We start from the raw sequence: 57,168 nt of genomic DNA, 5'->3' as shown, positions 1-57,168 counted from the left end.
CACTGCATCTGTTCATAGGGCAGTTCCCCAAGGGATAGCCGCCAAAAGAAAAGCCCCGCTTTCGCGGGGCTTTTCCATTCTATCAATCAAAACATCGGCAATCAGAACTCCAGCGCGCGATCGCCGTTTTCGTCCTTGATGCGGTTCGGAAGACCGATCTTGTTCAGAAGGTTCAGGAACGGCTTCGGCGGCAGTTCTTCAACATTCGCCATCTGCTTCACGTCCCATTCGCCAGTCGCGATGAGCATGGCGGCTGCGACCGGCGGAACGCCGGCGGTGTAGGAAATCCCCTGCGAGCCGACTTCTTCATAGGCTTCCTTATGGTCAGCCACGTTGTAGATGAAGACTTCGTGCTCCTTGCCGTCCTTGATACCCTTGACGATATCGCCAATGCAGGTCTTGCCGACATAATCAGGCGCCAGCGAAGACGGATCGGGCAGCACGGCCTTGACCACCTTGAGCGGCACGACTTCCAGGCCTTCGGCCGTCTTGACCGGCTTCTCGGACAGGAGGCCAAGGTTCTTCAGCACGGTGAAGACGTTGATATAGTGATCGCCGAAGCCCATCCAGAAGCGCACATCGGCGCCGTCCATGTTCTTGGACAGCGAATGCACTTCGTCATGGCCGGTCATATAGGCCTTCTGCTTGCCGACGACAGGCAGGTCGAATTCCTGTCCGACTTCGAACATCTGGTTCGTCTGCCACTGGCCATTCTGCCAGGAGTAAACGACGCCGGTGAATTCGCGGAAGTTGATTTCCGGATCGAAGTTGGTGGAAAACCAGCGGCCGTGGCTGCCGGCATTGATATCGACGATATCGACCGAGGTGACCTTGTCGAAATACTCATCCTTGGCGAGACGCGCATAGGCGTTGACCACGCCTGGGTCGAAACCGACGCCGAGAATGGCGGTAACGCCCTTTTCCTTGCACTCTTCCGCGCGCTTCCACTCGTAGTTTCCATACCACGGCGGCGTCTCGCAAATCTTGGTCGGATCCTCGTGGATCGCCGTGTCCATATAGGCAACACCCGTGTCCATGCAGGCACGAAGAACGGACATATTGACGAAAGCCGAACCGACATTGATGACGATTTCCACGCCGGTTTTCTTGATCAAGGCTTTCGTCGCCTCGATATCCATCGCGTCAAGCGCATGGGCCTCAAGTTTCACATCTGTCTTGAGGCTCTTCTTTTCGCGTACGGACTCGACAATCTTGCGGCACTTTTCCACGGTCCGTGACGCAATATGAATGTCTCCCAATACATCGCTGTTCTGGGCGCACTTATGCGCCACGACCTGTGCTACGCCACCGGCGCCGATGATCAGAACGTTCTTCTTCATTTCAGGTGATGCCTCCTTTTCCCCGCAGGGATGAGCTTCGTTTCATGTTAAAAACAGGGTTTAAGACAGGCTTTGCTCGAAATCGGCAAAGTCGAATTCACGAACGGCGCGAACGGTGCCGTCCAGTTCCTTGATGGCGATGGTCGGCATCCTCACGCCGTTGAACCAGTTCTTCTTGACCATGGTGTAGCCGGCCGCATCCTGGAAGGAGATGCGGTCGCCGACCTTCAACTCCTTGTCGAAGCGAAAATCGCCGAAAATATCGCCGGCGAGGCAGGACTTGCCGCAGACCATATAGGGATGCTCGCCTTCGTTCGGCAAAACCTTGGCGGTTTCACGATAGATCAGCAGATCGAGCATGTGCGCTTCGATGGAGCTGTCGACGATAGCAAGGTTCTTGCCGTTGAACAGCGTGTCGAGAACCGTCACTTCGAGCGTCGTGCTCTTCGTGATCGAGGCTTCGCCCGGCTCCAGATAGACCTGCACGCCATATTTTTCGGAGAAGGCCCGCAGACGGTCGCAGAACTGGTCGAGCGGATAATTATCGCCGGTAAAGTGGATACCGCCGCCAAGGCTCACCCATTCGGCACGCGACAGCAGCGATCCGAACTTTTCCTCAATCTGGGTCAACATGCGGTCAAACAGAGAGAAATCGCCGTTTTCGCAATTATTGTGGATCATGAAACCGGAAATGCGGTCCATGACCTTGTCGACCTTTGCCACATCCCATTCGCCGAGACGGCTGAAGGGACGCGCGGGATCGGCAAGGTCAAAGCTCGAAGAGCTGACCTGCGGGTTGAGGCGCAGACCACGGGTGATACCGGAGGCCTTGTCCGCAAAACGCTCGAGCTGGCTGATGGAATTGAAGATGATCTTGTCCGCATTCGAGATCACCTCGTCGATTTCGTAATCGGCATAGGCGACGGAATAGGCATGGGTTTCACCACCGAATTTCTCGCGGCCGAGACGGACTTCATAAAGCGAGGACGAGGTGGTGCCGTCCATATATTGCGACATGAAGTCGAAAACCGACCATGTGGCGAAGCACTTCAGCGCCAAGAGCGCCTTGGCGCCGGATTTTTCCCGCACATAGGCAATCTTCTCCATGTTGCGAAGAAGCTTTGTCTTGTCGATGAGGTAATAGGGCGTCTGCAGCATGTCGTTTCACATATTGATTGAAGTCAAGGTACGTCTCGATGATGGGCCTTATAGGATGCTTGTGACAGGAAAACAAATGTCCGGGGGCTGATTCCTGAAAAATGCCCGGCACACCACTATGATGGAACAAAACGCATAACGTTACGGAACCAAGGCAAGGCCGGCGCGTTTCACTCCCGGACAGGCGGGTTGTTTCTGCCGCCTTAACGGGAGTTAAGCGGCGTCAGTCATTGACATGTCGCCATTTCCATCAACGATGTTCAAGAAGGACCTGACCCATGGCAAGCGTGCGCAGCAGCGTTAACGACAAGATCCAGCAATCCCTCGAAAGCGGTGACGCAGCCGATGTGGCCGCACAGCTCGCCCAGCTTCGCGAAGATCTGGCGAATCTTGCCAAGAGTGTGAAAGCGCTTGGCGTCGGCGCATCTTACGAGCTGAAGGCACAGGCCGCGCAGGTCGCAGACGATGCAATTTCCGCGTCGAGTGACATGGCGGACACTGTCCGTAACGAGATTTCCACGCTGAACGACAACCTCACCGATCAGGTCCAGAAGAACCCGCTGCAGTCGCTCGGCATCGCCGTCGGCGTCGGCTTCGTTCTTGCCCTCCTGACGCGTCGATAAGCTCATGCTTGAGGCATTGCTGGTCTATCTGGGGGAGACCCAGCGTGAAGGGCGTGTCGTCACGAGACGATTGCGCTCCGTCATCATATTGTCGGTGCTGGCGGGAATATTTTTCCTGATTGCCTTTGTCGCAGCGGTCGTGGCGGGATCAATTTATCTGGCGCGTCACGTCGGGGCCGGACCGGCAGCGCTCGTCGTTGCGGGCTCTGCCTTTCTGCTCGGTGTTATCATGCTGGTGGCGCTCGCCATCCTCAAACGCCCGAGGGTCTACGCGACCAGACCGATGACACCACTTGCTGCCGCAGCACCTTTAACGGCTGCGCCGCTCGCGCTGCAATCGCTGCTTTCGCTTGCAATCCAGGCACGCCCTTACGCGACACTTGCCGTCGCTGTTGCGGCCGGATTTCTCGCGACGAGGGCGGGTACAAAAAAGACCAAGTAACTTCTTGGCACCCTGACAAGACCAACCGCGCATCCAGACGATGGATGCGCGGTTTTTTTTATGTTACCCGCGAAGGATAGACTGGTTGTTGGCGTTGCCCGCCACGCCGCCCTTATTTGAACAAAGTGACATACAGTCTCGGGCAGTCTCTGCGCGTCCGTAATTTTCTGAAAGGCAATTGATGAAGAAGAAAGTCCTTGTCGTCGGCGGTGCCGGCTATATCGGTTCGCACACCTGCCTTCTCCTGTCTGAGCGAGGGTATGAACCGGTCGTTTTCGACAATCTGTCCAACGGGCATGAGGAGTTTGTCCGCTGGGGGCCTTTCGAACAGGGTGATATTCGCGACCGGGCGCGGCTGGACGAGGTCTTCGCCAAGCACCAGCCAGAGGCCGTTCTTCACTTCGCTGCGCTGATCGAAGTCGGTGAATCGGTCAAGCAGCCCGTGGCTTTCTATGACAACAACGTCATCGGCTCGCTCAACCTGCTTTCCGCCGCCATCGATGCCGGCGTCACGGCTTTCGTTTTTTCGTCCACCTGCGCAACTTACGGATTGCCCGAACAGGTACCGATCGACGAGACGCACCGGCAGGCGCCGATCAACCCCTATGGCCGCACCAAATGGGTGGTGGAGCAGGCGCTGAAGGATTACAGCACCTACAAGGGGCTGCGTTCGGTCATGCTGCGCTACTTCAACGCCGCTGGCGCGGATTTCGAAGGCCGCATCGGTGAATGGCACAAGCCGGAGACCCACGCGATCCCGCTGGCCATCGAAGCCGCACTCGGCCGGCGTCAAGGCTTCAAGGTGTTCGGCACGGATTACGACACGCGCGACGGCACCTGCGTGCGCGACTATATCCACATTCTCGATCTCGCCGATGCGCATGTGCGGGCCGTGGATTATCTGCTTGCCGGCGGGGAGACCGTCGAACTCAACCTCGGCACCGGCACCGGAACGACTGTGAAGGAACTGCTGGCGGCGATTTCGGAGGTTTCCGGCCGCCCCTTCCCCGTCGAATATACCGGGCGGCGCGACGGCGATTCCACGACACTCGTCGCCAATAACGACAAGGCGAAGGAGGTTCTCGGCTGGGAGCCGCGTTACTCCCTCTCCGACATCATCAAATCCGCCTGGGCCTGGCACTCCTCCCGCAATGCGGGCGATTGAACAGCCGGCGATCAGATAGAAAAAAGACACCGGCCTGTTGGCCGGTGCCTCTCGCGGGACAGCTGATTGAAGCCGGTCCCGCTCCTGCCTCCCAGGGACGGGAATTAGGGCTTGGTGGCGGACGTCGTCGTGCCGTCAGGGGCCGCCGGCGTTGCCGCGTTCTTTTCGCTCGCCTGCTGTTCCAGCGTCTTGAATTCGGGAGCGGCCTTCAGCGTTTCCGCCGTTTCCGTCGTTGTCAGGCGGATTGTACCGTCTTGCGCGTTGCGCGTCATCGTTACCTTATCCATCGGAACCGCAACATCCTTTGCGCCGATGCCCAGGAAGCCGCCGACGCCGATCACCGCAGCAACCAGACCGCCATCTTCTTCCATAATCAGGTTGGTGACGTTACCGATGCTTTCATCGGCCGCCGTATAGACCGACTTGCCGATATAATCGTTCGCGCTGACCTGCGTTTCGCCCTGCTCGGTCAAATAGGCGCCACCCATCGTTGTGGCCGCGCTGTCATTGGCAGAAGGGGCGGCAGGCGTCATCGGGGTGGCAGGCGGGTTTGCCGGCTCTGTCTGCGCACTCGGATTTGCTGGTGCGGGCTGGGTCGTACCCTGAGCGATGGCCAGCGGCGCGAAAGCCGTGGTGCCCATCAAAGCAGCTGTGACGAGGATAGTAATTTTCTTTGCCATTTCGTACCTTCCTTTCATCGTTCTCAACTGGCCGGCGGTGATGAATTTCATACCCGCTGCTCGACCGGTTCGTCTGGCAAACGGGTTGGTCGTTGAAATAGTTCCGATTTTTTCAATCATACCGGTGCAATTGTGGCCTGCCACAACGACCGAAGGTAAAAAATCAGGCATTGCTAATGAGGGACGGCACGGTATTATCCGTGCCGTAACAATGCCATAACTGCCGGAGTTTTGTATGCCTCTACCCGGCAACAGACTGAAAGACATGATTTCGGCTTTGCGTCGGCGCAGCGCGAATTTTTTCCCAACGGCTTCCATCGGCACCTATCTGGTGGTGATGGCTACCGTCATCACCCTGCCGCTCATTCTCTTTGGCGGCTATCTGATGCTGCGCCTGGAAGCGGAAAAACGCGACGACCTGCAACGGGAAACCATCGAGGACGTGCGGGTGGCCTCGCGCAACATCGACCGCCGCCTGCAGGAAATTGCCACATCTCTCAATCTCCTGTCGCAATTCCCGGAACTTGAAAGCGGCAATCTCGCCGCGTTTCAGGGACGCGTCGCCGACAGCCTGAAGCGGGAGGGCCTCTACGCCATTCTCACGACCAAAGATGGCCAGCAGCGTCTCAATACACGCATGCCCTATGGCCAGCCGCTCGGCAAGGTGCCGGCGGAAGCCAACCTGGCCAAAGCGATCGACTCTGGCCGCATCACCGTCTCGAACATGTTTTTCGGCCAGACCAGCAAGGAATGGGTGTTCAACGTCACCTTGCCGCTCGGCCCGGATTTGGACGCCGCCGGAGACGCCCTGATCCTGACGCAGAATACCAGCGACCTGAGCCGGCTCATTCCCACGGAAACCCTGCCACGCAACTGGGCGGTCGCCATCATTGACGGCAACAACCGCGTTGTCGTCTCAAGCGCGCCCGATGAGGCGGAAATGGGCAAGCCGTTTGTCACCCCGGACGTCCTTTCGGAGATGCAGGCCTTCAGCGGCAATTTTTTTGATGGCAAGGGCAATCTCTATGCCTATGCCCAATTACCGGGCTGGCAATGGAAGACGGTGATGTGGGGTCCGCTCGCCGCAAGCCAGGCGGCGCTGATAGATACCTGGCGACAGATGATGATCGGCAGCCTGGTGCTGGTGCTTATCGCCATTGGCGGTGCCTATCTGGTCGGCCGGCAATTGCGCAGCTCCATTCGTGATCTGACCCTGATGGCCGAGCGCATTGGTGAGGGCGAGATCGTCGCACCCATCGATACCAAGATAAAGGAAGCCAACCAGGTCGCCATAGCACTCTCCAACGCGTCCTTCGACAGAAGCCAGTCAGAAGAGCGGCTGCAATTGCTGCTGCACGAACTTGTACACCGTTCCAAGAACATTTTGACGCTGGTTCAGGCGATGATACGGCAATTGGGACGCGAAAATAAGAGTATTCCGGAATTTCAAAAGGAGGTGGATCACCGCCTGCGCGGCCTTGGAATGTCGATCCGGGCCTTGGCGGAGGTTCAATGGCAAGGCCTGCCGATCCGCAAGCTGATCGAGACCCATCTCGAAGTTTTCGGCACCGTGGCGCATCGCGTCCTGCTGATCGGAGATGATTTCATGCTCTCCCCGGAAGCAGCACAGAATTTCGGCCTGGTGATCCATGAGCTGACGACGAATTCCATCAAATATGGCGCATTGTCGGTTCCAACAGGAAAAATCACCGTGCGCTGGCAGCCGTTTGAAAAAGACGGGCGCCAGATGATCCACCTCGTCTGGACCGAAACCGGTGGCCCTCCGGCGAGCGAACCGAGCCGCAAAGGTTTCGGCACCACGGTCATAAAAAGGCATGCGGAAGGCGCCTTCGGTGGGCAGGTGCTGACGGAATATCGTGAAGCCGGCTTCGAGTGGACGCTGGAGGCGCCGATGCGTTATTTCACACCCAAAAGATCGGAACAGACAGGCCAGCACTGATGCTGGCAAGCGGGTTCAAAAGCAGCTCATTTGTCGATTGTTAAAAAATGCATTTTGCGGGAACCTATTCCCGGCAGGTGCATTCTTACTGCAGGCCAAGCAATTCCCCCGTCCCCGCCTGAAGCTTGGCTGAAAATAAACAGGTTTCACCCCTGAAAACCTGTCATGAAATAGCACGGCTCTTTTCATGAGCCGTGCTATTTGTTTTTGATTTCCAGGACATGAGCGTTAAACCCGGCGTCGCGCCCGATATCGCGATTTCAGGCGGCGTCTACGCTGTCGCCGGAAGGAAATTTCAGCCGGTAGACGATTCGCTTATCTGCCACCTCGTATTCGGCGCTTCCACCCAGCGCCGAAGGAACCACCTTTTCCAGCACCACGCTGCCGAAGCTGCCGCGCCGGGTTTCGACCGGCTCTTTCGACGGCATCATCGGCTCATTCCATTCAACCATATAAAACTCACCCTCCTGACGACATTGCAGGGATATGGGGGGGTGATAGGCAAGATTGCCGCTATGGCTGACGGTGTTGACGACCAGTTCATGGAAGGCGAGCCCGATATAAAGCGCACCGTTCGGATTTAGCAGCAGGTTTTCGCCTTCCATATGGATGAGGTTCGGATATTCCGGCACATAAAGATCGAATTGCTGGCGCAGCAGCTCGAATATTCGCGCGCCCCGCCAGTCCGAATCCGTGATGAGATCCTGACTTTGCGCAAGAGCATGTAGCCGTCCTCGAAACTTTCTCAGAAAATCGTCCTTGGTCAGGCTGAAGCGGGCCGTCTGGCCTGCAAGGCTCTGGATGATCGCCAGGAGATTCTTGGAACGGTGGCTGACCTCGCGCAGCAACGAGCGCAGAAGCTGCTCGCGCCGCCTTTCCGCCGTCACCTCACGAATGGTGGTTTTCATCACCACCTGGTTCGACTGGTTAAAGGTGGAGTGGACCTGAAACTGAAAGACACGATCGTTGCCGGCATTGACTTCCAGCATACCGCAGCTGCCCGCCGTCTTCATGTCCTTTTTAAGTTCGGCAAGCCGCGCGGAGAGATCTTTGCCGAACAGATTTTCGTCGGTCGGGTGGGAATCGGCCGGAAGTTTCCAGACATCCGGCAGATTGGCCACGAATATATAGTCGCGGTTCCAGTCCTGCAGCATGACTGTCTCACCCGAATCGAGCAAGGCTAGAACGAGCGAATCGTGAAGTTCGCTTTCGTCCCTCTCCGAGTTGTGCCATGCCAGCCGATGCAAATTCATCTCCTTGCAGAACGCCGCAGGTTAGCCCCACGACTGTAACCGCCAACGCCCGGGCGCCAGACTGGTTCCCGGTCAGCCTGCGGCTTCGGCAAAATTCACGCCGCGGCGCGTGAGCTTTCGTTGAAAAACAGGGCCTGGCTGATAAGCGCCTTCACCATGTCCGGATTAAACGGCTTCGTCACGAGGAAGGTCGGCTCCGGCCGTTCGCCCGTCAGAAGACGCTCGGGGAAAGCCGTGATGAAGATAACCGGGAGGGTGGTCATCTCAAGGATGTCTTTCATCGCATCGAGACCGGAACTGCCGTCGGCAAGCTGAATATCGGCAAGGATCATCTTCGGTTGGGTGCGATGGAAGAGATCGAGCGCTTCCGTATGCGTGCGGGCGATGCCAGTGACACGGTGACCGAGATCGGTGACCATCTGCTCGATATCCATCGCGATCAGAGGTTCGTCCTCGATGATCATGATGTCGGTCGCCACCTGCCGGGCGATCTCAGAGGCTGCCTCATCGATCAGCTTGCCGACCTGATCCTCGGAGACTTTCAGGACTTCTGCGGTTTCCGATGGCGTGAATTCTTCGACCGTCGTCAAGAGGAAAGCCTGACGGGCCAGCGCCGGCACCGCGGAGAGGTTGGCCGAGGCGCGTTTTTCCCATCCCGACAGGTTTTCGTCGGTCTTAATATTGATCGTGACGGAACTAAAGATCGATACGAACAATTGATAGAGCGAAACGCGATCGCTGCTTGTCTGCGGAAAAATGCTGATATCGGCGATCAGAGCTTCGAGTGTTGCCGCAACATAGGCATCGCCCGTCGATTGTGAGCCGCAAACGGCACGCGCGAACCTGCGCAGATATGGCAGGTGCGGCGCGATGCGTGTAGAAACTGACATGGAATTCTCCCCTTTCATGCGGTCTGCAACGCAAACCCACGATAGCAACGTGCGCATGTCAAAAATAGTTCCGGATCGCCGGAACTATTTTTTTCACCGCGCATTCTTTGCCACGACGCAGAAGGAATACCGGACGTTATGAGAATATTTCAATCGGACCAAGACCAGCCGGACAATCCGGCCGCCCCCCAGGTTCCACACTCGGGACGGGCGGTGATTTCCCGCAAGCTCAGGGAGCTTTATGATGCCGTTCAGGATGAAGGCATCCCTGACAAATTCCTCGACCTTCTCGAAAAACTCGATGAAGCCGAAAGCAGAGCCAAGACGAAGGCTTCGGAGGAATGATGGCGAAAGAGCCGGAACAGACAGAATACAATTTCAAGCGGGAAATGCTGGCGGCGCTGCCGAACCTGCGCGCCTTCGCGATTTCGCTCATCCGCTCGAGGGACCGTGCCGACGACCTCGTGCAGGACACGATCATGAAGGCCTGGGCCAAACAGGACAGCTACCAGCCTGGCACCAACATGCGGGCATGGCTGGTGACGATCCTGCGCAACGAGTTCTACAGCCAGATTCGCAAATCCGGCCGTGAGGTGCAGGATACGGACGGCGTCTATACCTCGCGCCTGTCGGTGCCGCCGGAACAGCATGGTTCGGTAGACCTTCAGGATTTCCGCGCAGCACTCGCAAAGCTGCCGGACGACCAGCGTGAAGCCATCCTGCTGATCGGGGCTTCGGGTTTTGCCTACGAGGAAGCCGCCGAGATTTGCGGTTGCCCTGTCGGCACAATCAAGAGCCGCGTGAGCCGTGCGCGACTGCGCCTGCAGGAATTGCTCGGCATCGAGAACGAAAACGAGTTCGGCCCGGATGCGCAGATGAGCGCGGTGACCGCCGCTGCCACGGCGCGCTGAGGAAATTGAACGACAGAAACGGGCAGGCAAACGTCTGCCCGTTTTTTCATGTCCGCTTTTCAGATGCCGGTTTCCTTGACCGATTGCATGACCACGAAGGTCGAAGTGTTGGCCACGGATGGCAGGCTCGAGATTTTTTCGCCGAGTACCCTTCGATACTTGCGAATATCGCTGGTGCGCACCTTCAGAAGATAATCGAAGGCGCCGGCGATCATGTGGCACTCCTCCACTTCCTTGATCTTGCGCACCGCCGCGTTGAACTCCTCCAGCGCCTTTTCACGCGTATCGGAGAGTTTTACCTCGGCGAAAGCGATGTGATCGACGCCGAGCTTCTGCGGATTGAGCATGGCGCGGAAGCCGAGAATATAGCCTTCATCCACCAGCCGCTTCAGCCGCGTCTGGCAGGGCGTCTTGGAAAGACCGACCCGTTTTGACAATTGCAGAACGGACATCCGCCCGTCCTCGCTGAGCGCCTCGAGAATCTTGAGATCGAAGTGGTCCAGACCGTCTGTTTTTTGACTATTTACCACGCGATTTTACGCCTTATCTGGAAAATAAAAGTTCATATAGCCTATTTTATCCCGAAAATAGGGCCATAGCAATTTTTGCGATGATGATATTGTCTGTGCCAGAGATGAAAAGCGGCGGGCGGAGGACACGCGGCCGCCGAAGGTCTGTCTTCAACAGCGTTTTCAGGGTTTTTCAGAATGGCCGATGGTGCAAGCAACGCCGGTGTAGTGGCGAACGATATTTTCCAGAATTTTGCGCCGCCGGTGCGCGAGCAAAGCTTGTTGCGCAAGGCGATCACCGCCGCCTATCGTCGCCCGGAAGAAGAATGCCTGGCGCCGCTTATCGAGGCGGCAACGGTGACGGCTGAAGAGGCGAAAGCCATTCGCGACACCGCCCGCAAACTGATCGAGGCATTGCGCGCCAAGACCAAGGGCACCGGCGTCGAGGGGCTGGTGCAGGAATATTCGCTCTCCAGCCATGAGGGCGTGGCGCTGATGTGCCTTGCCGAAGCGCTGCTGCGCATTCCCGACACAGCCACCCGCGACGCACTGATCCGCGACAAGATCGCACGCGGCGACTGGAAGTCCCATATTGGCGGAGGGCGCTCGCTCTTCGTCAATGCCGCCACCTGGGGCCTCGTCATCACCGGCAAGCTGACGTCGACAGTAAACGATAGCGGCCTTTCGTCGGCGCTGACCAAGCTCATCGCCCGCGCCGGCGAACCCGTCATCCGCCGTGGCGTTGATATGGCCATGCGCATGATGGGTGAGCAATTCGTGACCGGCGAAACCATCGGCGAAGCGATCAAGCGTTCGAAGCCGCTGGAGGAACAGGGCTTCCAATATTCCTACGATATGCTCGGCGAAGCCGCGACCACCGCTAAGGATGCGGAGCGTTATTACAAGGACTATGAAAACGCCATCCACGCCATCGGCAAGGCGTCGGCCGGCCGCGGCATCTATGGTGGTCCCGGCATTTCCATCAAGCTTTCGGCGCTGCATCCGCGTTACGCCCGCGCCCAGGCCGAGCGGGTGATGGCGGAGCTTCTTCCACGCGTCAAATCGCTGATGCTGCTCAGCAAGACATACGATATCGGCCTCAATATCGATGCCGAGGAAGCCGACCGGCTGGAACTGTCGCTCGATCTTCTCGAAGAACTGGCGCTCGACAGGGATCTCGCTGGCTGGAACGGCCTCGGTTTTGTGGTGCAGGCCTATGGCCGCCGTTGCCCCTTCGTTCTCGATTACATCATCGATCTCGCCCGCCGTGCGGGCCGCCGCATCATGGTGCGCCTCGTCAAGGGCGCTTATTGGGACGCGGAAATCAAGCGCGCACAGGTGGAGGGGCTGGAGGATTTCCCGGTCTTCACCCGCAAGGTGCACACGGATGTCTCCTACATCGCCTGCGCCCGCAAGCTGCTCGCCGCGCGCGATCTGGTCTTTCCGCAGTTTGCGACCCACAATGCGCAATCCATGGCGACGATCTACCATCTTGCCGGTCCAGACTTCAAACTCGGCGACTACGAGTTCCAGTGCCTGCATGGCATGGGCGAACCGCTCTACAGCGAAGTCGTCGGCAAAAAGAAGCTCGACCGTCCCTGCCGTTTCTACGCCCCCGTCGGCACGCATGAGACGCTGCTGGCATATCTCGTGCGCCGCCTGCTGGAAAACGGTGCGAACTCTTCCTTCGTCAACCGCATTGCCGACCCCGCCGTGCCGGTGGATTCTCTGCTGGAAGACCCGGTCACGGTGGTTAAAACCTACCCCGTTCCCGGCGCGCGTCACGACCGCATCGCCGCCCCTGAAGGTCTGTTCGGCCCTGAACGCAAAAATTCCGCCGGCCTCGATCTTTCCGACGAAACGACGCTCGCCGCACTGGACGGAACCCTCAAGGCAGGTACAGCAACGGAATGGAAAGCCGCCGCGCCGCAGGCAGGCGGTAACACGCGCCCGGTTCTCAATCCCGGCGACCACAATGATATCGTCGGCCATGTGACCGAACCGACTGAAGCCGATGCCGAAGCGGCCATGCAGCGGGCGGCGGCCTCGAACTGGCCTTCCACCCCGGTGGATGAACGCGCCGCCTGCCTGGAGCGCGCCGCCGATGCGATGCAGGCCGAGATGCCCGCCCTGCTCGGCCTCATCATGCGCGAAGCGGGAAAATCCATGCCGAACGCCATTGCCGAGGTTCGCGAGGCGATCGACTTCCTGCGTTATTATGCGGCGGAAGCCCGCAGAAACTTCAAGGCCGGCGAAACGCCGCTCGGCCCGGTCGTCTGTATCAGCCCGTGGAACTTTCCGCTTGCGATCTTCATCGGTCAGGTAGCGGCGGCGCTGGTCGCCGGCAATCCGGTTCTGGCAAAGCCCGCCGAAGAAACGCCGCTGATCGCGGCTCAGGGCATACGCCTGCTGCATGAGGCAGGCGTTCCGGAAGACGCCGTGCAGCTTCTGCCGGGCGACGGTAAAACAGGTGCAGCACTCGTCGGTTCACCATCGACGGCAGGTGTAATGTTTACGGGTTCAACGGAAGTGGCGCGGCTCATTCAGGGCCAGCTTGCCGATCGGGTTCTGGCCAATGGCCAGCCGGTGCCGTTGATTGCAGAAACCGGCGGACAGAATGCCATGATCGTCGATTCCTCCGCGCTTGCCGAGCAGGTCGTCGCCGATGTCATCGCGTCCGCCTTCGATAGCGCCGGCCAGCGCTGCTCGGCATTGCGCATCCTCTGCCTGCAGGAAGATGTGGCGGACCGCACGCTGACCATGCTGAAAGGCGCACTGCATGAATTGCGCATCGGCCGCACCGACAAGCTTTCCGTCGATGTCGGCCCCGTCATCACCGCCGAGGCGAAGGACATCATCGAAAAGCATATCGAGGGCATGCGCGGGCTCGGCCACCGCATCGAACAGATTTCGCTTGCGGGTGAGACCGGCAGGGGCACCTTCGTGCCGCCAACGATCATCGAGATGAAATCGCTTGCCGATCTGAAACGCGAAGTATTTGGCCCGGTGCTGCATGTCATCCGCTTCAAGCGCGACAATCTCGACCGGCTGATCGACGAGATCAACGCCACCGGTTACGGCCTCACCTTCGGCCTGCACACCCGGCTCGACGATACGATCCAGCACGTTCTGTCCCGCGTCGCGGCCGGCAATCTTTATGTGAACCGCAACATCATCGGCGCGGTTGTCGGCGTGCAGCCCTTTGGCGGACGCGGCCTCTCCGGCACCGGCCCCAAGGCGGGCGGCCCGCTTTATCTCGGCCGCATGACGCAAAAGGCGCCGAAGATCGACCGCATCGCCAGCCAGCAGGATCAGGCAGCCGTCGATCTCGCCCGCTGGCTGGATGAAAACGGCGAAACCGTCGCGGCCGAAGCCGCACGTCAGGCGGCAGCGCTTTCCGGCCTCGGCTTTGAAACCGAGCTGGCGGGGCCTGTCGGCGAGCGCAATGTCTATGCGCTGCATCCGCGTGGAAAGGTTCTGCTGGTTCCGGCAACCGAACAGGGGCTTTACCGCCAGCTTGCGGCAGCGCTTGCGACCGGAAACGCGGTTGTCATCGACAATGCTTCTGGACTGGAGAAGTCGATCTATGGCTTGCCGGCAACTGTAACGTCGCGCATCGTCTGGGCGGATGATTGGGAAAAATCCGGTCCCTTCGCCGGCGCGCTGGTTGAGGGAGACGCGGATCGTATCGTGACGGTCAACAAAAAGATCGCCGCCCTGCCCGGCCCGCTCACTCTCGTTCAGGCCGCGGCGACGGAAGCGCTTTGCGGGGAAAGCCAGCCCTATAGTCTCGACTGGCTGGTCGAAGAAGTCTCCGTCAGCGTCAACACCACGGCCGCCGGCGGCAACGCCAGCCTGATGAGCATTGGCTGACGATATTGTCCGGCGGGTCTCGGCCCTGCCGGTTCATGCCTTGTCCGTTGGTGCCGCCACGGCGAATAGAAATGCCGGCGTGGATGAAGCCGCGCCGGCATGGTGGATCAATTTCTCTCTGGAAGAGGCGATTATTCGATATCGAACGAAACACCCTGTGCCAGCGGCAGCGCCTTGGAGTAGTTGATGGTGTTGGTGGCGCGGCGCATATAGGCCTTCCAGGCGTCGGAGCCGGATTCACGGCCGCCGCCGGTTTCCTTCTCGCCACCGAAGGCGCCGCCGATTTCCGCACCCGAAGTGCCGATATTGACGTTGGCAATGCCGCAATCGGAGCCCTCCGACGACAGGAACCGTTCCGATTCCTGCATGTCGCGGGTGAAGATCGATGACGAAAGACCGGCGGCAACGGCGTTGTGGTCGTCGATCGCCTGATCGAGATCGCTGTATTTCATGACGTAAAGGATCGGCGCGAAAGTCTCTTCCAGCACAGGCCCCGCCTGCTTCGGCATTTCGACAAGCGCCGGCTGGACGTAATAGGCATCAGGCGCACCCGTATCCACGCGGCCGCCGCCATTCACCACGCCATCATGCGCTTTCGCCGCTTCGAGGGCCTTCTGCATGCTGTCAAAAGCCGCCTTGTCGACCAGCGGACCGACGAGTGCGGAGGTTTCCAGCGGGTTGCCGACGGAAACGGATGCATAGGCCTTTTTCAGGCGCGGTACGAGCTGGTCATAGACACTGTCATGCACGAAGAGACGGCGAAGTGTGGTGCAGCGCTGACCGGCCGTGCCCATGGCACCGAAGGCGATGGCGCGCAGCGCCATGTCGAGATCGGCGGAAGGGCAGACGATACCGGCATTGTTGCCGCCGAGTTCCAGAATGGCGCGGGCGAAGCGTTTCGCCAGACGCGGGCCGACATCACGGCCCATGCGGGTGGAACCGGTGGCCGAGACGAGCGGCACCTTGGGATTATCCACCAATGCCTCGCCAACGGCGCGGTCGCCGATCAGAAGCTGCGAGAGACCTTCCGGCGCATCGCCGAAGCGGGCGGCGGCGCGCTCAAAGATGCCCTGAACGGCAAGTGCCGTCAGCGGGGTCTTCTCCGAAGGCTTCCAGACCACCGAATTGCCGCAGACAATGGCGAGCGCCGCATTCCACGACCATACCGCGACCGGGAAATTGAAGGCGGAGATGACGCCGACAACGCCAAGCGGATGCCAGGTTTCCATCATGCGGTGGCCTGGACGTTCGGTGGCGATCGTGAGACCATAAAGCTGGCGGGAAAGACCGACGGCGAAATCGCAGATGTCGATCATTTCCTGCACTTCGCCGAGACCTTCGGACGGAATCTTGCCCGCTTCCAGCGACACGAGACGGCCGAGATCGCTTTTGAAGGCGCGCAGTTCCTCACCGAGCAGCCGGATCAACTCACCACGACGGGGAGCCGGCACACTGCGCCATGCCTTGAAGGCGGCGTCGGCCCGGTCGATCACGGCTGCGACACCTTCGACCGAAACGGTCTTCAGGCTCGCGACCTGCTCACCCGTCACCGGGCTGAAGGACGCCATATCGCCGCTGGTATAAAGTTCGCGGGCAACGCCCATCCTGTCGAGCAGGGCCGCCGCTTCCTGTTTCACATCGAGCTTCGTGGTCGCATCCATATCCGTCGTCCTTTTGGCTAAAAAAGGGAGGAAAGGCCGTTTTGATGCGGCGCTTTCAACTCCCGTCACTTTTCTTTCCCCGAATTTGTCATCCGTTCTCTGGAACTGGCGCTTTGCACCGTTCCATTCTTTCCCGTAATCATATATGGCTACAATAACGCTTTCTAATGAGGAAAGCGGGTAAGTTGATGCGAGAATGGAATGGATCCGCGCAGAAGACTGGTCCCTGACATCGTTACCCTGCAAGCGTTCGAATGCGCGGCGCGGCACGGCAATTTTACGCGTGCGGCGGAAGAACTCAACCTCACGCAGAGCGCGGTGAGCCGGCAGATCGGTGAACTCGAAGCGCAGACGGGAATGCAGCTTTTCGAGCGCATCCGCAGGCGGGTCGTGCTCTCGGAGGCGGGCCGCAAATTCCTGCCGGACGTGCGACGCCTGTTGCAGCAGTCCGAACAGCTGATGGTGCGCGCGGTTTCAGCCGGAACATCGCACGCATCGCTTTCCGTCGCGACATTGCCGACATTCGGCAGCCGTTGGCTGATGCCGCGCCTCCGCCGCTTCATCGACAACAATCCTGATGTGGCAATCACTATCGGCTCGCGCTCCCACCCCTTCGATTTCGATGAGGAAGGTTTCGATCTCGCCATTCATTACGGCCAGCCGGTCTGGGCGCATGGCACCTGCACATTTTTATGCAACGAGGTGATCGTGCCGGTTGCGAGCCCCACCCTCCTGCGCCGCGCCAGCGTGAGCGTGCCGCAGGACCTGACCGGACAACCGCTCCTGCATGTGACGACGCGGCCGAAACTATGGACGGAATGGCTGGAGATGAACGGTGTGACGGCGGCTAACGCTTATCAGGGCAGCCGTTTCGACCAGTTTTCGATGATCATCGAGGCAGCCGCGAGCGGCATCGGCTTTGCCCTTCTGCCAAAATATCTCATCGAGGCGGAGATCGCCTCCGGCCGTCTCGAAATCGTCTTCGACATTCCCCTACGAACCGACAAGAGTTATTACGTCGCCCTGCCGGAAGGACGGCAGGACAATGCGCTGGCCCGCGCCTTTCAGGCCTGGCTGCTCGATCAGGTCGGCAAGCCGGTGTAATCCATCATCTGCTCAGAGAAAAGGGCGAAGGGAAACACCGTCAAGTCCCGGAAGATCGGGGCCGACAGGCACGATACGGGTCGGATTGAGCGCCTTGATGGAATAATAACCACGCTTGATGTGATCGATATTGACCGTGTCGCGCACGCCCGGAACGTTCAGCACGCGCATCATATAGGCGTGCAGCGCGGAATAATCGGCAATGCGGCGAAGATTGCATTTAAACAGGCCGTAATAGGCGGCGTCGAAACGCACCAGCGTCACAAAAAGCCGGACATCCGTTTCGGTCAGAAGATCGCCGAAAAGGAAAGGCCCGCCTGAGACAAGACGATTTTCAATCTCCTGAAGCGTTGCGAAGACGTCGGCGAAGGCCTCTTCATAGGCCACCTGCGTGGTGGCGAAACCGGTTCTGTAAACGCCGTTGTTGAGGCGCGGATAGATGTGGTCATTGAGAGCATCGATTTCATCGCGCAAACCTTCCGGATACAGGTCCACGCCATCATCGGCCAGAGCGCCGAAACCGGAATTCAACATGCGCAGAATATGGGCGGATTCGTTGTTGACGATGGTTTTTGTTTTTTTGTCCCAAAGCACGGGCACGGTGGCGCGGCCGGTATAATGCGGATCCGCCCTGGTATAGGCCTCGTGCATATAGGTAAAGCCGTTGAGCGTATCGCGGTCCGAACCCGGATAGTCGCCGAATTTCCAGCCCTCGTCGGAAAGCGCCGGCTCGACCACGGAAACGGAAATCACCTCTTCCAGCTTCTTCAGCTTTCGGCCAATCAGCGTGCGCGATGCCCAGGGGCAGATCAGCGCGACATAAAGATGATAGCGGCCACTTTCGGCCGCAAAACCACCCTCGCCCGTCGGCCCCGCCGAACCGTCAGGCGTCACCCAGTTGCGGAAGCCGGAGGTCTGGCGAACGAAGCCGCCCTTCTTGTCGGTCGCCTGCACCGGATGCCAGTCGGCGGTCCATTTTCCATCCACGAGCATTTGCGGCTCCCCGTTCATCTAAAGATGAAAGCCTTATGGGCCGGGTCGCCGCCGCTTCACAAGCCGCGCTTCGGTTGACGCACTGTTTCCGATCAAGGGTGAGCTCAAAGACGATTGCGGAAAAACGGGTTCCAGCGCACGGTGCCGAGCCTTACCTTCTCACGGATCATCGTCAGCAGTCCCGATGCGGCGATGACGGCGAGCCCAAGCACAGCAGTGGCGTCAGGATATTCGTGGAAGAAAGCAATGCCGATCGCCACGGCCCAGAGGATTTGCGAATAATGCGAGGGCGCGATCTGGCTTGCCGGCGCGATGCGGGTTGCGACCAGAAGGGTGATCTGGCCCGTTGCCGTGCAAAGCCCGATGAAAGCGAAGGCGAGCAACTGGTGAAGATTGGGCATGACGAAATCGGGGATCGACGCGATGCCATTAAAGGTCAAACCATAGATCAACAGCACGCCCATGATCGAGGTGCGCTTTTCCTTACCCGCCAGCGAGCGCAAAAGAACGATGGTCATGGCCGCAAGGAATGCCACGCCGATGGCGGCAATATGCCCGAGCTCCAGTGTCTTGAAACCCGGCCGCACGACGAGAATGACACCGACGATGCCGGCCAGAACCGCCGCCCAGCGCCACGGGCCGATATTCTCCTTCAGCACGGCGGCGGAAAGGACGGTCACGAAGAGCGGCGACAGGAAGATCAGCGCATACGCTTCCGCCAGCGGAATGGTGGTGAAGGCATAGATTCCGAAAATACCGGCGAAAAGCCCGGAGATGGCGCGCCCATGCACGGCGAAGGGCCGGCTCATGCGCCAGAATTCGCGCCACCTTTCTTCGCGCGGCTTGCTGAAGAAGATGAAGATGCCGGAGAAAAGAATGCTGAAAAAGCCGATTTCGAAAACGCTGATCTGCGATCCCAGCGACTTGATTGTGGCATCGCCCATGGAAAAGGTCGCATAAGCGAACAGACCGAGCAGAAAACCCTTTTGCATTTGACTTCCCCGAACATCGACCGCAATGCAAAGCATCCCCCGGCCGCGTGACGCGACCTGGACGCCCCAACCAAGGGACAGACGGTCTGGCAGATTTGATCCTCGACCCTATGGCTAGACCCGGCTACCTATGAGTGCAAGCCGCAAAACGGGCAAAAATGGGCGATCTCACAGCATCGATGCAATCGGCTGCAAGGTGCGGCAAATTTGTCCCGCCACGGCCATCACATCACCGTCATGGAAAGAGGTTAGCCGGTGTTGATCGTGGCGCTTGGCGACGGACATGAAGGCGGCTAAACATCATCATGCGATTTTTCACCCGCCGATTTCCCCGGCCGGTGCTGCTGCGTTAACATGGCCTCGCTAACCGAAAGGAAAAAGAATGCGGATTGTGATGATCGGTTCGGGTTATGTCGGCCTCGTGTCCGGCGCGTGTTTTGCCGATTTCGGCCATGACGTGGTCTGCGTCGACAAGATGCCGGAGAAGATCGAAGCCCTGAAAAGCGGCCATATCCCCATCTTCGAGCCGGGTCTCGAAACAATCGTCGCCAACAACGCCAAAGCCGGTCGGTTGAGCTTCACGACCGATCTTTCCGCAGCTGTGGCCAATGCCGATGTCGTCTTCATCGCGGTGGGCACCCCCTCGCGACGCGGCGACGGCCATGCCGATCTCGGTTATGTCTATGCGGCGGCGAAAGAGATCGCCCATGCGCTTGACGGCTTCACTGTCATCGTCACCAAATCCACCGTTCCCGTCGGCACCGGCGACGAGGTGGAACGCATCATCCACGAGGAGAACCCCTCGGCCGATTTCGCCGTGGTCTCCAACCCGGAATTCCTGCGCGAAGGGGCTGCCATTGAGGATTTCAAGCGGCCGGACCGCATCGTCGTCGGCCTCTCGGACGAGCGCGCCCGCCCCGTCATGACCGAGGTTTACCGCCCGCTTTACCTCAACCAGTCACCGCTGCTCTTCACCACAAGGCGCGCTTCCGAACTCATCAAATATGCCGCCAACGCCTTTCTGGCGATGAAGATCACCTTTATCAACGAAATGGCTGATCTCTGCGAGAAGGTCGGCGCCAATGTGCAGGACGTCTCGCGCGGCATCGGTCTCGATGGCCGCATAGGCCCGAAATTCCTGCATGCCGGCCCCGGTTATGGCGGCTCCTGTTTCCCGAAGGACACGCTGGCGCTCGCCAAGACCGCGCAGGATTATGATGCGCCGGTGCGGCTGATCGAAACCACCATCGCCATCAACGACAACCGCAAGCGCGCCATGGGCCGCAAGGTCATCAACGCTGTGGGCGGCGATGTGCGCGGCAAGAAGATCGCCGTGCTTGGCCTCACCTTCAAGCCGAATACCGACGACATGCGCGACAGCCCGGCAATCGCCATCATCCAGACTTTGCAGGATGGTGGCGCAAAAGTGGTGGGCTACGATCCGGAAGGCATGGCGAATGCCCGGCATCTGATGGAAGACATCGACTATGCGGCAGGCCCTTACGAAGCCGCGGAAAACGCCGACGCCGTCGTGATCGTGACGGAATGGAACCAGTTCCGCGCGCTCGACCTGCCGCGTCTCAAAGCCATCATGAAAAGCCCTGTGCTCGTGGACCTGCGCAATATTTACCGAACGGATGAAGTTGCCGGCCATGGCTTCATCTATGCCGCCGTCGGCCGCCCGCATGAAGGCAGCCCGGGCAACGGCACCTGAAGACTGCGCTTTCGCAATTTCATCAAAAGATTTTCCGCGCTTCGGTCTAACCGCAAACGCACCAACGGATTCGGGACTTAGTCATCATGCGTTATCTGGTTACCGGCACGGCAGGATTCATCGGCTTTTACGTTGCGAAACGGCTGCTGGACGCCGGCCATTTTGTCACCGGCTTCGATGGCATGACGAAATATTACGATGTCAGCCTCAAGGAAAAACGCCACGCAATACTTGCCCGCTCCAACGGCTTCCGGGCCGAGATCGGCATGTTGGAAGATACCGATGCGCTGAAGCGGGCGGCAGAAGCAGCAGAACCGGAAATCATCATCCACCTCGCCGCACAGGCCGGTGTTCGTTACAGCCTTGAAAATCCGCGCGCCTATATCGATTCCAATCTCATCGGCTCGTTCAACATGCTGGAGCTCGCCAGAAGCCTTAAGGTCAAGCACCTGATGCTGGCGTCTACCTCCTCCATCTACGGCGCCAACGAGAAAATCCCGTTTGCGGAAAGCGACAAGGCCGACGAGCCGATGACGCTTTACGCCGCCACCAAAAAATCCATGGAGTCGATGGCGCACAGCTATGCGCATCTGCACAAGCTGCCCACCACCGCCTTCCGCTTCTTCACGGTCTACGGCCCGTGGGGACGGCCGGACATGGCACCGATCAAATTCGTCGATGCCGTTTCCAACGGCCGGCCCATCGATATTTACGGGCAAGGCAATATGAGCCGTGATTTCACCTATATCGACGATCTGGTGGAGGGCATTGTCCGGTTGAGCCAGATCATCCCCTCCGAGGAAAACCGTGTGACGCAGGAAGGCGTGACCGACACGCTTTCGCACCACGCACCTTTCCGCGTCGTCAATATCGGTGGCGGCCAGCCGGTGGAACTGATGCATTTTGTCGAAACGATCGAAAAGGCCGTTGGCAAGCCGGCGATCCGCAACATGCTGCCGATGCAGCAGGGCGATGTTCCCCGCACCTTCGCCTCGCCCGATCTCCTGAGGGCATTGACCGGTTATGTGCCGCAGACCCCGGTCGAGGAGGGCATCAAGGCCCTCGTCGCCTGGTATCGCGACATGAACGGCAAACTGAAAGAATAATAATAATCAGAGTGTCGCCAGCAGCCTGTTCGACAGGGCACCACCGGATGCCGCCTGCATCGACACCTTGGTTTCCACCGCCTCGATGATTGTATCGCTGAAGTCCACATTGGTGAGTTCAAGGATATTCGACAGCCCGCCCGGCGAAAACACGTTCACCTCCAATATCTTGTCGCCGACGATATCGAGGCCGACAAGGAACATGCCATCCTCCACGAGCTTCGGACGCATCATTTCAGCCAGTTCGACAATCTCATCCGTCACCTTCACCGCCTCGGCGGTGCCGTTGGCGTGGATGTTGGAGCGCAGGTCTCCCTTGGCCGGCACCCGTCGAAGCGCGGCATATTGGCCATCGCGCATCAGGGGCCTGCCGTTCATCATGAAGAACCGAACATCACCCTCTTTCGCGGCAGGCAGATAGGCCTGCGCGATCAGATAACCCTCAAGGCTCACCGCCTCGAAAATCTGATTGAGATTGGTCTCCTTGCTCGACCCGATCTTGAAAACATTCTTGCCACCGGAACCCTGCAGCGGCTTGACGATGACGCCCTTCGGGTGCGCATCGGCAAAGGCGCGGATTTCTTCGACATTACGGGAAATCAGCGTCGTCGGGCGAACGATTTCAGGAAAGCTCTGGAAATAGAGCTTGTTCTGCGCAAGCGCCAGACCTTCGGGGTCGTTCAGCACCACCACACCGCGCTGCTCGGCAAGCCTGCCGAACAGAATACCGGCATGAACGGCCCATGGCCGGGTGGTCTGGTCGAGCGACGGATCGTTGCGCAGCATCAGCGCGTCGATTTCCTCCACGTCCATGGTCATGCGCTCAAGCGCCTTGTCCTGGAGTGCCACATGGAAAGCCTCTGGCTTTTTGTATTTTCCCTTACGGACAACAGTGGCATGAACCGCCAGCGTGTCATCGGAGCGCAGGGTAAAATCCCCCGGTGTCAGATAGACCACATCATGGCCGCGATTGAGCGCGGCCATGGCCAGCAGGCCCGTGGCGAAGGTCGGCCCCTCGGTTTCGATGGAATTGACGAAAAATGCGATACGCATGAAGCCCCTCCTATAAAGTCGCCAGTTCGGCGATGGATAATCCCGCCCGGATTTTCTCCAGGCGCTCATTGGCCTTGGCGGGCAATAAAAATGCTGGCCTTATCCCAGGGGGACGTAACAGGCCGCGCAACGCCAGCTCCTGCATGACAGGAAAATGCCAAGCGGCGATCTTACCCATCCAGAACGGATCGAGCGCCCCGCCCTTTCGTAGATGGTCCATCACCTCGGCCAGCCCGCGCAGATAAATCGCATCCTTGGAGAGACCGCCGCCGCGATAGATGCGCAGCACCATGTTGAAGGCGCCGGCCTCATCGAACCCGTGATCGCGGGTCATGATACGGAAGGTCTCCACGAAGCTTGCACCATCCAGCATGGCGGCGCATCCGACGACGCGGCCAGCGATCAGCCGCAGGCGCTCACGCGTCATGCCGCCAGCCAGATATTCCGCCAGCACTGCCAGCCCCTCCTGCACGCCTTCGTAACCGGAAAGGCCGGTGCGGAAGAGCCGCAACCCCTGAAACGAGCCATTGAAATAGGTGAGAAGATGCACCCCGATCTCATGCGACAGCAGCGCCTCGACACGGCGCTGTTCCATGACGGTATGGCGGGAGATCAAAAGCTTCTCGCCCGTCACCATCATCCCCGGCGGCAGGTCGTCGCGGATTTCGACGCGCGCCTTGAACTCCGGTTCTTCCGCCAGATAGGTCTCGACCATCTCGCGCGACTTCTTCGCGACAGCATAACAATCGACCATGGCGATTTCGCCACTTTCCTGCCCGCGCGGGCAATCCTTGAGCACATGAAGCGCCAGCGTCAGAAGCGCGGGTTCGACGGCGCCGTAGAGCGCGCGGGAGAAATCGGTGAAGGTACGATGATGCAGGCTGGCCAGCATCGTCAGCTGCAGATCGATCTCCCGCTGTTTCTCCCGATAAAGATGATAGAGCACAGGGTCTTCGAGGTGATCGAAGGCGACGGAATAAAGCTTGCGCTTCTGCTCTTCCACATCCACGCCCAGCGGTCGGTAAAGCAGGCGCGGCGCGTATTGGAAGCCGCCGTCGCGAAACTCCTCGAAGGCCCGTCGCGCATTGATGGGCGTGACGGAGAGTAGAAAATCGAACGACGAGACGATGTCGTCGATAGATCGGTCGGCGCGTTTCACCGCATCGACAAAGGCCTTGCGGCCCAGCGCCCTGTGACTGGCGACGTTTAACGCATCCATATCGGAGGAAAAAGACGAAAAGGCCTGCAAACCCGCATCGAAAAGATCGGCGATCATCGTCTCCCGCAAACCGGGATAATCGGCACCGGATTCCGGCTGGCGATAGATCGGCGCAAAACGCACGCTGATGCAGGGAAAATCCAGCCCGGCATTCTGAAACCGGAGGATCGGATCGGCTTCCGGTTCCGGCCGGGTGATGCGCGGCGTACGAAAGCGTACCTCGGCATCGCAGACTGCCTTTATGAAGACCCGACGCGCTTTCTGGGTTTCCGGTTCTGACGTGGCGGAGACCGAAACCTCAAAATGCGGCAGGAAAGGCGAATCGTCGGCCAGCAGGATGTCATGCTCCAGTTCGCCGATATCGAGCACGATGAAGGCGCCGAAACGCTGCCGCATGACCGTGCCAATAGCCTCGATCAGCGGCGCCGCCTCCTGAATGGTCGGCACGATCAGATAGGAGGCATGGGCGGCGGCGATATCGCGGGCGGCGAGATTTTTCGTGCCGCCGGTCAGATGCAGGCACAGGAACGGCAGCGGCCGGTCGATATGCAGACGACCGTCTTTGTCGACATCGCGGCGGATGGCCTTGCCGGCCTCAAGGCAGGACACGACGTCATCGACCAGATCGGCGATGGGAGAGGGCGCGCTGGGGGCGGATGAAGGGTTCATCGCCGCGACCTCAGACATTCTTCGATTACTGGCTGGAGTGCCGCAATCGCTTGGCGAATATCCGCCACCACACGCTCATCCGGCTTTCCCGTCCACTCGTCCATGAAAAATTTCTTGAACTCGATTGCGATGGCGCAACCATTTTCTGCGAACCTTTCGTGGATGAAACGGGTCTGCTCTCCCTTGCCCTGAAACGCCACGTTCTCGCGAACATCGAGGTGGCGTTCGCCGATGGTCGCTGACGCGAAATGGCGCCCGACCGCGCTCACGATATCGCCCCAGCGGCTGCGATCCATGGAGAAGGTGCCTATATTGATATCGGGCGCTTCCGCCTGCGCCGTCGGTGGCGCGGCCGCACCCTGCCGGCGATGATTATAGCTGTGTATATCAAGCACCACGAAAGCCCCATGCCGCCTTTCGATTGCGGAGAGCATAGTCTCCAGCATCGTGTAATAGTCGGCGTGAAAGTCGAGCGACTGCCGGACGGCTTCCTGCGCCGGCTCTTCTTTCCAGACCTCAAGCCCCCAGGATTGTTCCGGCTTCAGATAGATCGCCTGATCGGCCGCTCGGTTGAGATCGATTTCGAAACGTGAATGGTGAACGACGATGCGGTTCGTCAGCCCGGCGATCATCTCACCGGTGAAAGGGTCTTCCTCCCTCAGCCTCTGTTCCGGGGAAAGGGCCATGAGCCGCGACACGTCAGGTCTAATGCGATGGCCGTCATGGATGGCCGTGCCGATAACGGGCGAGCCGCCGAAATCGATCGACCAGAAGCCTTTGTTTTCGTGGTTATTCCGGTATTCACCGTCGCTCTGTCTGGCTGCCATGCCGCCTCCCCTGCATCGGGGATAAAACAGCGGGACATGCCCGTTTGTTCCGGTGAAAAATTGCGTGCGATACATTCCGCTCGGCAATGACGCCGCCGGAAAACTACGGAACCTTACCGGAAAGATCACGTTGTTCCAACTGGAGGGGCCGCCGTGTCAAACGGACGCGATGGCGCTGAAGAACATCGGGATTTTTCCGTTTTCTCCCGATGGCCAACGAAACGGCAGCCGAGCTTCTTACCCATCCGGCGCCCCTCCGTTCCCGCTTTCGACGCACAAGGAGCCGCGACATGGAAAAGACCGAAACACGCGAACTTGCGGAAGAATATCTGCGTCTCGGCGGCACGCGTCAGGTGATGATCGACGATAACAAGACCTTCGTGCGCCAATGGGAGCACGAACCGGCGGAGGCCGAACGGTTTTGGCAAACGCATATCGAAAATCTCGATGCGGAGCGCCGCAAAGACGTGGAGTTTTTCCTGCCATCTATCAATTCCGACAAGGACGACTAAACCTACAAGGAGAAAGACATGACTGCTATCAACGCCGCAAAAATCCTCATTCTCGCAACGGACGGCTATGAGCGTTCCGAATTGCGCGTGCCCTATGACCAGCTGAAGGCCAAAGGTGCAGACGTGAAGATCGCCTCCATCGAGGAGGGCGAGATCAAGAGCTGGGACAAGAAGAACTGGGGCGACAGCATCGCCGTCGATCTCTTGGCGAAAGCCGTCAAAGCGGAAGATTTTGACGCGCTGGTTCTTCCCGGCGGCCAGATCAACCCAGATATTCTGCGTCACGACGAGGATGCGATGCGGGTGGTCCGCGATTTCGTCAAATCCGGCAAGGTGGTCGCCGCCATCTGCCATGCACCGTGGCTGCTTGTAGAAGCCGACGCCCTGCGTGGCCGCGACGCCACCTCCTATTGGTCGATCAAGACCGACCTCAAGAATGCCGGCGCCAACTGGAAGGATGAAAAGGTGGTAACGGACAAGGGGATCGTTACCTCCCGCAGCCCTGACGATCTCGACGCCTTTGTCGCCAAGATCGTGGAAGAGGTCGAGGAAGGCCGTCACGAACGCCGCGCTGCTTAAGACACGCACCTTTCCCGTGCCGCCGGTTTTCCGGCGGCACTTCTATTTGGGAGGAAGACATGAAAAGCAGATTGCTGGCAAGCGGCGCGGAGCGTACCTTCATCCTCGTCATTGATCCCGAAGAAGAAGCATTCGAGGCTATCAGGCGCTTTGCCAAGGCCGAGAACATCAACGCCGCCTCGGTGAGCGCGATCGGGGCTTTCGCCACGGCGACCCTCGCCTTTTTCGACCTTTCGACGCGGAACTACAATGAAATACCGGTCACCGACCAGAGCGAGGTTCTGAGCCTGCTCGGCGATATTACCCTTGACGAGAACGACACACCCAATCCGCACCTGCATGTGGTTCTGGGCTTTGCCGACGGCTCCACGAAGGGCGGCCATTTTCTCAAAGGAGTGGTGCGGCCAACACTGGAAGTCGTCATCCGCGAAACACCTGCGGAGTTGCGGCGCAGTTATCGCCGGGAATTCGGCATCGCTCTCATCGATCCCGCGAAATAAACCCACGGAACCGGAAAAACACCATTGCGTTATCGCTCTGGACAGGGGGTAGCATGGTGGCGGCGATCAATCGAAGAGATGCGGATGATGACGAGGTCGGGCAATTTCTGATCGGTCTCGCACGCGGCACGGCGGGTGCATTGCTGTTTGCCCTGCCCATGCTGATGACCATGGAAATGTGGTTTCTCGGCCTTTACATCAATTCATGGCGGCTTTTTCTGCTTTGCATCCTCAACCTGCCGCTGCTGCTGCTTCTCGCCCGCCGCATCGGTTTCGAGAATGTTTACTCCTGGAGCCAGGCGCTGCGCGACGCGATAACGGCCTATGGGCTGGGCATCGCCGTCAGCGCCGCCGTACTCCTGCTGTTCGGCATTCTGAACGACCAGATCACCGCCTCCAACTTCATCGCCAAGATTGCGTTGCAATCCGTTCCAGCCAGCATCGGCGCGCTGCTTGGGCGCAGCCAGCTCGGTCAGCATTCTGATACGAAGGATGAAGAGGAGGGCGAATATTCGGGCGAGACGGGTTATCTGCACGAACTGTTCATGATGATGGTCGGCGCGCTTTTCCTCGGCCTCAATGTCGCCCCGACGGAAGAAATGATCCTGATCGCCTATAAGGTGACGCCCTATCACATTCTGGCGCTTTGCCTACTGTCGATCGCCATCATGCATGGCTTTGTCTACGCGCTTCACTTCAAGGGCTCGCACCAGCTGCACGAAGGGCAGAAGTGGTGGCAATCCTTCATCCGCTTCACCCTGCCCGGCTATGTCGTCGCCATCGCCATTAGCATCTATACGCTTTGGACCTTCGAGCGCCTCGACCACACCTCGCTATCGCAGATCATGAATGCCGCCGTCATTCTCGGCGTGCCCGCCTCGATCGGCGCGGCGTCGGCCCGGCTGATCCTGTGAGGACAAGATGACGATATCCAAAAACGGAAAACAGATGGAAAGCGCCGATCCGCATTGGATCGAATGGGTGACGGGAACCATCTGCACGCTTCTGGTCGCCGCCATGCTAGGCTCGATCGGTTATGACATTTATCGCTACAGGCCGGAGGATGCCCGCTTCGACATCGCCGTTACCGGCGTAGAGGGGCAACCCGGGCAATACCGGGTGAAATTCGACATCCGCAACCTTTCCATGACGACGGCGGCGCAAGTGCAGGTGCGCGGCGACCTGCAGCAAAACGACGCAACGCTGGAGAGCGCCGATGTGACATTCGATTACGTCGCCTCGGAGTCTCGCGACACCGGCACGCTTTTCTTCCGCAACGATCCCCGCAGCGCAACGCTCACCATCAATGTCGCCGGCTATACCGAGCCGTGACACCTTTCAGGATGATTTCATGCCGACATCGGAACTGACAAGAGAACGTGACCTCAGGGACTCAAAACCCGTGTGGGCGGATAGCCCGCGTATCGGAGTCCGCAGCAGGCGCATGCCGGAGGCCGACAATTACGATACGATTGTCGTCGGCGCCGGCATCAGCGGCGCACTCGTATCCCACGCCCTGCAACGGCCAGGTCAATCCATGTTGATCGTTGACCGGCGTGAACCGGTCATGGGTAGCAGTGTCGCCAGCACCGCGATGATCCAGCACGAGATCGATACGCCGCTGACGCAGCTTCGAAAGATGATCGGCAGGCACGCGGCTGACAGGGCATGGCAGCGTTCCGCCCGCGCCGTCCTGCGGCTGGAGGAAATCGTCTCCTCGCTCGGCATTTCCTGCAGCATGAAGCGCAAACAGGCGCTTTATCTCGCCGGAGACGACATGGGATCGCGCGCATTGAAAGCCGAAGCGGATGCCCGCAAAGAAGCGGGCATCGAGGCCCGTTTCCTCACCGCTGCGGAACTGAGAGAGCAATACGGCATGCACCGGACCGGGGCCATCCTCAGCGACATCTCGGCCTCCGCCAATCCCGCACAGCTGACGGCCGGCCTTTTGCGCCACACGGCGGGCGCGGGCGCCGAAATCGTCTCGCAGCTTGAGATCACCGATCTTAGAAACTTCGGCGACGCGGTTGTCCTCGCCACCGCCGGTGGCAAAATCCTTTCCGCACGCAATGTCGTTTTCTGCACCGGCTATGAATTTCTGAAAATGCTCGAAAGCCCGAAGCACCAGATCATTTCCACCTGGGCGCTGGCGAGCAGAAAGGGGCTTGACCTGCCCGACTGGCTGGAGAACCACATCGTCTGGGAGGCCTCCGATCCCTATCTCTACCTGCGCACCGACCGGGAGGGGCGGATGATCGCCGGAGGCGAGGACGAGGAAAACCCCACCGCCTACCAGTCGGAGCACAAGCTCGCCGCCAAGGCGGAAACGATCCGTCGCAAGATCGAAAAGCTTCTCGGCATCGATGTGGGAGAACCGGAATATCGCTGGGCGGCGGCCTTCGGCACGACCACCACCGGTCTGCCGCTGATTGGCCCGGTGCCCGGAATGAACAACGTTTATGCAGTGATGGGTTTTGGCGGCAACGGCATTACCTTCAGCCAGATCGCCGCTGAAATCGTGGCCGCCGCCGTCAATGGCGGCAAGGACCCCGATGCCGATCTTTTCCGCTTCGGCTGATGTCGTTTAGTCCTCCTTGATGCCCGCCGCCACCTGCATGCGGCGCAGCGTCCACAGGACGACAATACCCATCCCCGAAGCAAGAAGGGCAAGCGGCCACATGCCAAGGCCGGCCGAAAGGCCGATTGCCGCCGAAAGCCACATGCTGGCGCCCGTCGTCAAGCCTTTGACATCGCCTCTGGTATAAACGACCACACCCGCCGCGAGAAAGGCGATGCCGGCCGTCACCGCCTCCACCAACCGGATGGGATCGAGCCGTGCGGCTTCATGACCTTCCGCCATTGTCTCCATCATATGAACGGTGATGACGCAAAAGGTGACGGCGGCGAGGCCGATCAGCATGTTGGTGCGCAGTCCAGCGGTGTTCTTGTGAAACTCCCGTTCCAGACCGATCAGGCCGCACAGGATGACCGCGCCGAACACACGCACCAGCAGCACCTCGAAGGGGATGGAAATATTCATCGAAAATTCTTCTGCTAGGCTTTGGGGCAAGGTCGCATCTCCTCCGGCAATTTCTTCACACTAAGTTTAAGGAGACGTGTTGGTTCCACTCGGCAATATAAACGTTGCGCGCAACAGAGCCGGAACTATGGCCGAGGCAAAGGGTTTGCCTCCCGTGCGCATGGGCGCACGTCACATATTTTCACACATGGGAGAAGGACCAATGGCCGAGAAGAAACTCGACGACCTGTTTTATGACACGCTGAAGGATATCTATTACGCCGAGAGGCAGATACTGAAAGCCCTGCCGAAAATGGCCCGGGCGGCCACCGACCCGAAGCTGAAACAGGCTTTTGAAAAGCACAAAGAAGAAACCCAGGGCCAAATCGAACGCCTGCAGGAAGTGTTCGAAATCATTGGCAAGCGGGCTCAGGGCAAGACCTGCGAAGCCATTCAGGGCATCATCGCCGAAGGCGAAGAGATCATTGAGGATTTCAAGGGAACGCCCGCTCTCGATGCCGGCCTTGTCTCCTCGGCACAGGCGGTCGAGCACTACGAGATCGCCCGCTATGGCACTCTGAAGGCATGGGCGGAAAAGCTTGGCCACACAAAGGCCGTCGCACTGCTGGATGCCACGCTCAAGGAAGAGTCCAAGACCGACGAGGCCCTGACAGCGCTCGCCAAGACCTCCGTTAATGCCGCCGCAGAGAAAAAGGCGGCGTAAGGCGCTCTCATCCAAAACAAAAACCGGAATGGTTACCCATTCCGGTTTTTTTGTGCCTGAAGACCCGTAGACCCTATGGCAGCGTATAGGCGATGACGTAGTCGCCGGGCTTGGTTCCAACCGAACCGTGGCCGCCCGCTACCATCACAACATATTGCTTTCCGTTTTCCAGCGAATAGGTCATGGGCGTTGCCTGACCGCCGGCCGGCAGACGCGCTTCCCAGAGCTGCTTGCCGGTCGTCAGGTCATAGGCGCGCAGATAGTTGTCGACGGCAGCACCGAGGAAGGCGACGCCGCCCTTGGTGATCATCGGCCCGCCAATGCCCGGCACGCCCAATTTGAAGGGCAGCGGCAACGGCGTCATGTCATGGACCGTGCCGTTCTTGTGCTTGTAGGCGATATCGCCGGTGCGCAGGTCAGCGCCCGCGACATAACCCCATGGCGGGGCCTGGCAGGGAATCTGCAGCGGACCGAGGAACGGGCCCATGAACACGCCATAGGGCGCACCGTCGTTGCGGTTCAGGCCCTGTTCGCTGCCTTTTTCGTCCTGCCCCTTCGGCGGAATGTCGGCGCGCGGCACGAGCTGCGAGGTGAAGGCGAGATAGGTCGGCATGCCGAACATGACCTGACGTTCGGGATCGACCGCCACGCTGCCCCAGTTGAAGGTGCCGAAATTGCCGGGATAGATGATCGAGCCGTTCAGCGAGGGCGGCGTATAGCGGCCCTCGTAGTTCAACTGATGGAAGCGGATGCGGCAGGCGAGCTGGTCGAACATGGAAACGCCCCACATGTCCTTTTCCTGCAACGGCTCCGGCTTGAAGGACAGCGCTGTCGTCGGCTGAGTCGGAGAGGTGAAATCCTCGGGGATTGCCCCGCCCGGCGCAGGCTCTTCGGTGATCGGCAGCAGCGGCTCGCCGGTGCGCCGGTCGAGAACGTAGATATCCCCCTGCTTGGTCGGGCCGACGAGGGCCGGCACGGACTGGCCGTCCTTGGTGATGTCGAGCAGCACCGGCTGAGCCGGCACGTCCATGTCCCAGAGATCGTGATGAACCGTTTGGCGCACCCAGCGATCCTTACCGGTATTGATATCCAGCGCGACGATGGAGGAGGAATATTTCTCCACATTCTCGCTGCGGCCCATGCCGAGCTGATCCGGCACCTGATTGCCGAGCGGGACATAAACGAGACCGAGGCCTTCATCGTAACTGAAGACCGACCAACTGTTGGGCGAATTGGTGGTGTAGGTCTCACCCGCCGCAATCGGTTCGGTTTTCGCCGGATTGCCGGAATCCCAGTTCCAGACGAGCGCGCCGCTGTTCACATCGAAAGCGCGGATGACGCCGGACTGTTCCTGTGTGGAATAGTTGTCGTTCACCGCACCGCCAATAATGATCTTGCCCGCGGCGATGACGGGTGGCGAGGTTGAATAATAATAACCGGCAGGATTGTATTTCATGCCCTGCTCAAGATGCAGCACACCCTGATCGGCAAAGGACGTGCAGACCTGACCGGTGGCAGCGTCAAGAGCAATCAGCCGCGCGTCCGAGGTCGGCAGGTAGACGCGTTGTGCGCAGGCCGTGCCTTCAGCGGCATTCGGCTCGGCATAATAGGAAACGCCGCGGCAGGTCTGGTGCTGGCGGTCCGGATTGAGACCGACATTGGGGTCGTATTTCCACTTTTCCTTACCGGTGGCGGCGTCGATGGCGATCGCCCAATTATGCGGCGTGCAGATATAAAGCATATTGCCGATCTTGAGCGGCGTCACCTGATAGGTGGTTTCACCAACGTCATCTGGCAGCTTCACATCGCCCGTCTGGTAACGCCAAGCTTCCTTGAGCTGCGAGACGTTGTCGACATTGACCTGGGTGAGCGGTGAATAACGCTGGCCATAGGGCGTGCGGCCATATTGATGCCAGTCACCGTCAGGGACATCGCCACCATAAACGGGCGTGGCCGAGGCCGTTTCCTGCGGCAGGGAACCTGCCGTATCGTGCGGATCCTGCGCCATGGAATATCCGGCCACGACGATGGAGGCGAGGACGGAAAGGGCAAGCGGCCAGGCATTCGGCCCATAGCTATGTCCGGTCGGGCTTGCAAAACCGAGCGGCTTTCTGACCCATGGAACCAGAAGCCAGAGACCGATGAGAATGATGACGCCGCCGCGCGGGCCAAGTTGCCACCAGTCGAAGCCGACTTCCCAGAGGGCCCAGGCAAGCGTCGCGACAATGAAGACGGCATAGACATGGAGGGCTGCGCGATTGCGCTTGAACAGCAGAAAGGCCGTAAGCAGAAAGGCAAGCCCGGAAAGAACGTAATAAAAGCTCCCGCCCAGCATGACGAGCTGAGAGCCGAAACCGAACAGCGCGAGGCCGATCAGCGTGAGAAAAACTGCAGTGACGGTGACTGCCATGAATGAAACCCCCGATTCCTGTCACTTTGCGTGAAATGAAATCGGGCGCGATATGGTTCCATGAAAATCATCGTCGTCGCGAAAAAACTTCACGCCATGGTGGTCACGGGTTTTGTGGGGCTCCGGTCGAATCCTGCGGTACGGGATTTGTCTCTGTCGACGATGGCGGCTGGGCACGGCCATTTGCCGGATTGTTGTCGAAGGTTCCGGACCCGGACGGCTGCTGCGGCACGGGCGCTGTTTCTGTCTGCGAATTCTGCGGCCGGTTTTCGTCTGGTTCGAAAACCGAATATTCGACAACGGCCCACACCACCAGTGCAAGAAACACGCTGACGATCAGAATGACAAGGACGGGACGCCCGCGCGATCCCTGCCGCGCACGTGTTGCCGTTTCGCTTTTCGGCGCATCCCGACCGCGAAGATAGCTGGCATTATCTCTGGCCATGTCTTTCACTCCCTGTAACCCTGCTGATCTAATCCCCGGGGTCAGGGTTTTGTTCCAGATCACCGGAGCGCCTAACCGCACTCGACCGGTATACGAGACCTCTCTGAGCCGTCGCAGCCTGTCACATCCACCGCGCTGAAGCTTTGCCCGAGCCCAAGCCAGGAGACCGGCAAGTGCGCTCCGTCATCATCCATTTCCCATAACTCGTCTGGCAGGCCGTCCAAATCCGCCAATAGCGAGGGCGATGGCGCCTTGAGAAATTCGGCGTCCGAAAAAGAAAAGTATTTTTTCACCGCAGGGCGCCATCCGCGCCACAGGTCCAGAAAAGCAAGAATTTTCAGCATCATGATTGTCAGGCAATATATCTAAAAAAATAACCTCGCCTTTTTGGCACGTCTGGCGGCCATGCGCATCCCCGTTGCGCCGCAACTGCAGCGAATGGTCGAATTGTGCCAACAAGCCGCCATTGAGTGCCAGATTAACGCCCGACCAGGCGTGATCAGCGGCCGAGCCGTACGATCCAGCGTGTCCACTCGGCGCTATCCGGCTTCAGAATATCCGGTGCAATATCATGGCTTTCCAACGCGAAATGCCGCATCTGGCGCGGCGAAAGGCCGAAGGTCTTCTTGAAGACGCGGCTGAAATTTTCCGGATTGGTGAAACCATAGGACGCAGCCACCTCGGCAATCGTCATATGCGCCGATTGCGGCGCCCGCAGGAAATCCATCGCGCGCTCGAGACGCCGGTGGGTGATGAAGGCCGAAAACCCACCCAGCGGCTCGAAGAGCCGGTAGACGGTGCGTCGCGACACGCCGAATTCGCCCACGACCTTTTCCACTGACAGCGCCGGATCGAGCAGGTGATTGTCGATATAACGCCGGATGGATGCCCTGAGCGCCCGCTGCACGCCCTGCGCATTGCCGTGCCCGACATGATTGTTGATGGCGGCCGCAGCAAGTTCCAGAAGCGGAGAGACCGTGGCTGCGCCTTCACTGGCGTTCATGACGTCGAAATGGCGATAGATGCTCGTCATCGTTTCGCGCAGCAGCGATACCAGCGGCAGACCGGCCGGCAGCACGCGTTCATGATGATTGCCGGAACCGCAAAGCCTGCCTTCCAGCAGCCGGCGCGGCACGACGAGGCTGAGATGATCGTGATCCGACGTGGTAGTGGCCAGCGGCTGCGCCATATCGATGAGATAGAGGTCGCCGGGGCCTGCTGTCTCGCCCGATCCGCGCCGCGACATGCTTTGTCCGCTGGCGTAGAACTGCAGAAGAAAACCATCCATGCCGTCGCGGGCGATCTTATGGCGCGAACGGTCGAAATCCTGCGCGAACGACTGGGTGCGGCCAAGCGCGACATTGCCGATGAAAGCGGCATCGACACTGGCGAAGAAACCGTCATCCTGCGATCGCCGCAGGCGGGCATCGAACAGCACATTGATCGAATCCCGCCACAGCGCCATGGCGTCGCGTTTCAGCGCCTGGCGCGTATCAAAGCGTGAGCGCGCCAGCGGCGCCTCAAAAGACCCTGTGTTCGTCATCCCGCTTTTCCGTGAATACGGCGCTGAACCCCGCCGTCCACGAAAATTATACAGGATTGAAACCGTTCAACAATGACGGAAGTCGACGAGACGGTTCGCTTAAAGCGGGTATGCGAAAATTATTTCGCGGTCCAGCCGCCATCGATGGAGATGGTGGCACCGGTGATGGAGCGGGCCATATCGCCCGCGAGATAGAGCGCCATTTCCGCCACTTCTTCCGGTTGTACAAACCGTCTGGTCGGCTGCGGCGCAAGCATTACCTTTTTCACCACGTCCTCCTCGCTCATGCCATGCACGCGCGCCTGATCGGCGACCTGGGCGGCGACAAGCGGTGTCCAGACATAACCGGGGCAGATGGCGTTGCAGGTAATGCCAAGTTCGGCCACCTCCAGCGCCACGCTTTTCGTCAGGCCAACCACGGCGTGTTTGGTCGCCACATAAGGCCCCTTGAAGGGCGAGGCACGCAAACCATGGGCGGAGGCGATATTGACGATGCGACCCCAGCCCCTTTCCTTCATGCCGGGCAAGGCCGCATGGATGGTGTGAAACGCGCTGTCGAGCGAGATGGCGACGATGCGGGAGAAATCGGCGAAATCGAACTCGTCGATCGGCGCGACCTTCTGAATGCCGGCATTGTTGACCAGGACGTCGATATGGCCGAACTCGGCGATGACGGTTTCCGGCAGATGCGCGCTCTCGTCATAATGGGCGAGGTTGGCGGCAAAATAGACCGGCCTGTGCCGCGCCGCCTTCGCCACGGTCTCCAGCGCCGGCGTCGCCTCCTCAGCCGCCTCTATGCCATGCAACGCGACCCGAAATCCCGCTTCGGCGAAACGCTTGGCGATGGCAAGTCCAATGCCGCTGGTGGAGCCCGTGACGAGCACGGTTTTCGGTTGATCCTCCATAGGCCTAGTCCTTCAGCTGCGGCAGGTTGCGGAAAAGTTCAAGCGCTTCGGGATTGGCCAGCGCATCGACATTCTTCACCGGCCGGCCATGGATGGCGTCGCGTACCGCGATTTCGGAAATCTTGCCGGAACGGGTGCGGGGAATGGCGGCAACGGCAATGATCCTTGCCGGCACATGCCGCGGCGTCGCGCCTGAACGGATGCGGCTGCGGATGGTCTTTTCCAACTCCTCCGTCAGGGCAGTGCCACCCTTCATGCGCAGGAAGAGAATAACCCGCTGGTCACCCTCTATATCCTGCCCGACGGCAATGGCCTCCTCCACTTCGGGGACGGTTTCCACCTGCCGGTAGATTTCCGCCGTCCCGATGCGGACCCCGCCGGGATTGAGGGTCGTGTCCGAACGCCCATGAATGACGTATCCGCCGGAGGGGCGCAGCTCGGCAAAATCGCCATGCGCCCAGATGCCCGGAAACCGGTCGAAATAGGCGGCCTGATACCGTGAACCGTCCACATCGCCCCAAAATTTCACCGGCATGGACAGATGAGCGTTGCGGCAGACAAGTTCACCGGCGACGCCGCGAACGGAACGGCCCTCGTCGTCAAGCGTATCGATATCCATGCCGAGCATCGCGCCCTGCAATTCGCCGCGATGCACCGGCTGCAAAGGGTTGCCGCCGAGGAAACAGGCGCAGATATCAGTGCCGCCGGAAATGGAGGCGAGGTGCACGTCGGCCTTCCAGTCGCAATAGATATAATCGAAGGATTGCGGGATGAGCGGCGAGCCTGTCGAAAGGATCGTCCTGAGCGATGAAAGGTCATGGCTTTCACGCGGCTTCAGCCCAGCCTTCAGGCAAGCGTCGATGAACTTCGCCGATGTGCCGAAAGTGGCGATCCGTTCGGCGTCGATGAGATCGATCAGCCGCGCGGAGGTTGGATAACCGGGATTGCCGTCATAGGTGACAAGCGTTGCGCCGAGCGCCAAACCGGATACCTGCCAATTCCACATCATCCAGCCGCAGGTGGTGAAATAGAAGAAACGCTCGCCTTCCTGAATGTCGCATTGCAGCTTCTGCTCCTTCATGTGCTGAAGAAGCAAACCGCCGCCGGAATGGGTGATGCATTTCGGTTTGCCGGTCGTGCCCGAAGAATAAAGGATCGCCAGCGGCGCCTTGACGGGCAGACGGTTGAAGGCAATCTCACCCCCCGCATAAGGCGCGACGAAATCCGTAAGCGTCACGCAGCCGAGATCGGCAAGGCTTTTGGGAACGGCATCGCCGATCAGCACGATCTTTTCGGGACTTGCACTTTCCGCCACCGCACGGATGGTCGGGGCTACATCGATGCGCTTACCAGCATAACCATATTCCGGCACGGCGATGAGGACTTTCGGGTCGATCTGGGAAAGGCGGTCCGAGGCCCCGGCGGGGCCGAAATCGGGGGAGCAGGACGACCAGATCGCCCCGATGGCGCTGACAGCCAGATAGCTGACGATCGTCTCGATATCGTGGGTGACGATGGCGCCGACACGGTCGCCTTCCCTCACACCGGCTTGGGCAAGCGCCTGCACCATGCGGGACACTTCGGCGTAAAGCTCTTTGCGAGTAATCTCGCGCCTTGTTCCATCGTCGCGATAGGCGATGATGGCCAGCCGCTCATCCGCATCGCGCAGCAGGTTTTCGGCATAATTGAGCCTCGTGCCCGGATAGAACTCGGCCTCCCGGATCGTCGCGCCCGGTTTGAACGCCACGTCGCCTCGCGTGCCGATAATGCCGAGTTCGTCCCACAGAGCATCGTAAAATTCATCCGGCGAGTCGATGGACCAGCGCAGCAGGCCGGCATAATCATCGGCGGACTGCCCGTGCAGCTTTGCCGTTTTCGTCGCGAAGGAAAAAAGCGACGAATGCTCCAGCCTTTCACGCGGCGGCACCCACAGAATATCGGAAGGCGTGGCGTCCATCATGCATCGCCCCCACGCAGCATCTCAACGATGGCGGAAAAATCGCGCCCGCCGCTTCCCGCATCGACGAAGTTTTCATAAAGCGCCGCCGCCGCCGCGCCGAGCGGGGTGGAAGCCCCGGCTCCATTCGCCGCCTCCTGCGAGAGCTTCAGATCCTTCAACATCAGGGCCGCCGCAAAACCGGGCTGGTAATCCTTGTTGGCGGGCGATGTCGGCACCGGCCCGGGCACCGGGCAATAGGTGGTGAGCGACCAGCATTGCCCGGAAGAAGTGGCGGCGACATCGAACAGCGCCTGATGGGAAAGCCCGAGTTTTTCGCCCAGCACGAAGGCTTCCGAGACTGCGATCATGGAGATGCCGAGGATCATGTTGTTGCAAATCTTCGCCGCCTGGCCGTGACCGCCCTTGCCGCAATGCACGATCTTCTTGCCCATCGCCTCAAGCACCGGCTTTGCCGCAGAGAAGGCCGCAGCCTCACCGCCGCACATGAAGGTGAGCGTGCCGGCCGCAGCTCCGCCCGTTCCGCCCGATACGGGCGCGTCAACCGAGGAGCAAGCGGCGGAAGCGGCGAGTTCATGCGCCTTCAGGGCGCTTTCCATATCCACCGTCGAGCAATCGATGAGAAGCGTTCCAGCAGGGATTTTCCGAACCAGATCGCCATAGACCGACACGACGTGTTCGCCCTTCGGCAGCATGGTGATGATTACTTCAGCGGCTTCGATGGCCTCGGCCGAATCCGAGGCGACGGGAACGCCCGCCTCTTTCGCCGCCGCACGGCAGGCGTCGGCAAGATCATATCCCCTGACGGCATAACCTGCCTTGACGAGATTGGCGGCCATCGGCAGGCCCATATGTCCCAGCCCGAGAAAAGCGACGGTCTTCATAGGTGCGCTCCTTTCAGCGATTATCCGCAAGGATCATGTCGGCAGCCTTTTCGGCAATCATGATCGTCGGCGAATTGGTGTTTCCGGATGTAATGCGCGGCATCACCGATGCGTCGGCGACGCGCAGCCCGGCGAGCCGGCGGAATTTCAGCCGCGCATCGACAACGCTTTCCATATCCGACCCCATGCGCAGCGTGCCGACAGGGTGGAAGATGGTGGTGCCGATATCGCCCGCCGCTTTGGCAAGATCATTGTCGTTTTCAAAGGAGGGACCCGGCTTGTATTCCTCCGGCTTGAAGCGCGCGAAGGACGGCTGGGCCACGATGCGGCGCGTCAGCCGCATGGCGTCGATGGCCACCTGGCGGTCGCCTTCGGTGGAAAGATAGTTCGGGCGGATTTCCGGCTGCATGGCGAAATCCGGTCCGTTCACATGCACTGAACCCCGGCTTTCCGGTCGCAGATTGCAGACACTTGCGGTAATGGCCGGAAAATTGTGAACCGGATCGCCGAACTTGTCGAGTGAAACCGGCTGGACATGATATTCCAGATCGGCGGTTTCCTTTTCCGGCGAGGAGCGGGTGAAGACGCCGAGCTGGCTGGGTGCCATCGACATTGGCCCGGAGCGCGTCAGCGCATATTCCAGCCCGATCCTCGCCTTGCCGAACAGGGTGGAGGCCCTTTCATTCAGCGTCAGGACGCCGGAGACCTTGTAGACCATGCGCAATTGCAGATGGTCCTGCAGGTTCTCGCCCACACCCTGAACCTCGGCCACGGTGTCGATACCGGCCGCCTGCAGCACATCGCCACGGCCGACGCCGGAAAGCTCCAGAACATGCGGCGAACCGATCGCGCCGGCGGACAGCACCGTCTCGCGCCGCGCCCGCATCGTTTTCAAGACGCCGTCATGGTGAAACTCGACGCCGGTCACCCGGCCCTCTTCGATGATGAGACGCTTAACATGCGCCTTGGTCAGCACCGTCAGGTTCTTGCGACCAAGCACCGGCTTCAGAAAGGCTTTCGCCGTGTTCCAGCGCCAGCCGGCCCGCTGGTTGACATCGAAATAACCGGCGCCTTCATTGTCGCCCCGGTTGAAATCATCGGTCGCTGGAATGCCCGCTTCGCCCGCTGCCTTCTGGAAGGCGTCCAGCACATCCCAGCGCACCCGCGCCTTTTCCACGCGCCATTCGCCGCCGGCGGCATGCAGATCGCTCTTGCCGCGATAGAAGTCTTCCGACTTCAGGAAATAGGGAAGGATATCGTTCCACCCCCAGCCCTCGCAGCCGAGCTGCCGCCACATATCGTAGTCGCGCGCCTGGCCGCGCATATAGATCATGCCATTGATGGAGGAGCAGCCGCCAAGCACCTTGCCGCGCGGATAGATCAGCGAGCGGCCGTTAAGCCCCGGCTCTTCCACCGTTTTGAAACACCAGTCGGTGCGCGGATTGTTGATGCAATAGAGATAACCGACCGGAATGTGGATCCAGTGGTAATTATCGTTGCCGCCCGCTTCCAGAAGCAAAACGCGGTTGTTCGGATCTTTCGAAAGGCGGTTGGCGAGAACGCATCCGGCACTCCCCGCTCCGATGACGATATAGTCATATTCGCCCATGCTCTTCTCCACGCGTCACCCTTGCCGCACCGTTCCGGACGCGGAGGCCGCCTTCCAAGTGTTTTAAAAATGTCTAGCTGCGGTGCTGAAAGCCGAGTTTTCTCCCGAGCCGCGACGCGTAAAATTCGCCGATAAGACCACGCCGGAACACCAGGACGCAGGCCATGAAGACAAGGCCGGTAATGATGGTGACCGGGAAATCCGATGTCGCGAGATAGTTCTGCAAGGTAACGACAAGGCCTGCGCCAAAAATCGGGCCGATCATGGTGCCGATACCGCCGAGCAACGTCATCAGGATCACTTCGCCGGACATCTGCCAGGTGACGTCGGTGAGCGTTGCGAACTGGAACACCAGCGCTTTGAGGCCACCCGCAAGACCGGCCAGCGTCGCCGACATGACGAAAGCACCGAGCTTGTAGCGCTGCACGCTGTAGCCCAGCGAAATGGCGCGCTGCTCGTTTTCGCGGATCGATTTCAGGATCATGCCGAAGGGCGAATTGACGAAACGCCAGATGACCAGCAGTGCCAGCACAAAGGCTGCAAGCACCGTGTAATAGATATTGAGCGGCGCATTAAGGTCGAGAAGGCCGAAGAGATGGCCGCGCGGCACGCCCTGCAACCCATCCTCGCCATGGGTAAACGGCGCCTGAAGGCAGAAGAAATAAAACATCTGCGACAGTGCCAGCGTGATCATGGCGAAATAGATGCCCTGGCGGCGGATGGCGAAAAAGCCGATGACCAAGCCGAGAAGGGCCGCCCCTGCCATGCCGATGACAAGGCCGATCTCCGGCGTGACGCCCCATTCCTTCACCGAATAGGCCGTGAAATAGGCCGCACCGCCAAAGAATGCCGCATGGCCGAAGGACAGCAGTCCCGTGTAACCGATCAGCAGATTGAAGGCGCAGGCAAAAAGCGCAAAGCACAGCAGCTTCATCAGAAAGATCGGATAAACGAACATCGGCGCGGCGACGAGGACAGCAAGGCCAGCCAGAATAAGCACGGTCTTGATGGTGCCGGCGGTCGCAGAGACTTCGGTTTGCGGCATCGCACCGGCGGTGGGGTTGTGGGTGGCTTTGGACATATCAGGCGTCCTTTCCGAAAAGTCCGGCGGGGCGGATGAGCAGCACAAAGGCCATGATGACGAAGATGACGATGTTGGAGGCTTCCGGATAAAACACCTTGGTCAGGCCTTCGGCGACGCCCAGCATGTAGCCGGTGACGATGGCGCCCATGATCGACCCCATGCCGCCGACGACGACCACGGCGAAGACGACGATGATGAGGTTGGTGCCCATCAGCGGCGAGACCTGATAGATGGGCGCTGCGAGAACTCCGGTGAAACCGGCAAGGCCAGCGCCCAGGGCGTAGGTCAGCGTCAGCAGCACCGGCACGTTGATGCCGAAGGCCTGCACCAGTGTCGGGTTTTCCGTCGCAGCACGCAGATAAGAGCCGAGACGCGTCTTTTCGATCAAGGCCCAGGTGGCGATGCAGACGATGAGCGAAATCACGACGACAAAGGCGCGGTAGTTCGGCAGGAACATGAAGCCGAGATTGGTGCCGCCGGCAAGCTCACGCGGCACCGAATAAGGCTGGCCGGCAGCGCCGTAAAGCCAGCGGAACGTGCCTTCCACCACAAGCGCCAAGCCGAAGGTGAAGAGCAGCCCGTAAAGCGGATCGAGATCATAAAGCCGCGACAGCAGGAAGCGTTCGACGATCGCGCCGAAAAGCGCAACAACGAGCGGTGTCACCACCAGCGCCGCCCAGAAATTGATGCCGAAATATTGCAGGCCGAGAAAGGCGACAAAAGCGCCGAGCATATATTGCGCCCCATGCGCAAAATTGATGACGCGCAGCAGCCCGAAAATGACGGCAAGGCCCAAAGACAGCAGCGCATAAAAGGACCCGTTGATAAGGCCCACCAGCAATTGCCCGAGCAGCGCCTGAATTGGAATACCGAAGAGCATCGTCATCGTTAAACCCCCAGCACTTTGTTGAGTTCGCCCATACGGCCGGAAAGCTCAGCCACCGGAAAGTTGCTGACCATCTGGCCGTGATCCATCAGGTAGAAACGGTCGGCGATACGGCTGGCGAAACGGAAATTCTGTTCGACCAGAACAACGGTCATGCCGCGGCTCTTCAGCTTTTGCAGCACCTCGCCAATGCGCTGCACGATAACGGGCGCAAGTCCCTCTGTCGGCTCGTCGAGCAGCAGCACCTTGACGCCGGTGCGCAGGATGCGCGCCATGGCCAGCATCTGCTGTTCGCCACCGGAGAGCTTGGTGCCGGGGCTGGTGCGACGTTCGTATAGATTGGGAAACAGCTCGTAGATTTCATCGAGCGTCATGCCACCGGAGGCGACGACGGGCGGCAGCATCAGATTTTCCTCGACACTCAGCGTCGCGAAGATGCCGCGTTCCTCCGGCACGAAACCGAGGCCGTATTTTGCCGTGCGATGCAGCGGCACCGGCATCATATCCTTGCCGCCCAGCTTGATGGAACCCTTGCGGTTGCGGATGATACCCATGATGGTGCGCAGCGTCGTGGTCTTGCCCACACCGTTGCGGCCGAGAATGGTGATGGTTTCGCCCTCGCCGACCGTCAGATCGACACCGTGCAGCGCCTGGCTTTCGCCATACCAGGATTTGAGGTTGGAGACTTCGAGCATTGCCGCCATATCAGGCCTCCTCCGTGCCCATATAGGCCGTGCGCACCCGCGGATCGGCTGAAACGGTGGCATAATCACCCTCCGCCAGAATTTCGCCGCGCTGCAACACCGTGACGTGGTGGCAGATATCCGCCACGACTTTCAGATTATGTTCCACCATCAGCACCGCGCGAGTCTTGGCCACCTCCCGGATGAGTTCGGCCACATGGGAGACATCTTCCCCGCCCATGCCGGCCATCGGCTCATCGAGCAGCAGAACCTTCGGATCCAGCGCCAGCGTGGTGGCGATTTCGAGAACCCGCTTGCGGCCGTAAGAAAGATCGGCCGCAAGCGCATGTTTTTCCCGTGTGAGGCCGACCGTGGCGATCAGTTCCTCAGCGCGGGCGTTCAGCCTGTCGAGTGAGGAGAGCGGCAGCCAGAACTGCGTTGCAAGGCCATTCGGCCGCTGCAACGCCACCCGCACATTTTCCAGAACCGTCAGATGCGGAAACACCGCCGATATCTGGAAAGACCTGACGAGGCCGAGACGCGCCACCTTGTCCGGCGGCGTCCTTGTTATATCCGTTCCCATGAAGGTGATCGCCCCGCCCGTCGGCTGGAAAAACTTGGTCAATAGATTAAAGACCGTTGTTTTGCCGGCGCCGTTCGGACCGATAAGCGCATGCACGCGGGCATGGTGGACGTCGAGATCGACGTTTTTCACGGCCGCGAATGCGCCGAAGGTCTTGGAGAGACCACGCGCCGAAAGAACGACGCGAGGTTCGGCCTGCCCGGCGGGGGCGGGAGCGATCATCATCAAGCTTTCCCCTTTTTATTCTTCTTTACTGCGTTACCAGCGGGCAACCGCTTTTTGCGGGGTCCATGAAGGCTTCCTTGCCGGGAATGGTGGCCAGCACCTTGTAATAATCAAAGGGCTGCTTGCTTTCGTCCGGCTTCTTCACTTCCATGAGATACATGTCGTGAATCATGCGGCCGTTGGCGGCGACCTGGCCATCCTTGGCGAAGACGTCATTGACCGGCATTTCCTTCATGGCCTTTGCAACGGCATCGGCATCGTCGGTGCCGGCCTTTTCTATGGCCTTCAGGTAGTGCAGCACGGCGGAATAGGTGCCCGCATGGACCATGTTCGGCATGGCGCCGGTGCGCTCCTTGAAGCGTTCGCCGAATTTGCGCGATTCATCGTCGCGATCCCAGTAAAAACCTTCCGTCAGCGTCAACCCTTGAGCCGCTTCGAGACCGAGGCCGTGAACTTCGGCGAGTGTGAAGAGAAGCGCCGCGAGCCGCTGGCCACCGGCGACGATGCCGAACTCTGCCGCCTGCTTGATGGCGTTGGAGGTATCGAGACCGGCATTGGCAAGACCGATGACCTTCGCGCCCGAGGACTGCGCCTGCAAAAGGAAGGAAGAGTAATCCGTCGTGGCGAGCGGATGTCGCACGGAACCCAGCACCTTACCGCCATTGGCCTTGACGAAATTGCCGGTGTTTTCTTCCAGCGAATAACCGAAGGCATAATCGGCGGTCAGGAAGAACCAGCTGTCGCCGCCCTGCTTGACGAGCGCACCGCCGGTGCCGACCGCCAGCGAATAGGTGTCATATGCCCAGTGGAAACCATAGGGGCTGCACTGCTTGCCGGTCAGTTCGGTGGTTGCCGCACCCGTATTGATGGTGATCTTCTTCTTGTCCTTCGACAGCGCCTGCACAGCCAGACCCACCGACGACGAGGTCAGTTCCATGATCGAATCGACCTGTTCGGTATCATACCACTGACGGGCGATATTGGAGGCGACATCAGCCTTGTTCTGATGATCGGCGGTCACCACTTCCACCGGCGCATCGAGCACCTTGCCGCCAAAATCCTCAACCGCCATCTTCGCGGCTTCATAAGAGTATTTGCCGCCGAAATTGGCGTAGACGCCCGACTGGTCGTTCAAAATGCCGATCTTGACCTTGCCGTCCGAAATCTCGGCGGCATAAGCGGCGGTGCCAGCGGCCAGCACCATGGCCGTGGATAAAACGATACTCTTGCGCATGACTTCTCCTCCCAGAGATGATTGCGAGCCTCAGATTGTCTGTGCAACGGTGAACGAAACCATTGCACCTGAACGGTCACACCGCCCTCCTCAAAGCGATGCATCCTGAGCCTAGACTTCTCGAATTCGGCCGTTGACACAAGAGCGGGGCATCATCAAATTGCGAACAGGAACTGTTCATTTTTGAACAGAACTTTTGATGGGAGACGAATATGGCCACCCCTTTCACCTGGGACGACCTACAATATTTTCTGGCCGTGGCCCGCACCGGACAGCTCTCATCGGCCGCCCGAAGCCTGCGCACCAGCCACGCCACCGTCTCCCGCCATATCGACCGGCTGGAATTTTCCCTGAAAACCAAGCTGTTCGAGCGCAATCCGCGCGGTTATGAACTTACGACCGTCGGGCGGCGGCTGGTCGATACCGTCGAGCGCATAGAGGCTGAAGCGGAAAGGCTGCAATCGGACATTTCCGAAAGCGGCAGCCTGCTGCGCGGCGTGGTGCGCCTTAGCGCGCCTGAAGGTTTTTCCAATTTTTTCTTCGTGGAGAGGCTGAAAGACTTCGCCGTCACCCATCCCCACATCATGGTGGAGATGGTGACGATCCAGCAGATCATGGCGCTGTCCAAAAAAGAGGCGGATGTGGCGGTAACGCTCGATCCGCCAAAGGCCGGTCCTTACATCAATGAACAGATCATCGATTACACGCTGCATATCTATGCCTCGCGTTCCTATCTCGCCGGGCGGCCGAAAATTGTAAAGCGCGAGGACCTGCTCGACCACTTCTTCATCGGCTACGTGCAGGACCTGATCTTCTCACCGGGCCTCGATTATATGCGTGACGTGCTGCCCGGTCTGCGGCCGAGTTTCCAGTCCTCGAGCATTTTTGCGCAGCTGACCGCAACGCTAAGCGGCAGAGGGCTGTGCATTTTGCCGAATTTCATCGCCGCCCGCTTTCCGGATCTGCAAATGGTGCTTTCCGGTGAAGTGGAACTGCGTCGAGGCTATTGGCTGACGAGCCACCAGGACCTTGCCAACGTGCCGCGGGTGCGCTCGCTTATGGATTTCATTCTCACCACGGCCCGCGCCCACCAAAATCTCTTCGTGCTCGATCGAAAGACGACCGCTTGAGCGGCATCGTTCACATTTCGGCGACACCGTGTCTACCGGTGGCGAATTGGAGAACGCGCCCAACTGCTTATATGACTGACAACAACGAAGCTGGCTGGCAAAGCCGGCATCCTCCGACATCTGGAAGGTCATCATGAAAAAGATCGGATTCCTGTCCTTCGGCCACTGGACGCCCTCGCCCCAGTCGCAAACCCGCTCGGCTGCGGACACGCTGCTGCAATCGATAGACCTTGCCGTGGCTGCGGAAGAACTGGGCGCTGACGGCGCCTATTTCCGCGTGCACCATTTCGCCCGCCAGCTTGCCTCACCCTTTCCGCTGCTGGCCGCCGTCGGCGCGCGCACGAAGAAGATCGAGATCGGCACCGGCGTCATCGACATGCGCTATGAAAACCCGTTCTACATGGCGGAGGACGCCGGTTCGGCCGATCTCATCGCCGGCGGGCGCCTGCAGCTCGGCATCAGCCGCGGCTCGCCCGAGCAGGTGATTGATGGTTGGCGTTATTTCGGTTACCGCCCGGCCGAGGGCCAAAGCGAAGAAGACATGGCGCGCCAGCACACCGAAGTCTTCCTCGAGCTTCTGAAGGGCGAAGGTTTCGCTGAGCCGAACCCGCGCCCGATGTTCCCCAACCCGCCCGGCCTTCTGCGGCTAGAGCCGCATTCCGAAGGGCTGCGCGAGCGCATCTGGTGGGGCTCAAGCTCCAATGCGACGGCGGTCTGGGCGGCAGAGCTTGGCATGAACCTGCAAAGCTCCACCCTGAAGACGGATGAAACGGGCGAACCTTTCCATGTCCAGCAGGCGCAGCAGATCCGCACCTTCCGGGAAGCCTGGAAGGAAGCAGGCCATAACCGCGAGCCGCGTGTATCGGTCAGCCGCAGCATCTTCGCGCTCGTCAACGACCGCGACCGGTCCTATTTCGGTTACGGCAACGAAGGCGACGACAAGATCGGTTATATCGACGACAAGACGCGCGCGATCTTCGGGCGCAGCTATGCCGCCGAGCCGGAAAAGCTGATCGAACAGCTGAAGGCAGATGAAGCCATCGCCGAGGCCGACACGCTGCTCCTGACGGTGCCGAACCAGCTGGGCGTCGATTACAACGCCCATGTGATCGAAACGATCCTCAAGCAGGTAGCACCGGCCCTCGGCTGGCGCTAACGGCACGCTTGGAAATGAGGGCGGCGCATTTTATGCGCCGCCCTTTTATTTCACCGCCTTGCCGTAGCGGGCGAAGCTTTCCGCTAGCGGCGTGGTGCTAGCGCCGGGGCGCTCCGGACGTTTGTAAACACCGTCCCGCACATGGATCGGCTCTTCGAAATGATCCTTGATCCACGGAATATATTCGAGAACAGTCGAGGCCGGGTGCCAGTAGCTCAGATGCACATGCACCTGGCTCATCTCGCCGGCATGCGGCACAACGGGCAGGCGATGGGCAAGCGCCAGATCGGCGACCTGAATATATTCGGTGATGCCGCCGAGCCGGGTCACATCCGGCTGGACATAGGCGACCGCACCCGCATCGATGAATGAGCGGAACGCATCCACCGTGTAGAGCTGCTCCCCGAGCGCAATCGGAATGGATGTATTGCGCGCCAGCCGCGCATGGCTCGTCACATCGTCATACCAGAGCGGCTCCTCGAACCAGTAAATGTCCAGATCCTTCGCCGCCGCGCAGAAACGCTGGCAGGTCGGCAGATCCCACTTGCCGTTGCCGTCGATGGCGATGCGGATGGACGAACCGACACGCTTGCGCACGGCCGCAAGGCGGGCAATGTCGATATTCGGTTCGTCATGCCCGACCTTGATCTTCAGGCGGGTGAAACCGTCTTCCTCCACCGCCCTTGCGCTGCCCGCCAGCAAATCTTCCAGCGCGAAGGAAAGCCAGCCGATATCGGTATTATAAGCCTCCACCGCCGCCGTGCGCGCGCCGCCGAGATAGTGCCAGAGCGGCACGCCCGCCTTTTTCGCCTTCAGGTCCCAGAGCGCAACGTCCACTGCCGCCAGCGCCAGATGGGTGATGCCCGCCCTGCCGACCCATTGTAGAGCCGGATAACGGGCCAATTTCGTCCAGAGCCTCGAATGCTCCGACGCATCCTCCCCCACCAGCAAGGGCGCGTAACAATCGCTGATGCAGGATGTGATCAGCCTGTCCGACGGCAGATGCGCGTGGGTGCCGGTAAAACCATAGCCCTCAAGGCCATCGCTGGTGGTGATCTTTGCACCGACGACGCCCCAATGGGTGATGCTATGGGTGGAATCGGAAATGGACTCCGATGTCAGCGGCAGGTGCAGGATGAAAGGTTCGACAGCGGTAATTCTCATGATCGGTCATTCCTCGATGCTTGATCGCTTCCGGGGAGGAATAGACGCCGCGCCCCGCGACCACGGGCCGCGAAGATGGCTTTCGGGAAATTGCCAGACCGCCCTCCTCCAGCAGCCGGCTTCCAATGACGGATAGAGCTAAAGCAAAAATGGCCTTTGTAAAATAAAAAATTTTTTATTTTTAATATTCCACCATTGCCAGTCCCGCAAAGCTGGGCGATGATGCCGCCATGAACTCGCTGGTCAAAGTCACGCTCGCCGAACAGGCGCATCAGGAACTGCGCGCGCGCATTGTCAGCGGCAGATTGCGCGGCGGCGAACGCCTGCTCCCGAACGAGCTTGCCGCCGATCTCGGCATCAGCCCCACGCCGGTCAAGGAAGCGTGCCTGAAACTCGAGGCCGATGGGCTGGTGGTCAATTCCTCCCGGCGCGGCATGGTGGTTCGCGATTTCACCGTGGAGGATGTGGAGGAACTTTACGCCGCCAGAATGCTGCTCGAAAAAGGTGCGGTGGAAGTGGCCTTCGATGCCGGGCAACTGGATGGAGCCCTGCACGCGGAGCTTCTGGAAAGCCTTGCGAAACATCGCGAATTCGCCAAAGGCTCGACGCTCGACGAATTGTCGAAAGCGCTTTTTTATGACCGCAGCTTCCATGCGACCCTTGTATCGGCGGCGCGCATTCCGGTCATTTCCGGCTCGCACGGGCGCATTCTCGACCAGACCCACACGGTTTTCGTCTCGATCCTCGGCGATTACGCCCGCTCGGTTGAGGAGCACCAGAATATCGCCGATGCCATCGCCGCCGGCAGCAAGGCCCAGATCGTCGATGCCCTGTGGCGGCATCTCGAGCGCAGCCGCCAGAATACGCTACGCCAGGTCCGGCTGCTCAAAGAGGCCGGCGCCTGATCATTCCGCATGTGAGGGGAGGAACCGACATGATGCGCCACAAGCCAGACGCCGCAATGAGAGCGGCGCAAGCCACAACCGCCCCGTTCCGCATGGGGATTTTGCATCGATGACAGATCGGCTTTCCGCTGCAACCCTGCCACGCCTGCCGCAATCCGTCACGACACCCGCCTATGACCGTCAAAGCGTCACGCCCGGCATCGTCCACCTCGGCGTCGGAGCCTTTCATCGGGCGCATCAGGCGGTTTTCATCGACGATTGCCTTAATCGCGGCGAAACCCGATGGGGCATCGTCGCGGCATCGCTGCGCAGCCCTGATACGCGCGACGCCATCGAGCCGCAGGATAATCTCTACACCTTTTGCCTGCGAGACGGTGAGAGCGAGCGCCTGCGCGTGATCGGTTCTATTCTCGAAACCATCGTCGCGCCGGAAGAGCCTGAACGGCTGTTGGAGCGGATGGCCGATCCGCGCGTCCTCATCGTCACCCTGACCGTGACGGAAAAAGGTTACCTGACCAATCTCGCCTCCCGCAGCCTGCTGCGCGATCACCCCGATATCGTCCATGATCTCGAAAACCCGGAGCGGCCCCGCTCCATCTTCGGCTTCATCCTTGCGGCCACACGGCGCAGGCGTAAAGAGGGTTCCCGGCCCCTGACGCTCCTTTCCTGCGACAACCTGCCCGCCAACGGCCATGTGCTGCAAAAGCTTCTGCTGGAGTTTGCGGAATTGACCGATCCGGAACTGGCATCCTTCATTAGAACCAATATTGCCTGCCCCTGCTCGATGGTGGACCGGATCGTTCCCGCCACCACGGATGCCGACCGCGAGGCGATTTCGACCGCACTCGGCCTCAGCGACGCCTGGCCAGTGGTGGCCGAACCCTATTTCCGTTTCGTCATTGAAGACCGTTTTCCGCATGGAAGGCCGGCGCTCGAGAAATCGGGCGTGGAATTCGTCGGCAATGTCGAGCCATACGAGCATATGAAGCTCAGAATGCTGAATGGCTCCCACAGTGCCATCGCCGCCATCGGCCAGATTGCCGGCCTTGCGACGGTGGCGGATGCATGGAATGAAAAGCCCGTGCGCGATTTCGTCGACGCCTATTGGCGCGAGATCGAACGGACGCTCGACCCCGCCGTCGACGGGGCGGAATTCGCAGACGGCCTGCGGGAGCGTTTCGCCAACCCCTCATTGCAGCACAAGACCATGCAGATCGCCTCCGATGCGTCGCAGAAAGTGCCGCTGCGCATTCTTGGCCCCTTGCGCGATTTGCTTGCGGAGAAGGCTAAAAGCCGGGCGGTCATTTTCGCCGTCGCGCTCTGGATCAGGTCCTGCGCGGACAAGAATGAAAAGGGGCAGCCGATCACCATTCTCGATCCCGCTTTCAAGGAGTGGGATGCGCCGGATCAACTGGCAATGACGTCGGCTGCGGTCGTCGACCGATTTTTGACTTTCGAGCGCACATTTGGCAGCGACCTTCCCAGGAACGAAACCTTCGTCCCAGCCCTGAAAGCCGCCTATCGCGACATTCGAGAACACGGCGCGCTTGCGGCAATCGAGCGTTTCCTAAAGTCCTGAAAAAAGAACAGGCCGGAAATCCGGCCTGTTCTTAACCTCGGTCGTCAGCCGTCAGGCCGTCGCTGCCAGCCGTGCCGCCTTGCGGCGTTCCACGCGAGCGCGGATGGCATCGACATCCGTAATCGGTGTCGCGGCGAAAAGCTGGCGGGTATAGGGGTGCTTCGGATCGGCGAAGAGTTCCTCGCGCGTGCCCTGCTCCACCGCCACACCCTTCGAAATGACCATCACATCGTCGGCGATGTAACGCACCACCGAAAGATCGTGGCTGACGAAAACATAGGTCAACTCGAATTCTTCCTGAAGGTCGGCGAGAAGGTTCAGCACCTGCGCCTGCACCGAAAGATCGAGCGCGGAGACCGGCTCATCCAGCACCAGCAGCGCCGGGTTCAGCATCAGTGCGCGCGCAATGGCGATGCGCTGGCGCTGGCCGCCGGAGAACATGTGTGGATAGCGGTTGAAATGTTCAGGACCGAGACCGACCTTCACCAGCATGGCTTCGGCCCGCTCGCGTCGCTCGGAAGCCGGTATCTTGGTATTGATGACCAGCGGCTCCATCAGGACGTCGCCCACCTTCTGGCGCGGATTGAGGCTGCCATAGGGGTTCTGGAACACCATCTGCACCTTGGAGCGCATTTCCGTATCCGGACGGCGTCTGGCGATATCGACCGGCTTGCCTTCGATCTTCAGTTCGCCGCCGGATGCCGGATCGATCAGCGCGATGATCCGCGCCAGCGTCGATTTACCGGAGCCGGATTCACCGACGATGGCGAGCGTCTTGCCGCGCTCGACGGTAAAGTCGATGCCCTTCAGGGCCTGCACCGTCTTGGCGCCGCCGAACATGCCGCCGGGAACGTGATAGTCGCGGGTAATGCCCTTGCCTTCGACAACGATACTCATTGAACGCCCTCCTTGCCGAAGAAATCGGAAACCGTGGGCAAACGGTCGCCGGTGGCATTTTCCGGCAGGGCCGAAAGCAGTGCCTTGGTATAGGGGTGCTGCGGGGCTTCGAACAGGCTCAAGACATCCGCCTCCTCCATCTTGCGGCCCTTATATTGTACCACGACGCGGTCGGCGGTTTCCGCAACGACGCCCATGTCATGGGTGATGAGAATCAGCGCCATGCCGTATTCTTCCTGCAGATTCATCAGCAGATCGAGGATCTGCTTCTGGATCGTCACATCGAGCGCGGTGGTCGGCTCGTCGGCGATCAGCAGGCGCGGCTTGGAGGCGATCGCAATCGCGATCATCACGCGCTGGCACTGGCCGCCGGACATCTGGTGCGGATAGGCCTTGAGCTTGGTTTCCGGCTCGGGAATACCGACAGCCCGGAACAGTTCCAGAGCGCGGGCGCGCGCGGCAGCGCCGCTCATGCCGAGATTGAGGCGCAGAACCTCCTCGATCTGGAAACCGACCGTGAAGGACGGGTTGAGCGAGGCGACCGGCTCCTGGAAGATCATGGTGATCTCGCGACCGATGACCCGGCGGCGCTCCTGCGGCGACATGGCCAAAAGGTTCTTGCCATCGAAGGTCATCTCGTCGGCGGTGATCGTCGCCGTATCGGGCAGAAGCCCCATGACGGCGAGCATCGATACCGACTTGCCGGAACCGGACTCGCCGACGATGGCCAGCACCTCGTGTTTGTCGACGGAGACATCGATGCCGTTGACGGCCGTGAAGGCGCCGGTAGCGGTGGCGAATTTGACGGTGAGGTTTTTGATTTTCAGCAGGCTCATTGCTCAGCTCCGCTTCAGTTTGGGATCGAGCGCATCACGCAGGCCGTCACCCATGAGGTTGATGGCGAGCACCGAGATCAGGATCGTCAGGCCCGGAAGGGTCACGACCCACCAGGCACGCAGGATGAATTCACGCGCTTCCGCCAGCATCGTGCCCCATTCGGAGGCAGGCGGCTGCGCGCCCATGCCGAGGAAGCCGAGTGCGGCCGCATCGAGAACCGCAGACGAGAACGAAAGCGTTGCCTGCACGATCAGCGGTGCAAGGCAATTCGGCAGGATGGTCTTGAACATCAGCCGGAGATTGCCCGCACCGGCCACGCGCGCGGCCGTGACATATTCACGCCTGAGCTCGCTCATGACGGCAGCGCGCGTCAGACGGGCAAAATGCGGCTGATAGACGATGGCGATGGCGATCATGGCATTGGTGAGGCCCGGACCGAGGATAGCGACCAACACCAGCGCCAACAGCAACGACGGAAACGCCAGGATGACGTCCATAACACGCATGATGACGGTATCGACCCAGCCGCCGAAGAAGCCGGCAATGAGACCGATGACGATGCCGCCGACGAGCGCGATGGAAACGACAACGATTCCGATGAACAGCGAATATTGCGCGCCGTAGATCAGGCGGGACAACATGTCACGCCCGACGGCGTCCGTGCCGAAGAAGAAGCCGGCACGGCCGCCTTCCTGCCAGACCGGCGGCACCAGCAGCGCATCGCGATATTGCTGGGTCGGATCATGCGGCGCGATCAGCGGCGCAAAAATCGCGACCAGCACGAGAAGAATGAACACGGCAAGCCCGATGACGGCGCCACGGTTCTGGCGGAAATAGAACCAGAAATCGGCGATCATCCGGCGGCGGATGGCGGCGTCTGAGAGACGCACGCCCGGAGTGGTGATCACATCGGTCATTTGTGACGGATCCTCGGATTGATGAGGCCATAGGTCAGATCGACGAGCAGGTTGACGATCATCACCAGACCCGCGATCAACAGCAGGCCGCTCTGCACGACCGGATAGTCGCGGCGAGAGATAGAATCGATCATCCACTTGCCGATGCCCGGCCAGGAAAAGATGGTTTCGGTCAGGATCGCGCCAGCCATCAGCACGCCTATCTGAAGACCGATGGTGGTGATAACAGGGATCATGGCGTTGCGCAGCGCATGAATGCCGACCACACGGGAAGGAGACATGCCCTTGGCACGGGCCGTGCGCACATAATCCTCACCGAGTACTTCCAGCATGGCTGAACGCGTCTGGCGCGCAATCACCGCAAGCGGAATGGTGGCGAGCACCACCGAGGGCAGGATGAGATGCGACAGAGCCGAGGCAAACGCGCCCTTCTGTCCCGAAATCAGGCTGTCGATCAGCATGAAACCGGTAACGGAGGGGAAGAAATACATCAGCGAGATACGGCCTGACACCGGCGTCCATTGCAGGATGCCGGAGAACATGATGATGAGCAGCAGCCCCCACCAGAAGATCGGCATGGAGAAGCCGACGAGCGCCGTCGTCATGGAAATCTGGTCGAACCAGGAGCCACGACGAATGGCGGCGATGACGCCGACCGGCACGCCGATCAAGGTTGCGATGATGATGGCGACGAGACCAAGCTCGACCGTCGCGGGAAAGAGCGACAGGAACTCGGTGAGAACCGGCTTCTTGGTGACCAGCGAATTGCCGAGATCGCCCTGAAGCAGCCGTCCAAGGAAATGGAGATATTGCTGCCAGATGGGCTGAGCAAAACCGAGCTGTTCGGCAAGCTGCGCATGCCGTTCGGGTGAAATGCCGCGTTCGCCCGCCATCAACAGCACGGGATCGCCCGGCAGGACGCGCACGAAGGCGAAGGCGACGATGGTAATCCCGAGGAAGGTCGGAACGAGATAGAGAAGTTTGCCGAGAATGAACCGGATCATGGTTTTTTCCTGAAAAGACGCGCGGAAGAGGGTTCTTCCGCGCGTCCGGTTGTTCGGGGATTACTCCGCGATGTCGACGTTTTCGAAGGTGAAGTCGCCAAGCGGGCTCATGGTGAAGCCGGAAACCTTGGCGGACATCGGAACGAACTGCGTGGAGTGCGCAAGCGTCGCCCACGGAGCCTGTTCCTTGAAGATCACCTGCGCCTGCTCGTAAAGCTTGGTGCGTTCGGCAACGTCAGTGGTCTGTTTTGCCTTGGCCAAGAGGTCCGAGAACTCCTTGTTGCACCACTGTGCACGGTTTGCACCGCCTTCACCGGTAGCGGCGCAGGACAGGAGAACGCTGAGGAAGTTGTCCGGGTCACCGTTATCGCCGGTCCAGCCGAGGATGACGGCGCCGTCGCGGTTCACTTCCGTGGACTTCTTGAGATATTCGCCCCATTCGAAGGAAACGATCTCAGCCTTGACGCCGACCTTCGCAAAATCCGACTGGATCAGCTCGGCGGTGCGACGGGCGTTCGGCATGTAGGGACGCTGAACCGGCATTGCCCAGATCTTCATCGACAGATCCTTGACGCCAGCGGCTTCGAGAGCCTTCTTGGCTGCTTCCGGATCGTAAGCATCGTCCTTGATGCTGTCGTTATAGGACCACATGGTCGGCGGGATCGGGTTTTTGGCAACCTGGCCAGCACCCTGGAACACGGCGTCGATGATCGCCTGCTTGTTCATCGCCATGTTCAGCGCCTTGCGCACTTCCGGCTTGTCGAAAGGTGCAACGGTCGTGTTGTAGGCGAAGTAAGCGACGTTCAGACCCGGCTGCTCATCGAGCTTGAGGTTCTTGTCGGCGCGGATGGTGGCGAGGTCAGCCGGGGCCGGGTAAGGCATCAGGTGGCATTCGCCAGCCTTCAGCTTCTGCAGGCGAACGGCGGCATCAGGCGTGATCGCAAAGATCAGGTCGTCGATCTTCGGTGCTTCACCCCAGTAGTCGGCATTCTTCTGGTAACGGATGACCGCGTCCTTCTGATAGGCGACGAACTTGAACGGACCCGTGCCGATCGGCAGGTTGTTGAAGTCTTCCTTGGTGCCGGCCTTCTCAAGCGTATCGGCATATTCCTTCGACACGATCGATGCGAAAGGCATGGCGATGTTGGCGAGGAACGGCGCTTCCGGGCGGGTCAGCACGAACTTGACGGTGTAATCGTCGACTTTGACGATTTCCTTGATCAGCGACGGCATTTCCATGGAGTTGTAATATTCGTAGGTGATGCCTGCGATATACTGGTTCCACGGGTTCTTCGCGTCGCCCTGGCGGTTGTAGCTGAAGATCACGTCATCAGCGTTGAAGTCGCGGCTCGGCGTGAACTTCTCGTTGGAGTGCCACTTGACGCCCTTGCGCAGGTGGAAAGTGTATTCGAGACCATCCTTGGAAACGTCCCACTTTTCCGCAAGGCCCGGCTCGACTTCGGTCGTACCCTTCTTGAACTCGGTCAGACGGTTGTAGACCGGATGCGCGGAAGCATCGAAGGTGCCGCCTGCGGTATAGGGCGACGGATCGAAGCCTTCCGGCGATGCCTCGGAGCAATAAACGAATGTCTTCGCCATGGCAGGCATGGCGGAAGTCATCGCAAGTGCAGAAGCGATTAGCAAACTGCGGGTCA

54 protein-coding genes (2 of these 54 only partly in view) are annotated in these 57,168 nt (G+C 59.7%); 22 read left to right on the top strand and 32 right to left on the bottom strand.

The features are described from left to right. Positions 1-38, top strand: partial view of a TetR/AcrR family transcriptional regulator gene (locus PL597_RS11885; RefSeq protein WP_244614264.1) — the final stretch only. The gene continues 586 nt to the left of window position 1, outside the view; the window shows 38 of its 624 coding nt (coding positions 587-624); its start codon lies off the left edge, out of view; its stop codon occupies positions 36-38. Positions 39-101: 63 nt separating this feature from the next. Here the strand turns inward: PL597_RS11885 and PL597_RS11880 are convergent, their stop codons facing one another. Together PL597_RS11880 and nspC are read right to left on the bottom strand one after the other, a co-directional pair. Then, entirely contained in the window at positions 102-1,340 is a 1,239-nt protein-coding gene (locus PL597_RS11880) for a saccharopine dehydrogenase family protein (protein ID WP_191218077.1), read from the bottom strand. Positions 1,341-1,400: 60 nt separating this feature from the next. Next, positions 1,401-2,498 carry a carboxynorspermidine decarboxylase gene (gene nspC, locus PL597_RS11875; protein ID WP_137412445.1) on the bottom strand — a complete coding sequence of 366 codons (1,098 nt, stop codon included), beginning with the start codon at positions 2,496-2,498 and terminating at the stop codon, positions 1,401-1,403. 278 nt (positions 2,499-2,776) lie between these two features. On the opposite strand from nspC, the gene PL597_RS11870 reads away from it, so the two are divergent. From PL597_RS11870 to galE, 3 genes are all read left to right on the top strand, one after another. Further along, entirely contained in the window at positions 2,777-3,121 is a 345-nt protein-coding gene (locus PL597_RS11870; RefSeq protein WP_191218076.1) for a DUF883 family protein, read from the top strand. Positions 3,122-3,125: 4 nt separating this feature from the next. Then, positions 3,126-3,563, top strand: a complete 438-nt coding sequence (locus PL597_RS11865; RefSeq protein WP_077984945.1) for a hypothetical protein — start codon at positions 3,126-3,128, stop codon at positions 3,561-3,563. A 181-nt stretch (positions 3,564-3,744) separates the two neighbouring features. Next, entirely contained in the window at positions 3,745-4,728 is a 984-nt protein-coding gene (gene galE, locus PL597_RS11860) for a UDP-glucose 4-epimerase GalE (RefSeq protein WP_045015763.1), read from the top strand. A 104-nt stretch (positions 4,729-4,832) separates the two neighbouring features. Here the strand turns inward: galE and PL597_RS11855 are convergent, their stop codons facing one another. Next, the gene (locus PL597_RS11855) at positions 4,833-5,408 is read right to left on the bottom strand and encodes a PRC-barrel domain-containing protein (RefSeq protein ID WP_080794281.1); all 576 of its coding nucleotides are present in this window, start codon (positions 5,406-5,408) and stop codon (positions 4,833-4,835) included. A 235-nt stretch (positions 5,409-5,643) separates the two neighbouring features. On the opposite strand from PL597_RS11855, the gene PL597_RS11850 reads away from it, so the two are divergent. After that, positions 5,644-7,368, top strand: coding sequence for a sensor histidine kinase (locus tag PL597_RS11850; protein ID WP_077984947.1), 1,725 nt, complete (start codon positions 5,644-5,646; stop codon positions 7,366-7,368). A 260-nt stretch (positions 7,369-7,628) separates the two neighbouring features. On the opposite strand, the gene PL597_RS11845 is transcribed toward PL597_RS11850, so the two are convergent. After that, on the bottom strand, positions 7,629-8,621 hold the full coding sequence (locus PL597_RS11845) for a sensor histidine kinase (RefSeq protein ID WP_271365222.1): 993 nt from the start codon (positions 8,619-8,621) through the stop codon (positions 7,629-7,631). A 95-nt stretch (positions 8,622-8,716) separates the two neighbouring features. Next, on the bottom strand, positions 8,717-9,511 hold the full coding sequence (locus PL597_RS11840) for a response regulator (RefSeq protein ID WP_080794289.1): 795 nt from the start codon (positions 9,509-9,511) through the stop codon (positions 8,717-8,719). Positions 9,512-9,649: 138 nt separating this feature from the next. On the opposite strand from PL597_RS11840, the gene PL597_RS11835 reads away from it, so the two are divergent. Both PL597_RS11835 and PL597_RS11830 read left to right on the top strand, forming a co-directional pair. Further along, on the top strand, positions 9,650-9,856 hold the full coding sequence (locus PL597_RS11835; RefSeq protein WP_077984949.1) for a NepR family anti-sigma factor: 207 nt from the start codon (positions 9,650-9,652) through the stop codon (positions 9,854-9,856). Further along, positions 9,856-10,422, top strand: a complete 567-nt coding sequence (locus PL597_RS11830) for an RNA polymerase sigma factor (RefSeq protein WP_003508744.1) — start codon at positions 9,856-9,858, stop codon at positions 10,420-10,422. The genes PL597_RS11835 and PL597_RS11830 overlap by 1 nt, the downstream gene beginning before the upstream one ends. 59 nt (positions 10,423-10,481) lie before the next feature. On the opposite strand, the gene PL597_RS11825 is transcribed toward PL597_RS11830, so the two are convergent. Continuing rightward, positions 10,482-10,952, bottom strand: a complete 471-nt coding sequence (locus PL597_RS11825; protein ID WP_191218072.1) for an Lrp/AsnC family transcriptional regulator — start codon at positions 10,950-10,952, stop codon at positions 10,482-10,484. Between the two features lie 177 nt (positions 10,953-11,129). Between PL597_RS11825 and putA the strand changes: the two genes are divergently transcribed. Beyond that, positions 11,130-14,804 (top strand): trifunctional transcriptional regulator/proline dehydrogenase/L-glutamate gamma-semialdehyde dehydrogenase, encoded by a 3,675-nt coding sequence (putA, locus tag PL597_RS11820; RefSeq protein ID WP_191218071.1) that lies wholly within the window; start codon positions 11,130-11,132, stop codon positions 14,802-14,804. 131 nt (positions 14,805-14,935) lie between these two features. Here the strand turns inward: putA and amaB are convergent, their stop codons facing one another. Further along, the gene (gene amaB / locus PL597_RS11815; protein ID WP_191218070.1) at positions 14,936-16,465 is read right to left on the bottom strand and encodes an L-piperidine-6-carboxylate dehydrogenase; all 1,530 of its coding nucleotides are present in this window, start codon (positions 16,463-16,465) and stop codon (positions 14,936-14,938) included. A gap of 201 nt (positions 16,466-16,666) precedes the next feature. Between amaB and PL597_RS11810 the strand changes: the two genes are divergently transcribed. Continuing rightward, positions 16,667-17,569 carry a LysR family transcriptional regulator gene (locus PL597_RS11810; protein WP_077984953.1) on the top strand — a complete coding sequence of 301 codons (903 nt, stop codon included), beginning with the start codon at positions 16,667-16,669 and terminating at the stop codon, positions 17,567-17,569. 12 nt (positions 17,570-17,581) lie between these two features. On the opposite strand, the gene PL597_RS11805 is transcribed toward PL597_RS11810, so the two are convergent. Both PL597_RS11805 and PL597_RS11800 read right to left on the bottom strand, forming a co-directional pair. Then, positions 17,582-18,562 carry a glutathione S-transferase family protein gene (locus PL597_RS11805; RefSeq protein ID WP_191218069.1) on the bottom strand — a complete coding sequence of 327 codons (981 nt, stop codon included), beginning with the start codon at positions 18,560-18,562 and terminating at the stop codon, positions 17,582-17,584. A gap of 104 nt (positions 18,563-18,666) precedes the next feature. Further along, complete coding sequence (locus PL597_RS11800) at positions 18,667-19,554, bottom strand: DMT family transporter (RefSeq protein ID WP_077984955.1); 888 nt, start codon at positions 19,552-19,554, stop codon at positions 18,667-18,669. A 382-nt stretch (positions 19,555-19,936) separates the two neighbouring features. On the opposite strand from PL597_RS11800, the gene PL597_RS11795 reads away from it, so the two are divergent. After that, complete coding sequence (locus PL597_RS11795; RefSeq protein ID WP_137412451.1) at positions 19,937-21,268, top strand: UDP-glucose dehydrogenase family protein; 1,332 nt, start codon at positions 19,937-19,939, stop codon at positions 21,266-21,268. Between the two features lie 86 nt (positions 21,269-21,354). Next, a complete protein-coding gene (locus tag PL597_RS11790; protein ID WP_191218068.1) occupies positions 21,355-22,374 on the top strand; it encodes an NAD-dependent epimerase in 1,020 nt (339 codons plus the stop codon). A 6-nt stretch (positions 22,375-22,380) separates the two neighbouring features. Here PL597_RS11790 and PL597_RS11785 read toward each other — a convergent pair whose 3' ends face one another. From PL597_RS11785 to PL597_RS11775, 3 genes are read right to left on the bottom strand one after another with little or no spacing between them, the layout of a single operon-like run. Further along, positions 22,381-23,427: a glutathione synthase gene (locus PL597_RS11785; protein ID WP_137412453.1), complete on the bottom strand. Its 1,047-nt coding sequence runs from the start codon at positions 23,425-23,427 to the stop codon at positions 22,381-22,383. Between the two features lie 10 nt (positions 23,428-23,437). Beyond that, positions 23,438-25,315: a flavohemoglobin expression-modulating QEGLA motif protein gene (locus tag PL597_RS11780; RefSeq protein WP_191218067.1), complete on the bottom strand. Its 1,878-nt coding sequence runs from the start codon at positions 25,313-25,315 to the stop codon at positions 23,438-23,440. Next, the gene (locus tag PL597_RS11775) at positions 25,312-26,142 is read right to left on the bottom strand and encodes an N-formylglutamate amidohydrolase (RefSeq protein ID WP_137412455.1); all 831 of its coding nucleotides are present in this window, start codon (positions 26,140-26,142) and stop codon (positions 25,312-25,314) included. The genes PL597_RS11780 and PL597_RS11775 overlap by 4 nt, the downstream gene beginning before the upstream one ends. A gap of 290 nt (positions 26,143-26,432) precedes the next feature. Between PL597_RS11775 and PL597_RS11770 the strand changes: the two genes are divergently transcribed. The 6 genes from PL597_RS11770 to PL597_RS11745 are packed head-to-tail and all read left to right on the top strand — an operon-like array spanning position 26,433 to position 30,311. Then, positions 26,433-26,654 (top strand): hypothetical protein, encoded by a 222-nt coding sequence (locus PL597_RS11770; protein WP_191218066.1) that lies wholly within the window; start codon positions 26,433-26,435, stop codon positions 26,652-26,654. Positions 26,655-26,672: 18 nt separating this feature from the next. Then, the gene (locus PL597_RS11765) at positions 26,673-27,233 is read left to right on the top strand and encodes a type 1 glutamine amidotransferase domain-containing protein (protein ID WP_137412456.1); all 561 of its coding nucleotides are present in this window, start codon (positions 26,673-26,675) and stop codon (positions 27,231-27,233) included. 59 nt (positions 27,234-27,292) lie between these two features. Next, the gene (locus PL597_RS11760) at positions 27,293-27,733 is read left to right on the top strand and encodes a PPC domain-containing DNA-binding protein (RefSeq protein ID WP_137412457.1); all 441 of its coding nucleotides are present in this window, start codon (positions 27,293-27,295) and stop codon (positions 27,731-27,733) included. A gap of 53 nt (positions 27,734-27,786) precedes the next feature. Further along, positions 27,787-28,647 (top strand): TIGR02587 family membrane protein, encoded by an 861-nt coding sequence (locus tag PL597_RS11755; protein ID WP_137412458.1) that lies wholly within the window; start codon positions 27,787-27,789, stop codon positions 28,645-28,647. Between the two features lie 7 nt (positions 28,648-28,654). After that, the gene (locus PL597_RS11750) at positions 28,655-29,065 is read left to right on the top strand and encodes a TIGR02588 family protein (protein ID WP_077984963.1); all 411 of its coding nucleotides are present in this window, start codon (positions 28,655-28,657) and stop codon (positions 29,063-29,065) included. 19 nt (positions 29,066-29,084) lie between these two features. Beyond that, a complete protein-coding gene (locus PL597_RS11745; protein WP_137412459.1) occupies positions 29,085-30,311 on the top strand; it encodes an NAD(P)/FAD-dependent oxidoreductase in 1,227 nt (408 codons plus the stop codon). A 6-nt stretch (positions 30,312-30,317) separates the two neighbouring features. Here PL597_RS11745 and PL597_RS11740 read toward each other — a convergent pair whose 3' ends face one another. Further along, complete coding sequence (locus PL597_RS11740) at positions 30,318-30,803, bottom strand: MgtC/SapB family protein (protein WP_137412460.1); 486 nt, start codon at positions 30,801-30,803, stop codon at positions 30,318-30,320. A gap of 172 nt (positions 30,804-30,975) precedes the next feature. Here PL597_RS11740 and PL597_RS11735 point away from each other — a divergent pair, with 172 nt between their 5' ends. Continuing rightward, positions 30,976-31,476 (top strand): YciE/YciF ferroxidase family protein, encoded by a 501-nt coding sequence (locus tag PL597_RS11735; protein ID WP_137412461.1) that lies wholly within the window; start codon positions 30,976-30,978, stop codon positions 31,474-31,476. A gap of 73 nt (positions 31,477-31,549) precedes the next feature. On the opposite strand, the gene PL597_RS11730 is transcribed toward PL597_RS11735, so the two are convergent. The 13 genes from PL597_RS11730 to PL597_RS11670 form a co-directional block, all read right to left on the bottom strand. Next, positions 31,550-33,886: a glucose/quinate/shikimate family membrane-bound PQQ-dependent dehydrogenase gene (locus PL597_RS11730; RefSeq protein WP_137412462.1), complete on the bottom strand. Its 2,337-nt coding sequence runs from the start codon at positions 33,884-33,886 to the stop codon at positions 31,550-31,552. Between the two features lie 103 nt (positions 33,887-33,989). Further along, on the bottom strand, positions 33,990-34,331 hold the full coding sequence (locus tag PL597_RS11725) for a hypothetical protein (protein ID WP_077984967.1): 342 nt from the start codon (positions 34,329-34,331) through the stop codon (positions 33,990-33,992). Between the two features lie 186 nt (positions 34,332-34,517). Continuing rightward, positions 34,518-34,787: a hypothetical protein gene (locus tag PL597_RS11720; RefSeq protein ID WP_191218065.1), complete on the bottom strand. Its 270-nt coding sequence runs from the start codon at positions 34,785-34,787 to the stop codon at positions 34,518-34,520. A 43-nt stretch (positions 34,788-34,830) separates the two neighbouring features. Further along, a complete protein-coding gene (locus tag PL597_RS11715) occupies positions 34,831-35,874 on the bottom strand; it encodes a helix-turn-helix domain-containing protein (RefSeq protein ID WP_191218064.1) in 1,044 nt (347 codons plus the stop codon). Positions 35,875-35,993: 119 nt separating this feature from the next. Further along, positions 35,994-36,779, bottom strand: a complete 786-nt coding sequence (locus tag PL597_RS11710) for a 3-hydroxybutyrate dehydrogenase (RefSeq protein ID WP_191218063.1) — start codon at positions 36,777-36,779, stop codon at positions 35,994-35,996. A gap of 4 nt (positions 36,780-36,783) precedes the next feature. Next, a complete protein-coding gene (locus tag PL597_RS11705) occupies positions 36,784-38,739 on the bottom strand; it encodes an acetoacetate--CoA ligase (protein WP_191218062.1) in 1,956 nt (651 codons plus the stop codon). Next, positions 38,736-39,620 (bottom strand): 3-hydroxyisobutyrate dehydrogenase, encoded by an 885-nt coding sequence (gene mmsB / locus PL597_RS11700; protein WP_191218061.1) that lies wholly within the window; start codon positions 39,618-39,620, stop codon positions 38,736-38,738. Before mmsB ends, PL597_RS11705 begins: the two co-directional genes overlap by 4 nt. A 13-nt stretch (positions 39,621-39,633) precedes the next feature. Continuing rightward, positions 39,634-41,229, bottom strand: coding sequence for a GMC family oxidoreductase (locus tag PL597_RS11695; protein WP_191218060.1), 1,596 nt, complete (start codon positions 41,227-41,229; stop codon positions 39,634-39,636). A gap of 73 nt (positions 41,230-41,302) precedes the next feature. Further along, the gene (locus tag PL597_RS11690; protein ID WP_173991395.1) at positions 41,303-42,310 is read right to left on the bottom strand and encodes a branched-chain amino acid ABC transporter permease; all 1,008 of its coding nucleotides are present in this window, start codon (positions 42,308-42,310) and stop codon (positions 41,303-41,305) included. A gap of 1 nt (position 42,311) precedes the next feature. Then, positions 42,312-43,199 (bottom strand): branched-chain amino acid ABC transporter permease, encoded by an 888-nt coding sequence (locus PL597_RS11685; RefSeq protein ID WP_077984974.1) that lies wholly within the window; start codon positions 43,197-43,199, stop codon positions 42,312-42,314. Positions 43,200-43,201: 2 nt separating this feature from the next. Then, positions 43,202-43,903 carry an ABC transporter ATP-binding protein gene (locus tag PL597_RS11680; protein ID WP_077984975.1) on the bottom strand — a complete coding sequence of 234 codons (702 nt, stop codon included), beginning with the start codon at positions 43,901-43,903 and terminating at the stop codon, positions 43,202-43,204. A 1-nt stretch (position 43,904) separates the two neighbouring features. Then, positions 43,905-44,690: an ABC transporter ATP-binding protein gene (locus tag PL597_RS11675; protein WP_191218059.1), complete on the bottom strand. Its 786-nt coding sequence runs from the start codon at positions 44,688-44,690 to the stop codon at positions 43,905-43,907. Between the two features lie 25 nt (positions 44,691-44,715). Further along, the gene (locus PL597_RS11670) at positions 44,716-45,924 is read right to left on the bottom strand and encodes an ABC transporter substrate-binding protein (protein ID WP_077984977.1); all 1,209 of its coding nucleotides are present in this window, start codon (positions 45,922-45,924) and stop codon (positions 44,716-44,718) included. Between the two features lie 212 nt (positions 45,925-46,136). On the opposite strand from PL597_RS11670, the gene PL597_RS11665 reads away from it, so the two are divergent. Continuing rightward, positions 46,137-47,054: a LysR family transcriptional regulator gene (locus tag PL597_RS11665; RefSeq protein ID WP_077984978.1), complete on the top strand. Its 918-nt coding sequence runs from the start codon at positions 46,137-46,139 to the stop codon at positions 47,052-47,054. A gap of 133 nt (positions 47,055-47,187) precedes the next feature. Continuing rightward, entirely contained in the window at positions 47,188-48,210 is a 1,023-nt protein-coding gene (locus PL597_RS11660) for an LLM class flavin-dependent oxidoreductase (protein ID WP_142913441.1), read from the top strand. A 45-nt stretch (positions 48,211-48,255) separates the two neighbouring features. On the opposite strand, the gene PL597_RS11655 is transcribed toward PL597_RS11660, so the two are convergent. Continuing rightward, positions 48,256-49,374, bottom strand: coding sequence for a mandelate racemase/muconate lactonizing enzyme family protein (locus PL597_RS11655; RefSeq protein ID WP_137412470.1), 1,119 nt, complete (start codon positions 49,372-49,374; stop codon positions 48,256-48,258). Between the two features lie 230 nt (positions 49,375-49,604). On the opposite strand from PL597_RS11655, the gene PL597_RS11650 reads away from it, so the two are divergent. Both PL597_RS11650 and PL597_RS11645 read left to right on the top strand, forming a co-directional pair. Continuing rightward, complete coding sequence (locus PL597_RS11650) at positions 49,605-50,279, top strand: GntR family transcriptional regulator (RefSeq protein ID WP_173991390.1); 675 nt, start codon at positions 49,605-49,607, stop codon at positions 50,277-50,279. Positions 50,280-50,388: 109 nt separating this feature from the next. Then, the gene (locus PL597_RS11645; RefSeq protein WP_191218058.1) at positions 50,389-51,858 is read left to right on the top strand and encodes a mannitol dehydrogenase family protein; all 1,470 of its coding nucleotides are present in this window, start codon (positions 50,389-50,391) and stop codon (positions 51,856-51,858) included. Between the two features lie 51 nt (positions 51,859-51,909). Here PL597_RS11645 and PL597_RS11640 read toward each other — a convergent pair whose 3' ends face one another. The 5 genes in view from PL597_RS11640 to PL597_RS11620 are tightly spaced (at most 60 nt apart) and all read right to left on the bottom strand, a layout consistent with a single transcriptional unit that may run on beyond the window. Further along, positions 51,910-52,755 (bottom strand): ATP-binding cassette domain-containing protein, encoded by an 846-nt coding sequence (locus PL597_RS11640; protein WP_077984824.1) that lies wholly within the window; start codon positions 52,753-52,755, stop codon positions 51,910-51,912. After that, entirely contained in the window at positions 52,752-53,591 is an 840-nt protein-coding gene (locus tag PL597_RS11635) for an ABC transporter ATP-binding protein (RefSeq protein ID WP_137412474.1), read from the bottom strand. The genes PL597_RS11640 and PL597_RS11635 overlap by 4 nt, the downstream gene beginning before the upstream one ends. A gap of 3 nt (positions 53,592-53,594) precedes the next feature. Further along, a complete protein-coding gene (locus tag PL597_RS11630; RefSeq protein WP_137412475.1) occupies positions 53,595-54,509 on the bottom strand; it encodes an ABC transporter permease subunit in 915 nt (304 codons plus the stop codon). Further along, a complete protein-coding gene (locus PL597_RS11625; protein ID WP_174037312.1) occupies positions 54,506-55,513 on the bottom strand; it encodes an ABC transporter permease subunit in 1,008 nt (335 codons plus the stop codon). The genes PL597_RS11630 and PL597_RS11625 overlap by 4 nt, the downstream gene beginning before the upstream one ends. 60 nt (positions 55,514-55,573) lie before the next feature. Beyond that, positions 55,574-57,168: the 3' portion of an ABC transporter substrate-binding protein gene (locus PL597_RS11620; protein ID WP_191218057.1), read on the bottom strand. The gene runs 10 nt beyond the window's last position; the window shows 1,595 of its 1,605 coding nt (coding positions 11-1,605); its start codon lies beyond the right edge, outside the window — the gene reads right to left on this strand; its stop codon occupies positions 55,574-55,576.

Source organism: Agrobacterium sp. ST15.13.013 (genome assembly GCF_027956525.1).
GTDB classification, from domain to species: domain Bacteria; phylum Pseudomonadota; class Alphaproteobacteria; order Rhizobiales; family Rhizobiaceae; genus Agrobacterium; species Agrobacterium salinitolerans.
This window is presented reverse-complemented; position numbering and strand designations above follow the sequence as displayed.

Coding starts and splice junctions, on each gene's coding strand:
- PL597_RS11755 (WP_137412458.1), top strand. CDS start 27,787: ATGGTGGCGGCGATCAATCGAAGAGATGCGGATGATGACGAGGTCGGG.
- mmsB (WP_191218061.1), bottom strand. CDS start 39,620: ATGAAGACCGTCGCTTTTCTCGGGCTGGGACATATGGGCCTGCCGATG.
- PL597_RS11630 (WP_137412475.1), bottom strand. CDS start 54,509: ATGACCGATGTGATCACCACTCCGGGCGTGCGTCTCTCAGACGCCGCC.
- PL597_RS11655 (WP_137412470.1), bottom strand. CDS start 49,374: ATGAGAATTACCGCTGTCGAACCTTTCATCCTGCACCTGCCGCTGACA.
- PL597_RS11660 (WP_142913441.1), top strand. CDS start 47,188: ATGAAAAAGATCGGATTCCTGTCCTTCGGCCACTGGACGCCCTCGCCC.
- PL597_RS11765 (WP_137412456.1), top strand. CDS start 26,673: ATGACTGCTATCAACGCCGCAAAAATCCTCATTCTCGCAACGGACGGC.
- PL597_RS11790 (WP_191218068.1), top strand. CDS start 21,355: ATGCGTTATCTGGTTACCGGCACGGCAGGATTCATCGGCTTTTACGTT.
- PL597_RS11835 (WP_077984949.1), top strand. CDS start 9,650: ATGAGAATATTTCAATCGGACCAAGACCAGCCGGACAATCCGGCCGCC.
- PL597_RS11690 (WP_173991395.1), bottom strand. CDS start 42,310: ATGTCCAAAGCCACCCACAACCCCACCGCCGGTGCGATGCCGCAAACC.
- PL597_RS11840 (WP_080794289.1), bottom strand. CDS start 9,511: ATGTCAGTTTCTACACGCATCGCGCCGCACCTGCCATATCTGCGCAGG.
- PL597_RS11780 (WP_191218067.1), bottom strand. CDS start 25,315: ATGAACCCTTCATCCGCCCCCAGCGCGCCCTCTCCCATCGCCGATCTG.
- PL597_RS11705 (WP_191218062.1), bottom strand. CDS start 38,739: ATGATGGACGCCACGCCTTCCGATATTCTGTGGGTGCCGCCGCGTGAA.
- PL597_RS11855 (WP_080794281.1), bottom strand. CDS start 5,408: ATGGCAAAGAAAATTACTATCCTCGTCACAGCTGCTTTGATGGGCACC.
- PL597_RS11635 (WP_137412474.1), bottom strand. CDS start 53,591: ATGAGCCTGCTGAAAATCAAAAACCTCACCGTCAAATTCGCCACCGCT.
- PL597_RS11760 (WP_137412457.1), top strand. CDS start 27,293: ATGAAAAGCAGATTGCTGGCAAGCGGCGCGGAGCGTACCTTCATCCTC.
- PL597_RS11810 (WP_077984953.1), top strand. CDS start 16,667: ATGGATCCGCGCAGAAGACTGGTCCCTGACATCGTTACCCTGCAAGCG.
- PL597_RS11665 (WP_077984978.1), top strand. CDS start 46,137: ATGGCCACCCCTTTCACCTGGGACGACCTACAATATTTTCTGGCCGTG.
- PL597_RS11845 (WP_271365222.1), bottom strand. CDS start 8,621: ATGAATTTGCATCGGCTGGCATGGCACAACTCGGAGAGGGACGAAAGC.
- PL597_RS11805 (WP_191218069.1), bottom strand. CDS start 18,562: ATGCTCGTGGATGGAAAATGGACCGCCGACTGGCATCCGGTGCAGGCG.
- PL597_RS11850 (WP_077984947.1), top strand. CDS start 5,644: ATGCCTCTACCCGGCAACAGACTGAAAGACATGATTTCGGCTTTGCGT.
- PL597_RS11750 (WP_077984963.1), top strand. CDS start 28,655: ATGACGATATCCAAAAACGGAAAACAGATGGAAAGCGCCGATCCGCAT.
- PL597_RS11870 (WP_191218076.1), top strand. CDS start 2,777: ATGGCAAGCGTGCGCAGCAGCGTTAACGACAAGATCCAGCAATCCCTC.
- putA (WP_191218071.1), top strand. CDS start 11,130: ATGGCCGATGGTGCAAGCAACGCCGGTGTAGTGGCGAACGATATTTTC.
- PL597_RS11650 (WP_173991390.1), top strand. CDS start 49,605: ATGAACTCGCTGGTCAAAGTCACGCTCGCCGAACAGGCGCATCAGGAA.
- PL597_RS11880 (WP_191218077.1), bottom strand. CDS start 1,340: ATGAAGAAGAACGTTCTGATCATCGGCGCCGGTGGCGTAGCACAGGTC.
- amaB (WP_191218070.1), bottom strand. CDS start 16,465: ATGGATGCGACCACGAAGCTCGATGTGAAACAGGAAGCGGCGGCCCTG.
- PL597_RS11670 (WP_077984977.1), bottom strand. CDS start 45,924: ATGCGCAAGAGTATCGTTTTATCCACGGCCATGGTGCTGGCCGCTGGC.
- PL597_RS11745 (WP_137412459.1), top strand. CDS start 29,085: ATGCCGACATCGGAACTGACAAGAGAACGTGACCTCAGGGACTCAAAA.
- PL597_RS11725 (WP_077984967.1), bottom strand. CDS start 34,331: ATGGCCAGAGATAATGCCAGCTATCTTCGCGGTCGGGATGCGCCGAAA.
- PL597_RS11695 (WP_191218060.1), bottom strand. CDS start 41,229: ATGGGCGAATATGACTATATCGTCATCGGAGCGGGGAGTGCCGGATGC.
- galE (WP_045015763.1), top strand. CDS start 3,745: ATGAAGAAGAAAGTCCTTGTCGTCGGCGGTGCCGGCTATATCGGTTCG.
- PL597_RS11645 (WP_191218058.1), top strand. CDS start 50,389: ATGACAGATCGGCTTTCCGCTGCAACCCTGCCACGCCTGCCGCAATCC.
- PL597_RS11785 (WP_137412453.1), bottom strand. CDS start 23,427: ATGCGTATCGCATTTTTCGTCAATTCCATCGAAACCGAGGGGCCGACC.
- PL597_RS11795 (WP_137412451.1), top strand. CDS start 19,937: ATGCGGATTGTGATGATCGGTTCGGGTTATGTCGGCCTCGTGTCCGGC.
- PL597_RS11775 (WP_137412455.1), bottom strand. CDS start 26,142: ATGGCAGCCAGACAGAGCGACGGTGAATACCGGAATAACCACGAAAAC.
- PL597_RS11685 (WP_077984974.1), bottom strand. CDS start 43,199: ATGACGATGCTCTTCGGTATTCCAATTCAGGCGCTGCTCGGGCAATTG.
- PL597_RS11830 (WP_003508744.1), top strand. CDS start 9,856: ATGGCGAAAGAGCCGGAACAGACAGAATACAATTTCAAGCGGGAAATG.
- PL597_RS11675 (WP_191218059.1), bottom strand. CDS start 44,690: ATGATGATCGCTCCCGCCCCCGCCGGGCAGGCCGAACCTCGCGTCGTT.
- PL597_RS11770 (WP_191218066.1), top strand. CDS start 26,433: ATGGAAAAGACCGAAACACGCGAACTTGCGGAAGAATATCTGCGTCTC.
- PL597_RS11710 (WP_191218063.1), bottom strand. CDS start 36,779: ATGGAGGATCAACCGAAAACCGTGCTCGTCACGGGCTCCACCAGCGGC.
- PL597_RS11680 (WP_077984975.1), bottom strand. CDS start 43,903: ATGGCGGCAATGCTCGAAGTCTCCAACCTCAAATCCTGGTATGGCGAA.
- PL597_RS11715 (WP_191218064.1), bottom strand. CDS start 35,874: ATGACGAACACAGGGTCTTTTGAGGCGCCGCTGGCGCGCTCACGCTTT.
- PL597_RS11735 (WP_137412461.1), top strand. CDS start 30,976: ATGGCCGAGAAGAAACTCGACGACCTGTTTTATGACACGCTGAAGGAT.
- PL597_RS11800 (WP_077984955.1), bottom strand. CDS start 19,554: ATGCAAAAGGGTTTTCTGCTCGGTCTGTTCGCTTATGCGACCTTTTCC.
- nspC (WP_137412445.1), bottom strand. CDS start 2,498: ATGCTGCAGACGCCCTATTACCTCATCGACAAGACAAAGCTTCTTCGC.
- PL597_RS11730 (WP_137412462.1), bottom strand. CDS start 33,886: ATGGCAGTCACCGTCACTGCAGTTTTTCTCACGCTGATCGGCCTCGCG.
- PL597_RS11640 (WP_077984824.1), bottom strand. CDS start 52,755: ATGAGTATCGTTGTCGAAGGCAAGGGCATTACCCGCGACTATCACGTT.
- PL597_RS11625 (WP_174037312.1), bottom strand. CDS start 55,513: ATGATCCGGTTCATTCTCGGCAAACTTCTCTATCTCGTTCCGACCTTC.
- PL597_RS11865 (WP_077984945.1), top strand. CDS start 3,126: ATGCTTGAGGCATTGCTGGTCTATCTGGGGGAGACCCAGCGTGAAGGG.